Origin of the sequence: Arthrobacter alpinus (genome assembly GCF_001294625.1) — a bacterium.
GTDB classification, from domain to species: Bacteria; Actinomycetota; Actinomycetes; order Actinomycetales; family Micrococcaceae; genus Specibacter; species Specibacter alpinus_A.
On record NZ_CP012677.1, the window covers coordinates 1,153,432 to 1,210,597 of the forward strand.

51 protein-coding genes (2 of these 51 running past the window's edge) are annotated in these 57,166 nt (G+C 62.5%); 21 read left to right on the forward strand and 30 right to left on the reverse strand.

All coding sequences use genetic code 11. The annotated features are described in order from the left end of the window. The 12 genes from AOC05_RS05050 to AOC05_RS05105 all read right to left on the reverse strand — a co-directional run. Window positions 1–1,090 (reverse strand): IS3 family transposase gene (locus AOC05_RS05050; protein WP_157374911.1). Its coding sequence is split into 2 segments (ribosomal slippage): window positions 1–838 and window positions 838–1,090, totalling 1,203 coding nucleotides; it reaches 112 nt to the left of the window's first position; the frame shifts between segments, so codons are not numbered across the junction. Window positions 1,091–1,115: 25 nt separating this feature from the next. Beyond that, on the reverse strand, window positions 1,116–1,265 hold the full coding sequence (locus AOC05_RS19305) for a hypothetical protein (RefSeq protein ID WP_157374912.1): 150 nt from the start codon (window positions 1,263–1,265) through the stop codon (window positions 1,116–1,118). Then, entirely contained in the window at window positions 1,262–1,507 is a 246-nt protein-coding gene (locus AOC05_RS05060; RefSeq protein ID WP_062006198.1) for a hypothetical protein, read from the reverse strand. Before AOC05_RS05060 ends, AOC05_RS19305 begins: the two co-directional genes overlap by 4 nt. Continuing rightward, window positions 1,504–2,298 carry a phage antirepressor N-terminal domain-containing protein gene (locus AOC05_RS05065; RefSeq protein ID WP_062006200.1) on the reverse strand — a complete coding sequence of 265 codons (795 nt, stop codon included), beginning with the start codon at window positions 2,296–2,298 and terminating at the stop codon, window positions 1,504–1,506. The genes AOC05_RS05060 and AOC05_RS05065 overlap by 4 nt, the downstream gene beginning before the upstream one ends. Before the next feature lie 88 nt (window positions 2,299–2,386). Next, window positions 2,387–2,938: a hypothetical protein gene (locus AOC05_RS05070; protein WP_062006202.1), complete on the reverse strand. Its 552-nt coding sequence runs from the start codon at window positions 2,936–2,938 to the stop codon at window positions 2,387–2,389. A 105-nt stretch (window positions 2,939–3,043) separates the two neighbouring features. After that, a complete protein-coding gene (locus AOC05_RS05075) occupies window positions 3,044–4,300 on the reverse strand; it encodes a replicative DNA helicase (RefSeq protein ID WP_062006204.1) in 1,257 nt (418 codons plus the stop codon). Next, on the reverse strand, window positions 4,297–4,698 hold the full coding sequence (locus AOC05_RS05080) for a hypothetical protein (protein ID WP_062006206.1): 402 nt from the start codon (window positions 4,696–4,698) through the stop codon (window positions 4,297–4,299). The genes AOC05_RS05075 and AOC05_RS05080 overlap by 4 nt, the downstream gene beginning before the upstream one ends. A 3-nt stretch (window positions 4,699–4,701) precedes the next feature. Then, window positions 4,702–5,580 (reverse strand): hypothetical protein, encoded by an 879-nt coding sequence (locus AOC05_RS05085; RefSeq protein WP_157374913.1) that lies wholly within the window; start codon window positions 5,578–5,580, stop codon window positions 4,702–4,704. 82 nt (window positions 5,581–5,662) lie between these two features. Next, the gene (locus AOC05_RS19310) at window positions 5,663–6,058 is read right to left on the reverse strand and encodes a hypothetical protein (protein WP_157374914.1); all 396 of its coding nucleotides are present in this window, start codon (window positions 6,056–6,058) and stop codon (window positions 5,663–5,665) included. Continuing rightward, window positions 6,055–6,513 (reverse strand): hypothetical protein, encoded by a 459-nt coding sequence (locus tag AOC05_RS05095; RefSeq protein ID WP_062006212.1) that lies wholly within the window; start codon window positions 6,511–6,513, stop codon window positions 6,055–6,057. The genes AOC05_RS19310 and AOC05_RS05095 overlap by 4 nt, the downstream gene beginning before the upstream one ends. After that, window positions 6,510–7,301 (reverse strand): hypothetical protein, encoded by a 792-nt coding sequence (locus AOC05_RS05100; RefSeq protein WP_062006214.1) that lies wholly within the window; start codon window positions 7,299–7,301, stop codon window positions 6,510–6,512. The genes AOC05_RS05095 and AOC05_RS05100 overlap by 4 nt, the downstream gene beginning before the upstream one ends. After that, a complete protein-coding gene (locus AOC05_RS05105; RefSeq protein ID WP_231687181.1) occupies window positions 7,301–7,510 on the reverse strand; it encodes a helix-turn-helix domain-containing protein in 210 nt (69 codons plus the stop codon). The genes AOC05_RS05100 and AOC05_RS05105 overlap by 1 nt, the downstream gene beginning before the upstream one ends. Window positions 7,511–7,608: 98 nt before the next feature. Between AOC05_RS05105 and AOC05_RS05110 the strand changes: the two genes are divergently transcribed. Together AOC05_RS05110 and AOC05_RS05115 are read left to right on the forward strand one after the other, a co-directional pair. Continuing rightward, entirely contained in the window at window positions 7,609–8,301 is a 693-nt protein-coding gene (locus AOC05_RS05110) for a helix-turn-helix domain-containing protein (protein WP_197277899.1), read from the forward strand. A gap of 63 nt (window positions 8,302–8,364) precedes the next feature. Then, complete coding sequence (locus tag AOC05_RS05115) at window positions 8,365–9,477, forward strand: tyrosine-type recombinase/integrase (RefSeq protein ID WP_062006220.1); 1,113 nt, start codon at window positions 8,365–8,367, stop codon at window positions 9,475–9,477. A gap of 317 nt (window positions 9,478–9,794) precedes the next feature. Here the strand turns inward: AOC05_RS05115 and AOC05_RS05125 are convergent, their stop codons facing one another. Next, window positions 9,795–10,691: a GAF domain-containing protein gene (locus AOC05_RS05125; RefSeq protein WP_062006223.1), complete on the reverse strand. Its 897-nt coding sequence runs from the start codon at window positions 10,689–10,691 to the stop codon at window positions 9,795–9,797. Between the two features lie 58 nt (window positions 10,692–10,749). Further along, window positions 10,750–12,174 (reverse strand): type I glutamate--ammonia ligase, encoded by a 1,425-nt coding sequence (gene glnA / locus AOC05_RS05130; protein WP_062006225.1) that lies wholly within the window; start codon window positions 12,172–12,174, stop codon window positions 10,750–10,752. A 179-nt stretch (window positions 12,175–12,353) separates the two neighbouring features. On the opposite strand from glnA, the gene AOC05_RS05135 reads away from it, so the two are divergent. Continuing rightward, a complete protein-coding gene (locus AOC05_RS05135) occupies window positions 12,354–12,791 on the forward strand; it encodes an RDD family protein (RefSeq protein ID WP_062006227.1) in 438 nt (145 codons plus the stop codon). Window positions 12,792–12,909: 118 nt separating this feature from the next. Here AOC05_RS05135 and AOC05_RS05140 read toward each other — a convergent pair whose 3' ends face one another. The 3 genes from AOC05_RS05140 to lipB are packed head-to-tail and all read right to left on the reverse strand — an operon-like array spanning window position 12,910 to window position 15,451. After that, the gene (locus AOC05_RS05140) at window positions 12,910–13,680 is read right to left on the reverse strand and encodes a DUF4191 domain-containing protein (RefSeq protein WP_062006229.1); all 771 of its coding nucleotides are present in this window, start codon (window positions 13,678–13,680) and stop codon (window positions 12,910–12,912) included. 32 nt (window positions 13,681–13,712) lie between these two features. Next, window positions 13,713–14,729, reverse strand: a complete 1,017-nt coding sequence (gene lipA / locus AOC05_RS05145; RefSeq protein ID WP_062006232.1) for a lipoyl synthase — start codon at window positions 14,727–14,729, stop codon at window positions 13,713–13,715. Further along, a complete protein-coding gene (gene lipB, locus AOC05_RS05150) occupies window positions 14,726–15,451 on the reverse strand; it encodes a lipoyl(octanoyl) transferase LipB (RefSeq protein WP_062006234.1) in 726 nt (241 codons plus the stop codon). Before lipB ends, lipA begins: the two co-directional genes overlap by 4 nt. Window positions 15,452–15,554: 103 nt before the next feature. Between lipB and AOC05_RS05155 the strand changes: the two genes are divergently transcribed. Both AOC05_RS05155 and AOC05_RS05160 read left to right on the forward strand, forming a co-directional pair. Further along, a complete protein-coding gene (locus tag AOC05_RS05155) occupies window positions 15,555–17,198 on the forward strand; it encodes a serine/threonine protein kinase (protein WP_195849427.1) in 1,644 nt (547 codons plus the stop codon). 27 nt (window positions 17,199–17,225) lie between these two features. After that, the gene (locus AOC05_RS05160; protein WP_062006238.1) at window positions 17,226–20,762 is read left to right on the forward strand and encodes a S41 family peptidase; all 3,537 of its coding nucleotides are present in this window, start codon (window positions 17,226–17,228) and stop codon (window positions 20,760–20,762) included. A gap of 82 nt (window positions 20,763–20,844) precedes the next feature. Here the strand turns inward: AOC05_RS05160 and AOC05_RS05165 are convergent, their stop codons facing one another. From AOC05_RS05165 to AOC05_RS05185, 5 genes are all read right to left on the reverse strand, one after another. Next, on the reverse strand, window positions 20,845–21,273 hold the full coding sequence (locus AOC05_RS05165) for an OsmC family peroxiredoxin (protein ID WP_062006240.1): 429 nt from the start codon (window positions 21,271–21,273) through the stop codon (window positions 20,845–20,847). Between the two features lie 585 nt (window positions 21,274–21,858). Beyond that, on the reverse strand, window positions 21,859–22,212 hold the full coding sequence (locus AOC05_RS05170; RefSeq protein ID WP_062006242.1) for a hypothetical protein: 354 nt from the start codon (window positions 22,210–22,212) through the stop codon (window positions 21,859–21,861). A gap of 162 nt (window positions 22,213–22,374) precedes the next feature. Then, window positions 22,375–24,054, reverse strand: a complete 1,680-nt coding sequence (gene sucB, locus AOC05_RS05175; RefSeq protein ID WP_062009397.1) for a 2-oxoglutarate dehydrogenase, E2 component, dihydrolipoamide succinyltransferase — start codon at window positions 24,052–24,054, stop codon at window positions 22,375–22,377. A gap of 129 nt (window positions 24,055–24,183) precedes the next feature. Further along, entirely contained in the window at window positions 24,184–25,566 is a 1,383-nt protein-coding gene (lpdA, locus tag AOC05_RS05180) for a dihydrolipoyl dehydrogenase (RefSeq protein ID WP_062006244.1), read from the reverse strand. A 284-nt stretch (window positions 25,567–25,850) separates the two neighbouring features. After that, the gene (locus tag AOC05_RS05185; RefSeq protein WP_062006246.1) at window positions 25,851–27,374 is read right to left on the reverse strand and encodes a leucyl aminopeptidase; all 1,524 of its coding nucleotides are present in this window, start codon (window positions 27,372–27,374) and stop codon (window positions 25,851–25,853) included. Window positions 27,375–27,728: 354 nt separating this feature from the next. Here AOC05_RS05185 and AOC05_RS05190 point away from each other — a divergent pair, with 354 nt between their 5' ends. The 4 genes from AOC05_RS05190 (at window position 27,729) to AOC05_RS05205 (ending at window position 32,981) form a co-directional block, all read left to right on the forward strand. Next, window positions 27,729–28,694: a proteasome assembly chaperone family protein gene (locus tag AOC05_RS05190; RefSeq protein WP_062006248.1), complete on the forward strand. Its 966-nt coding sequence runs from the start codon at window positions 27,729–27,731 to the stop codon at window positions 28,692–28,694. A gap of 21 nt (window positions 28,695–28,715) precedes the next feature. Beyond that, window positions 28,716–30,089: an MFS transporter gene (locus AOC05_RS05195; protein ID WP_062006250.1), complete on the forward strand. Its 1,374-nt coding sequence runs from the start codon at window positions 28,716–28,718 to the stop codon at window positions 30,087–30,089. 86 nt (window positions 30,090–30,175) lie between these two features. Next, the gene (locus AOC05_RS05200; RefSeq protein WP_062006252.1) at window positions 30,176–31,441 is read left to right on the forward strand and encodes a DUF4192 domain-containing protein; all 1,266 of its coding nucleotides are present in this window, start codon (window positions 30,176–30,178) and stop codon (window positions 31,439–31,441) included. 271 nt (window positions 31,442–31,712) lie between these two features. Continuing rightward, the gene (locus AOC05_RS05205; RefSeq protein WP_062006254.1) at window positions 31,713–32,981 is read left to right on the forward strand and encodes an RNA polymerase sigma factor; all 1,269 of its coding nucleotides are present in this window, start codon (window positions 31,713–31,715) and stop codon (window positions 32,979–32,981) included. 244 nt (window positions 32,982–33,225) lie between these two features. Here AOC05_RS05205 and AOC05_RS05210 read toward each other — a convergent pair whose 3' ends face one another. Next, window positions 33,226–33,450 carry a DUF7455 domain-containing protein gene (locus AOC05_RS05210; protein WP_062009398.1) on the reverse strand — a complete coding sequence of 75 codons (225 nt, stop codon included), beginning with the start codon at window positions 33,448–33,450 and terminating at the stop codon, window positions 33,226–33,228. A 217-nt stretch (window positions 33,451–33,667) separates the two neighbouring features. Between AOC05_RS05210 and AOC05_RS05215 the strand changes: the two genes are divergently transcribed. Next, window positions 33,668–35,788: a DNA gyrase/topoisomerase IV subunit B gene (locus AOC05_RS05215; protein WP_062006255.1), complete on the forward strand. Its 2,121-nt coding sequence runs from the start codon at window positions 33,668–33,670 to the stop codon at window positions 35,786–35,788. A 34-nt stretch (window positions 35,789–35,822) separates the two neighbouring features. On the opposite strand, the gene AOC05_RS05220 is transcribed toward AOC05_RS05215, so the two are convergent. Both AOC05_RS05220 and AOC05_RS05225 read right to left on the reverse strand, forming a co-directional pair. After that, entirely contained in the window at window positions 35,823–36,773 is a 951-nt protein-coding gene (locus AOC05_RS05220) for a M56 family metallopeptidase (protein WP_062006257.1), read from the reverse strand. A 66-nt stretch (window positions 36,774–36,839) separates the two neighbouring features. Further along, window positions 36,840–37,211, reverse strand: a complete 372-nt coding sequence (locus AOC05_RS05225) for a BlaI/MecI/CopY family transcriptional regulator (protein ID WP_062006259.1) — start codon at window positions 37,209–37,211, stop codon at window positions 36,840–36,842. Between the two features lie 166 nt (window positions 37,212–37,377). Between AOC05_RS05225 and AOC05_RS05230 the strand changes: the two genes are divergently transcribed. The 4 genes from AOC05_RS05230 to AOC05_RS05245 all read left to right on the forward strand — a co-directional run bounded on the left by AOC05_RS05230 (window position 37,378) and on the right by AOC05_RS05245 (window position 44,505). Continuing rightward, window positions 37,378–38,973: a cytochrome ubiquinol oxidase subunit I gene (locus tag AOC05_RS05230; RefSeq protein WP_062006261.1), complete on the forward strand. Its 1,596-nt coding sequence runs from the start codon at window positions 37,378–37,380 to the stop codon at window positions 38,971–38,973. Window positions 38,974–39,041: 68 nt separating this feature from the next. Further along, complete coding sequence (gene cydB / locus AOC05_RS05235) at window positions 39,042–40,112, forward strand: cytochrome d ubiquinol oxidase subunit II (RefSeq protein ID WP_062006263.1); 1,071 nt, start codon at window positions 39,042–39,044, stop codon at window positions 40,110–40,112. 1 nt (window position 40,113) lies between these two features. Next, complete coding sequence (cydD, locus tag AOC05_RS05240; protein ID WP_062006264.1) at window positions 40,114–43,512, forward strand: thiol reductant ABC exporter subunit CydD; 3,399 nt, start codon at window positions 40,114–40,116, stop codon at window positions 43,510–43,512. A 9-nt stretch (window positions 43,513–43,521) separates the two neighbouring features. Continuing rightward, complete coding sequence (locus AOC05_RS05245; RefSeq protein WP_062006266.1) at window positions 43,522–44,505, forward strand: GNAT family N-acetyltransferase; 984 nt, start codon at window positions 43,522–43,524, stop codon at window positions 44,503–44,505. Between the two features lie 19 nt (window positions 44,506–44,524). Here the strand turns inward: AOC05_RS05245 and AOC05_RS05250 are convergent, their stop codons facing one another. Both AOC05_RS05250 and AOC05_RS05255 read right to left on the reverse strand, forming a co-directional pair. Beyond that, a complete protein-coding gene (locus AOC05_RS05250) occupies window positions 44,525–45,043 on the reverse strand; it encodes a DinB family protein (protein WP_062006269.1) in 519 nt (172 codons plus the stop codon). 116 nt (window positions 45,044–45,159) lie between these two features. Continuing rightward, the gene (locus AOC05_RS05255) at window positions 45,160–47,805 is read right to left on the reverse strand and encodes a DNA gyrase/topoisomerase IV subunit A (RefSeq protein WP_082357783.1); all 2,646 of its coding nucleotides are present in this window, start codon (window positions 47,803–47,805) and stop codon (window positions 45,160–45,162) included. Between the two features lie 92 nt (window positions 47,806–47,897). Here AOC05_RS05255 and AOC05_RS05260 point away from each other — a divergent pair, with 92 nt between their 5' ends. From AOC05_RS05260 to AOC05_RS05270, 3 genes are read left to right on the forward strand one after another with little or no spacing between them, the layout of a single operon-like run. Then, window positions 47,898–50,570, forward strand: coding sequence for a GNAT family N-acetyltransferase (locus tag AOC05_RS05260; protein WP_062006271.1), 2,673 nt, complete (start codon window positions 47,898–47,900; stop codon window positions 50,568–50,570). Window positions 50,571–50,621: 51 nt separating this feature from the next. Next, window positions 50,622–51,308 carry a DUF5998 family protein gene (locus tag AOC05_RS05265; RefSeq protein ID WP_062006274.1) on the forward strand — a complete coding sequence of 229 codons (687 nt, stop codon included), beginning with the start codon at window positions 50,622–50,624 and terminating at the stop codon, window positions 51,306–51,308. A gap of 4 nt (window positions 51,309–51,312) precedes the next feature. Then, on the forward strand, window positions 51,313–52,554 hold the full coding sequence (locus AOC05_RS05270) for an alkaline phosphatase family protein (protein WP_395939461.1): 1,242 nt from the start codon (window positions 51,313–51,315) through the stop codon (window positions 52,552–52,554). An 11-nt stretch (window positions 52,555–52,565) separates the two neighbouring features. On the opposite strand, the gene sepH is transcribed toward AOC05_RS05270, so the two are convergent. Continuing rightward, window positions 52,566–53,882 (reverse strand): septation protein SepH, encoded by a 1,317-nt coding sequence (sepH, locus tag AOC05_RS05275; RefSeq protein WP_062006277.1) that lies wholly within the window; start codon window positions 53,880–53,882, stop codon window positions 52,566–52,568. 101 nt (window positions 53,883–53,983) lie between these two features. Then, window positions 53,984–54,466 (reverse strand): DUF3093 domain-containing protein, encoded by a 483-nt coding sequence (locus AOC05_RS05280; protein WP_062006279.1) that lies wholly within the window; start codon window positions 54,464–54,466, stop codon window positions 53,984–53,986. 98 nt (window positions 54,467–54,564) lie between these two features. Between AOC05_RS05280 and dut the strand changes: the two genes are divergently transcribed. The 4 genes from dut (at window position 54,565) to AOC05_RS05300 (ending at window position 56,983) form a co-directional block, all read left to right on the forward strand. Beyond that, a complete protein-coding gene (gene dut, locus AOC05_RS05285; protein ID WP_062006281.1) occupies window positions 54,565–55,068 on the forward strand; it encodes a dUTP diphosphatase in 504 nt (167 codons plus the stop codon). Window positions 55,069–55,156: 88 nt separating this feature from the next. Further along, window positions 55,157–55,924 carry a DUF3710 domain-containing protein gene (locus AOC05_RS05290; protein WP_062006290.1) on the forward strand — a complete coding sequence of 256 codons (768 nt, stop codon included), beginning with the start codon at window positions 55,157–55,159 and terminating at the stop codon, window positions 55,922–55,924. Between the two features lie 6 nt (window positions 55,925–55,930). Then, window positions 55,931–56,266 carry an OB-fold nucleic acid binding domain-containing protein gene (locus tag AOC05_RS05295; RefSeq protein ID WP_062006292.1) on the forward strand — a complete coding sequence of 112 codons (336 nt, stop codon included), beginning with the start codon at window positions 55,931–55,933 and terminating at the stop codon, window positions 56,264–56,266. After that, window positions 56,267–56,983, forward strand: coding sequence for a DUF3159 domain-containing protein (locus AOC05_RS05300; protein WP_062006294.1), 717 nt, complete (start codon window positions 56,267–56,269; stop codon window positions 56,981–56,983). A gap of 26 nt (window positions 56,984–57,009) precedes the next feature. On the opposite strand, the gene AOC05_RS05305 is transcribed toward AOC05_RS05300, so the two are convergent. After that, window positions 57,010–57,166 carry the 3' end of a potassium channel family protein gene (locus tag AOC05_RS05305; protein ID WP_082357784.1) on the reverse strand. Its footprint extends 506 nt past the window's final position, so the window shows 157 of its 663 coding nt (coding positions 507–663); its start codon lies beyond the right edge, outside the window; its stop codon occupies window positions 57,010–57,012.

Consider the following 57,166-nt stretch of genomic DNA (forward strand, 5'->3'; position numbering starts at 1 on the left):
TCCATGACCGCGGTCCGTGCCGCCATGTGATTCGGAAAATTGTGGTGGTGGTACATCTCTGTCTTCAAGTGCGAGAAGAACGACTCGGCGACCGCGTTGTCCCAGCACACCCCGACCTCGCCCATCGACTGCGTGACCTTGTTCCCGGCACACCATTTCTGGAAGTCGCCGGAGGTGTACTGGCTTCCCCGGTCGCTATTGAAAATAGCTCCGTCCGGGTGCAGCCGGCCGTGATCCCGGGCCATTTTGAGGGCGTCAATGATCAGCTCTGTGCGCATGTGCGAGGCCATCGCCCAGCCCACGACCATCCGGGTTGCCAGATCGATGACGGTGGCCAGATACAGCCAGCCTGAGTCTGTTTTCAGGTACGTGATGTCCCCGACCAGCTTCGTTCCCGGCACCGTGGACGTGAAGTCCCGCTTGCCGTCGGCATCGAGCATGTGGTTCTTGATGTGTTCGGTACGGGCTGCCGGGTCAACGACAGTGGTTTTCTTCCACGCCTGCATACGAACCGCCCGCATGCCCTGCTTGTTCATGATCGTCCCGACCGTTGCGGCGGCCACCGGGATGCCCTCGTGGCCCAGGATCGTGGTGATCTGGTCCCTCCCGGCCATGCCCTTCTCCCGCTTGTATACCCGGCACACGTCCTTGGTCAGCTGCTCTTTGCGCAACTGGGTCGGGGTCGGTTCCTGCGGCTTGGTCCAGCGGTAATACGAAGACCTGGGAACCTTCAATTGCTGGCACATCCAGTCAATCTTGTAGTGTGCCTTCTCCTGCCAAATAAACGCATAATAGTCGTCTATCGTTGCTTCGCGGCGAAGAAGGCACTGACTTTTCCCAGAAATTCGATCTCCCGCTTCAGCTCTGCATTCTCGGCCTGCAACGCCTTGTACTTCGCCCATTCCACCGGGCCAGGATCCTTGGAACCGGCCTCGGGATGCTCTTCCTTCCACTCCCTCACCCAGTTCCCCAGCGATCCATCACTGATGCCGATTTCCTTCGCCACCTGCACGATCGGACGGCCCGAGGAAATCACCAACTCAACAGCCTCGGCCTTGAACTCCGGACTGAACTTACGACGACTAGACATGAAACAAATTCTCCTAAACACTGTCTCAATTTAGGATACGGGCGCAGTTGGCCACAATGTCGGCCTCAGAGATTTTCAGGGCGTTCATACAGTCCTTGATGGCCTCAACCACTGCGAGCGATACGGGGTGCTTGGGTGAGAAGATGCTGGGCTGTGCCGTGATTGCGGTACTCATGTGGTCTCTTTCGTGGCGAGGTAGTCGATGCAGTCAAATATGGAGTCCGTTCCAAGGTGGGCCATGGTTTTGCGGGCGACTCGGCTGCCTGACTGCTTCAGGTGTTTGGTGAATTGGGGGTTTCCTTTGACGCGGGGAAGTGTGGAGATCACTTCTTCCGTGGTTCCCATGAGGAGCGCGACTGCTTTCATGCTCAGTACGGGTTCGCCATCTTTGATCGTGTACAGCTTTGGGGCGCTCACGCTGAGAGCTCGTGGAAGAGTGTGGCGCCGAACAATACTTCGTAATCGTCGTTCCAAACTTGATCGAACAGCCAACGGTCAGCTTCTACGTAGGCGTTGATTTCCCGGATGCGCGATCCCACTTCTCCCGGGGATTTCTGTGGGGCGCGGCTATGGTGTGCTTTATAGGCTGCTGAGACTTTACGCCCGAAGATGGACCTTAGGGTTTTCGCTTGCGCCGCGGTTAGTCCGGACTTCTCGTTCAGGTATGACTCGACGTAGAGCGGGATCTGATGGTCGGGGGTCTCCGGTATTTCATCGAGTGCCCGGGCGAGCACAATGCGGGCTTTACCCTCGAGCCAATTCTGATCAACAAGACCACGCGCCAGACCAAGAAGTTCGATCTGGTCCCGGGTCTTTTGCGACAGTGTCAGTTCAGGAACTGGTGCCGGATTAACGCTGGCTGGTATTCCATTGTGCCAATGCTTGTCGAGAACATCAGCTGATTCATTCTGAAAGGCGGCCAGTAGTTCTTGCGAGTTAGGGTTGACGCGGCTGGCCTGGATAGTTGCCAGCCACATCGTCAGTGTTCGTCGAGTGACGGTGACCATGTCGTAGTTCTTGCCGTCAGAACCAGTTGTGTTCATATGGCCATGACTGGCCCAGGGACTGCGTTTGATTCGTCGTAGCTGCGATGACCATTCGAGGCCGAGCGATTCCACGATGGGCCGGAACACCACATGCAGGTCGTCGTCTGCGAGGTGGGCTTCGATGCGGGTGCCGTGGAATGGTATCTGGACTAGGGTTGTCATTGAATTTCTTTCTGGTTGGATGGATTTTCTGTGGTGGCCACCTCGCACGGTGGCCACCACTTTTTAATGGTCGGCTGGGCGCCAGGTTCTACTTGGGCATTTCCGCTTCCCTGATTTCTGCCATCTTCTCGCGGGGCTTTGTGCCTGTGGCCGCCTCCATAACGTCGAAGGCTCCGGCCAGGATGTCGTTCGTCATATGCTTTATGGCTGCGACGAGGACTAAGGGGAGCCCGTGTGTGGTGTGGCGCCGAATGTGTCCCGCAAGGATCTCTTCGGTTTTGGGCTCGTCGCCACAGGCGGCAGCGAGAGCGAATGCGAGGTCCATTGCGTCATCCTGAATTTGCCCCACGTCGATGGTTGCGTTGGGTATACCGTTGTCGTCGACGATGATGTGGGTTGTCGGGCCGTCTATGTTGCTCTGTTCTGGCGCTAGGGCCTCGGCGGTCATGGGGTGATTGAGATCGCCCTTGATCCTTTCAATGCCGGCTGCGGTGAAGAGTGGCAGGTGCCGTTCCTCGCCATCAACCGTCAGAGCGATCTCTTCCATGAAGCCCGCCGCAATCACTTCGGGGTTCACCCGATGCCCGAAGGGGAGTAGGTCCGCTTGTTCGTACGATTGGCCGTTGTGCTGGATGGTCATTGTGGGCTCTTTTCTGGGTTGGCTGAATGACTGGACGCCGATTGGAGTCAGTCTGAAAGTGAAGTGCTGGGTTAGGGGTACGCAGAGGCCGCGTACCCCTGGGAATTACGCGGCTTGGTATCGGTCGCGGATTTCGGAGTAGTGTCCGCAGAAGTCCATATCTGCGGATCCGGTGGTGCCGTGTCGGTTCTTGGCCACGATGAGTTCGATTTCATGTGGAGCTTTCATGAGGTCCCTGTGGAGGAGGATTACCACGTCAGCATCTTGCTCCACGCCGCCTGATGCCCGAAGGTCGGACAGCTGGGGGACTTTACCGTCCCGTTGTTCAGAGCTGCGGTTCAGCTGTGACAGGGCGATGACGGGAACGTCGAGCTGTTGGGCGAGGAGCTTCAGCTTCCGGGAGTTCTCCGTGACGGTCTGGTACTCGTTCTTTTTTGGGTCGGACGGTTCCATGAGCTGAAGGTAGTCCACTACGACAGCTGCCAATCCGTGCTGCCGCTTCACTGACCAGACGTGCCGGCTGATATCCGAGAACTTAGCCCCGTGTGTTTTGTCGACGTACAACGGCATTGCTTCCCACCGCTGAATCGCTGGTGCCATCCGGGTCAGGTCATCGTCGGTGAGGTTGTTCCTGGTGATGTGTCCGATGTCGATCTTCACGTCGTAGGAGATCATGCGTTTCTGAAGCTCAACTTCGGACATTTCTAGTGAGATGAACGCGACTGGGCCGGAGACAGCAAGCCTGATTGCAGCTTGGAGACCAGCAATGGTTTTGCCGACGGAAGGCCGGGCCCCAATGATGTAAAGTCCTCCCGGGCGCCAGCCCTGGATAAGGTGGTTGATGCTGTCCCACGGCGTTTCTTGGTAGGTAACGGGCTCCCCGAACGAGTTTATGGTGTCAGCCAGGGTGGCGCCGATGGCTTCAACGGTCGTTGAGACGCCGGAGACGGCACCCTGAACGGCTTCTAGCGTCTTGTCGACAAGGACGTCAACGTCCATCCCCTCGGTGCCGTACTGAACGAGCCACTGGCCTGCTGAGATCAGCCGGCGCCGGGCTGCGTCCTTGGCGACGATCTCTGCATGGAATGGTACTGCGACACCACTGCCGCCACGGTTGAAGAGTTCGTTTAGCCTTCCCGGGGTTGGGAAGCCTCGCTTCTCGTCTGCCGTCATTTCTTGGATGGACTGGGAGACGGTGATCAAGTCGGCATGGCCGCCCGCGTCGGTGATGTTCTTGATGAGATCGAACAACGCCCCGCCAGCCACGGTGCTGAAGTCGCGCTCCGTGATGGTGACACCGGTAAGGCATTCGCCGCCGCTCAGGAGTGCTGCGCCGAGGATGGATTCTTCTGCGGGCGTCACTGGATTACCACCAGACCAAGAACGCTGTCCAAGGTGAGGTTCTGGTCATGGTAGCGCTGGTATGCCGCTGGCGACAGGCTGCCGGTGGCCACGGCCCGGTTCAGGCGGCGGGAGGCTTCGAGCCAGTGACCGGATTGCTCGTCCGCCTGGGTCGGGTAGACGCCGTTGTGGAACGTGTTGCGACGGGCAGCCTCCATCTCTCGGACCAGTTCGATTACGTGGGCCGGCATGATCCATGCCACTGACTTGGAGAAGTGCTGGCTGACCGCTTTCACGCAGTCCCGGAGCGTGTACTGGGCCAGCAGTTCCTGCCACGCCGCGATGTTCGCAGCGTCGAAATTCCTGTTATCGAATGATTGGATCTTGGCCGCGAACACTGCGGTTTCTTGGATGTCCATGGATCAAATTCCTATCTCGTGCTGGAAGGTTTGGTTTTGTTGTGCCTGCATTTGCTGGCCGAGTGCGAAGGTGGCGCGCATCTTGTCGCCAGTGCTGGGCTTGCTTGTCGTCACGGTGTTGGCTCGGCTGCGGAGGATCCAGTTCTGCCAGGTCTTGCCCCAGTCGAGCTTCGTGGTGTCACGGCCGGTCTTGGCTTCCCAGTAGTTTTTGAACGTCATGGTTTCCAGATTGATGTCCACGTTCGGGGCGTTGGCGGATGCCCACTGAGCCATCTCCGAGCTGATGTGGAAATCTGCTGGGATGCGGCTGCCGCGTTTTTGCGGCGGCACTCTTTTATCTACGTAAGTAGATGTAGTAGTAGCTGTAGTAGTAGGCAGGGCTTGGCCTTGCTCGTGAGGCTGGGCAACTTCTTGGGCAAATGGCTGGGCACGCGATTGGTCATTGTCAGTGAAAGTTACGGGTAAGACTGGGGCATCTTCTTGGCCAGTCGAGCGGCGAAATTCGTCCATGTCCCTACCCAGGCCCTTGACCAGAGCCAAGACTTTCCCTTGTTGAAAAGCTGACCAGGTCGGATACTCAGCTCGAAGCCTTTGGAGCTCAAAGGTGATGATCTGCTGAATCTCGCTTGAAGCAATCCCACCAAAGGCGTTGACCATCGCAATAGACAGCTTTGGTTGCTTCAGTAACCCGTCGTGCCGCAGGAAGGACCGGATGAGTACCTCTTCAGTTTGCTCATCGACGTAGATGAACCGGGCCGCCTGAAGGGCCATGGCGTCGTCATGGATGTCGCTTGCGGTTGTGTCGGGCGACATGGCAGCCAGCCGGCCCGGGCGCCAGTCGGCGACGCCGGCGTAGTTGAGGGTCGGGTGGGTAAGCAGCATTTGGTACAGGTACTTGGCGCCGCGGGGAAGAGCCCGCCAGTCCGCATCGGTCCAGATGTTCGTGTTGATGTTTGCGCGGTCCCTAGCCATCGGTTGAGGAGCCTCCGGTGCCACCGGCAATGCCATCAACAATTTCGGCCATTTCGACTAGTGCGGCGGCAAATTGCCTAGCCTGTTTCGGCGTGAAGTCTTGATATTTTGGCGTCCAGACTTCGATTGCGTGCCGCTCAGTATCGGCGTCCCACGCTGGCGTGATGATCCATTTCCGGTCAGTCATTTCTGGGCCGATCCAGCGATCCGCGCATCCTTCCGCGAGGACGTATCCCAAAGGTGGGTCTGGGTAGGACAGAAAGATACCCTGAAGCTCTGATGGCCTCACGCCGAGCTCATTGGCCTTACGGACCAGCTCTTGGACGGGCCGCGGAAACTTCGACGGCTTGCTGATGCTTGAACATTGTCCCTTGCTTGCCTTACTCATTTTGCTGCACCCCGCTGTTCGTTTAGGTTGAAATTTGCGACCATCGGTGAGGATGCTGGCTCTGCTGTGGCAAGAATTGTAGGGTCATAGTCAGGCATGGTCATTTTTGCTATTGACTGGATTGCCGAGGCAAGAGCGCCCGCCTTGCTAATCGGCCACGGGTTGTCGTCTTCATGGTCTACGAAGAACGAGATTCCGTTTTCCGAATTCCAGCAAGTTGTGATTTTGCTGTCCTCGAGCTGGATCGTTGGGCCGTCCCATTCACCGCTGTAGTCAGGATCGGCCAGCAGTTCCTTGACGTCGTTGACGGTTAGTTTCAGATGGAAGCCAGCTGGGGCTCCGTGACGGGCTCGGATTCGGCTTTCGAGCTCTGCGGTAATTTCCTCGACGGGCAGGGCTCCAAGTTCGGCAGCGCGCTCATGGACGAGGTCAGGGAGCAAGGTAGTAGCGCTCACTTTGCTCGCTCCGAGGTGGCTGCCAGGAGGTTGACGAGGCCAGCCATGACCTGAAGGACTTCTTCACGGGAATCAAATGAGCAGTACTCGTCAGCTTCCTCCGAGGGGTCGTCAAGATCCTTGTATCGCTTCGACAGGGTGAATTGTTCATCACCGCCTTCAAACCAGTTCGAATGGATATCCCACTCCTGCCGGCCGTCCTTCAACTGGATGCCGGGTCCGCGACCTGAGAAGGTTTCGGTTTCTTCGTCGAAGTGGACAGTCTCAGCCCAAGAAGTGGTGCCTGGTACTGTGCCAGTCGCCCGTGTGAGCTGATCCTCCTGCATCGGTACAGCGAGGCGCAGGATGTTGTGCGCGAACTTGACCGCGTCTGCCGGCGACATATCTCGGTCAAGATCCAGCTCGAAATGCAATTGAAAGGCGTTGGTGCTGCGGTCGAACTCGCGGTAGATGTGGTGACCGCATCCCTCGGTAACTGGCGCCATGTAGACCGGAGAACCGGGCTCGGCCTGCTGGTAACCTGTGGGAATCGTGGTGTTGTTGCTAGACTGCAAGTGAATCTGCTCCTTGTAAGGTGTATTTTCTTCGACCGTGACGTGTTCTTTGGCGAGAGCGTCACGGTCTTCTTTTTTCTGAATGCGGATATGTGCCGGGGATGCGAACGTCCTGTCCCCGTTGTCCCACTGGATCCCAATGAACTCGGGCCAGTCTGGACTATGGTCATCAAGGACCGTTCCTTCGAGACCATGGGTCAACCACCGGACCCGGTCTCCGGGATAAAGGCCCATTACTTGCTGGCCCCGTCGAACGCGGCATTGATGTAGGCCACGACGTCTGTTTCCCGGAACATCCTTCGGTTTCCAATAAGTGCAGATGCCGGTGCGGTGCCCACGTGGATCATCCAGCGCAACGATGCTGGCGTCTTGCGCAACATCTGCGCCACCTCCTCCAACGTCAGCAGCTTTGCGACGACAGCTGCTGCCATGAGTTGACTCATTCCGTTCTCCAATTGTCAGCGTTGGCAACCCTTGTCGGTGCGAACAATTTAACGATAGGTGTTGGCAGAGTTGCTGTCAAGCGCATACGATGTTCACCATGCAACAAACACCTGCGGGACCACCCACACAAGAGCAGAACTTTGGCCAAGCAGTCTCCGGCATGAGAGATGTGAGGAAACTCAGTCAGCGCGACTTCGCAGCAAAGTTGACCGAGAAGGGCATGCCGGTTGATGCCTCAGCGGTTTCCCGCATCGAAAATGGCACCCGATCGGTGCGTCTTGTCGAGGCCCTGACCATTGCGGAAGTACTAGACACCGAGCTGGACTGGTTGGTTAGCGGATCAAAGTCAATTTCCCAGCAGTTCACTTCGATGCGAAAGCGGGCGACAAACGCACTCCTCGAGTTAGGGGAGCCAGTCACGGCCGCCGCCTACCACTTGTGGGAAACGCGTTGGTTTCTCTCGAAGAACCCTGAACTATTAGGCGAACTTTCAGACGAAGAGCTAGGCGCACCTAGTGATGCTGACAGTTACCTAAGTTGGGTCGCCAGCAGGATGGAACGTTGGGTCGTTACCGATGAAGAGATTATTCTGGCGGACTCACAGGAGGAACTGGATCAGATAATTGACGTTCTCCATCGACTGGTCCGAATGCACGTCCAGCTCCGCACGGCGCCAGAGGCGGATTTCGAAGACTCCAACGTGTCGGCGGAAGACCCTCAAGACTACGGATTGGCTGCATTCAAGGGCGAGGATAATATCGCCTTCGACGATGAGCCGCACGAAACGTAAGGATCAAGCAGAACGACGTTCGGAAGACGGCCCTAGCCGGTAGCAAATTGGAGGGGATCACCTATGGCGTCGATAAAGAAGCGCCCTAACGGTCAGTGGCGCGCCCGGTATCGTGATGCCGATGGCAAGGAGCATTCGCGTCATTTTCGGCTGAAGAGTAAGAGCGCCACTGCGAAGCCTGGCGAGATCAGTGCGCAGGAGTGGCTGGATGAGGTCACGGCCGCGATGGTTACCGGCAACTATGTTGACCCCAAGAGTGCGAAGCTGACTGTGGGGGAGTGGTGTGAGACTTGGCTAAAGGGCTACGCGAACAACCGTCCGTCATCAGTGAAGCAGGCAAAGTCCCACGTGAAGCGGATCGAGGCGGCGTTCGGGAAGCGCACGTTGGCCAGTGTGCGACCGTCTGAGATCAAATCCTGGACCGCCAAGCTGAAGGCTGATGGTCTGGCGGACTCCACAATCTACGCGCTCCACAGCCGCCTGTCACACATCTTCTCTGACGCCGTTCATGACGGACTGTTGCCCAAGTCTCCGCTAAGTCGGCGCACGTCCCCGCCGATGGGCAAGCAGCGACCCTACGTGGCCACGACGGAGCAGGTATGGGCTCTCTACGACGCCATGGATGCGTGGACTAAGCCGGGCATCCTCCTCGGCGCTTTCGCTGGCCTTCGCGTTGCCGAAGCTATGGCGCTAAGGACGAAAGACATCGACTTCATGCGCGGTGTCATTTCGCCCGCTGTTCAATATCCAGACGAGCCGTTGAAGTCCGAAACAGCCAAGACCCCGATCCCCATCCCGCGTGAGCTTGCCGTAATGCTCAATCGCAACCCGTCCATTCTTGGATCTGAAACCATCGTCGCTGCCGAGCATGGCCGGACGATGGCACCCTACACATTTGAGACACGATTCCGAGACGCCAGAGAAACCATCGAAGGTCTTCCCGATGGTTTTCGCTTCCATGATCTCCGGCACTACTTCGCGTCACTCCTGATCTCCGAAGGCCTTGACGTTAAGGTTGTCCAAGCGCGGCTGAGGCACGCATCCGCCAAGACCACCTTGGATACCTACAGTCACATGTGGCCAGACAAAGACGAGGCTTCGAGGACCGCGGTTGCCGGCGTCCTTGCGGCACGCAAAAAGTCGCTGGGCGGACTAAGCGAGAAATCGGGCTCGTGAAAGGTTGGGCAAAGAAGAAGGACCGGAACGTTGTGTCCCGGTCCTTCTGTGTGTCTTCATGAGAACGTGGTCCGCAGCTAAAGTGTGTTCATCCTCGACTACCTACGAAGGCAAGTATGCCTCGGTTCGATCATGCTGACTTGAAAGTCAAAAAGTTTTTTACTCGGTTGCGCTCACGGAGCTCGCGCTCTTGACGGACGGTTTTCAGAACAGTTTTGAAGTGTTCCTCATTCCGCGTTTGGCTTTGAGCCGGCTTCTTAGTTCGACCAGAAAGTTCAACTTTTCCCATCATGTGCTCCTTTCCTAGTTCCATCATACTAACCTCCATTTCTTGCAGTGCGGTTAGCTTCAGAAAAATAAATACTTAGTGTCGCCGCAAGCAATGACACCGTGGAGCCATCTCTCGCGTCGAGGTCCCCAACCTTTGGGGCATCGAGTGTTAGGAGGCCATATCCAGTTCGTCCAACCCTGATTGGCGCGGAGATGAAGGTCACGTATCCGCTGCCGCTGCCGGCCCATTGATCTGATGCTTGGGCTATGTTGGGTTCGAACAAGAAGTTATCTGCAATACTCAGTGTCTCGAAGGCTTTGTCACCGCGGACCGAGCCGCGCACGAAGTCTCCTGGGCGCTGGGATCTGCCAGCTTTGGCTAAGGGTGTCATTCGCTTTGTATCGTCTGAAATCATGTAGACGACGGCCCGCACTCCCTGGACGCCAGAGTAGGCAACCAATAGATCCTTGACTACTGTATTCGACGCTTGCTTCAGTGCGGCTTGCCTAGTTTTCTTCGGTGAGGCGGCTAGCGAACAAATGTCTTCCAAGAGAGGCGGTATGGATTCATCCATGACTCGTTCTCTTGCCGCAGTTACATCTTCGGCGTCCTCGTTTTTGGAATCCCAGTAAAGGTTGCCTGCCGAAGGTAATGCGGTGACGAGTCCTACCCCGATACCTAAGACCCTGACCCCCAGCGTAAGATCGCTGCTGCTCAGCATGGCCCCGCCGCACAGTGCACCCAAGCTTGCTAGCACAAGGGTCCAAGGCGCAAATCGTGAGGACTGATAAGAAAACCACGCCCACAGGGTGACTATGGGGTTAGGGGGCGAGATAGCAGGCATCAGGCAATCGTACCCGTCAGCAACATGAAGCATGACATTGTAGGCACTGCAGAAAATGAGGGCCGGAACAATGTGTTCCAGGCCCTCATTTTCTGTCATGAAGTTTTTATCTTGCGGACTGCTTGCGGACTAATCCCTGTTTAGCCGCATGTTCTAGCTAGCAGCCGTAGTAGAGCTCGAACTCGTACGGGTTCGGGCGCAATTGCAGCGGCTTGATCTCATATTCGCGCTTGTATTCGATCCACGTGTCAATCAGGTCCTGGGTGAATACGCCACCAGCCTGCAAGAACTCGTTGTCGTTCTCCAGGGCAATCAGCGCCTCGTCGAGCGACTCGGGGGCCTTGGGGATGTCCTTGGCTTCCTCCGGGGGCAGCTCGTACAAGTCCTTGTCGATGGGAGCCGGGGGTTCGATCCGGTTCTTGATCCCGTCAAGGCCTGCCATAAGCTGCGCCGAGAACGCCAGGTACGGGTTGGAGGAGGGGTCCGGTGCACGGAACTCAAGGCGCTTGGCTTTGGGGTTGGATCCCGTGATCGGAATACGGATACCAGCGGAGCGGTTGCCCTGCGAGTACACCATGTTCACGGGGGCCTCGAAGCCCTTGACCAGGCGACGGTAGGAGTTCACCGTCGGGTTGGTGAAAGCCAGCACGGCGTCGGCGTGCTTGAGCAGGCCGCCAATGTACCAGCGGGCCATGTCGGACAGGCCAGCGTAACCCTTCTCGTCGTAGAACAAGGGATCGCCACCGGTCCACAGTGACTGGTGGCAGTGCATGCCCGAACCGTTGTCACCGAAGACGGGCTTGGGCATGAACGTCACTGACTTCCCCCATGCCCAGGCAGTGTTCTTGATGACGTACTTGAACTTCTGCATGTCATCGGCTGCGTGGGTGAGGGTGTTGAACTTGTAGTTGATTTCAGCCTGGCCGGCGGCACCGACCTCGTGGTGGGAGCGCTCAACCTCAAGACCGGCGGCATCCATTTCAAGGCACATGGCGTCACGCAGGTCGGCCTGGTGGTCGATCGGGGCCACCGGGAAGTAGCCGCCCTTGATGGGGGTCTTGTAGCCGAGGTTGCCGCCCTCTTCCTTGCGGCCGGTGTTCCAGTAAGCCTCTTCGGAGTCGATCTTGTAGAAGGAACCCTGCGGGGAGGACTCGTACTGGATGTTGTCGAAGACGAAGAATTCGGCTTCTGCACCAAAAAACGCGGTGTCGGCAATGCCCGTGGAGGCCAGGTAGGCCTCGGCCTTTTCGGCAACGCCGCGCGGGTCGCGGTGGTACGGATCACCTGTGCGCGGGTTCACGATGGAGAAATTCAACGCGAGGGTCTTCTCCAGGCGAAACGTGTCAACAAAGGCGGTCTTGGGATCCGGGATCAGCTGCATGTCTGATTCGGCGATGCCCTGGAAACCACGGATGGAGGAGCCGTCAAAGAGCTGGCCGTTGACAAAGAAGTCAAGGTCCACGGTCTTGGCGGGCACGTTGAAGTGCTGCTGGACGCCTGGCAGGTCGGTGAATCGGATGTCGACGAATTTAATATCTTCGTCCTTGATGAACTGCAGGACTTCTTCAGCGTTCTTGAACATCTACGCTCCTTGGCGCTCGGGGTTTTGGCCGGCTGGGTGCGGCCGTGGTGCATGAACAACTGACACAAGCTTAGGGCCGGGCCGTTACTCCACCATGTCAGAAATGTTTCCGGCACGTTACACGCACTACGGAAAGTCTCGTTGCCCCGGCCATGCGCTTGCGCGGGTAGGCTGGAGGGGTGGTAGATCGTAAAGACATAGGCTCCTGGCTCAGTGGGCCGGACACTTCCAATATATCCAAATTTCCCGGCGAGCGTTTAGGCCAGCCCGAATCGGGCCGAGGATCCATGGCGCGGGCGGGCCGGCGCATCCTGGCAATTTGCATCGACTGGGGTCTGTCGTACCTGATCGCCATCGCCTTTTTCGATGCGAACCCGACCGCCATCCTGGCCATTTTTGCTGCCGAGCAAATGCTCCTAGTGGGCACCCTTGGCTACAGCGTGGGCCACCGGATTATGGGCATCGAAGTGGTACGGCTCGATGGCCGGCAACCTACCCTGCTCGACGGGGTGGTGCGTGCCGTGCTCCTGTGCCTGGTGATTCCGGCCATCATCACCGATGCTGACCATCGCGGCCTCCACGACCGGGCCATCAAGTCCATCTTGATCCGGCGCTAATTGTGTCCGCGTGCGGTCGCGGCCGCGGTATGATGCTGCTCACACACCAATAAGTGAATTTCAAAACAACGATGCCCGGCGGGAAGTTCCCGCCGGGCATCGTCATTTGTCAGTCACGTTAGCGTCCGCGTGAGGCCTTGCGGTCTGGGCGGGCCTTGTACGGGTCGATCCCCTTGGGGATCGGCAGTTTGTTGCCCATGGAGGAGATGCGCTTGTTGACGGCGCTGACCTCAACCTTGGTCAGTTCGCCCTTGAGCTTGTTCATCTTCTTGGTGACCTTGGCGATGGAGGTCTGGCCCTCACCCTTGCCGGTCTCAATGACGGTGACGGTGACGTTGGGCAGGATCCGGTTCAAACGACGTCGTTCGGCATCAACCAATCCCTTCACGCGGGCGGAGGGCCCCTCGGTCACCAGGATAATGCCGGGCTTGCCGATGGCACGGAACACCACATCCTGGGTGCGCGGGTTGACGGCGGCGGGCTGCTCATCAAAGATCCAGCCACGCTTCAACGAGCTCAATGCGGCACCGGCGGCCCCGGGCTTGCCCTCAATCTGGGCGTACGCTGCACGCTCGGCGCGGCGCGACATGATCAACAAGGCGCCCAGCAAACCCAGCGGGATGCCCAGTAGCAAACCGGTGATCCAGTTGCCCGGGGATACCAGCAGTGTCACCAGCAAGGAGACAAGGATCAATCCAAAGAAAGCGCCAAGCATCAGCCACAAGACCATGGGGTCGTGGCGGCGGGTCATCTTGAAGATGTCCACCATTTGCTTGATGCGGCCCGGCTTTTTGACCTTCTTCGGCTTGTCGGCCTTGGGGGTGCGTGAAAAGAGTGAGCGCTTGGGTTTGTCAGCGTCGAGGTGCCCGGAGTCAGTGGTTTTGGCCATAGTAATTCAATTCTAGCGGGTGTTGGATGGAATTAGTGTGCTGCGATGAGGGAGGCGGCTTCCTGGCGGGTATGGCCGGCGTCCTCGATGCCTTCGGCGATGTGGGCGAGGTGTTCGGGGATGTCGCGGCCTTTTTTGCGCATGGCTGTTGCCCAGAGCCGCCCGGCCCGGTAGGAGGAACGCACCAGCGGCCCGGACATGACCCCCAGAAAACCGATCTCGTCGGCTTCCTGGTTCAGTTCCAAAAATTCCGCAGGCTTGACCCAACGGTCCACGGGCAGGTGCCGTTCGGAGGGGCGCAGGTACTGGGTGATGGTGATCAGGTCCGTGCCGGCGTCGTGCAAATCCTGCAGTGCCTGGCTGATTTCTTCCCGGGTCTCACCCATCCCCAGGATCAGGTTCGACTTGGTCACCATGCCGTGATCGCGGCCCTGGCTGATGACGTCCAGGGAGCGCTCGTAACGGAACGCGGGACGGATGCGCTTGAAAATCCGCGGCACCGTCTCCACATTGTGGGCGAACACCTCCGGGTTGGACTCACAGATCGCGGCAATGTTATCGGGCTTGCCGGAGAAGTCCGGGATCAGCAGCTCGACGCCGGTGTTCGGGTTCAGCTCGTGAATCTTGCGCACCGTCTCGGCATAGAGCCACACACCCTCATCCTCGAGGTCGTCGCGGGCCACACCGGTGACGGTGGCGTAGCGCAAGTTCATCTTCACCACGGAGCGGGCCACCTTGGTGGGCTCAAACCTGTCAATCGGGGACGGCTTACCGGTATCGATCTGGCAGAAATCACAGCGCCGGGTACATTCCGAACCGCCGATCAAGAACGTGGCCTCCCGGTCTTCCCAGCACTCGAAGATGTTCGGGCAGCCCGCCTCCTCACACACGGTATGCAGGCCCTGACCCTTGACCAGGTTCTTCATGGCAATGTACTCCGGGCCCATGGACACCTTGGCCTTCATCCACTCCGGCTTACGCTCCACCGGAACAGCAGCATTACGCTGCTCAATCCGCAACAACTTACGTCCTTCAGGTGCCAACGTCACAGCTGTACTCCTTCTGCCACAGGGTGCGCGGCACCCGCCGGGGTTGAGTCAATGTCGGTGGTGGACTCGGTGGCGTCCACTATAAGGGGGGGCAGCAGGCGCCGCGTTGCCGCTTTGAGGGTGGGCAGCAAATCGGCGGGTGTGACGTCGTTGCCGGTTTCGGCAGCGATGGTGGTGGTGCCGGCGTCGGTGATGCCGCAGGCGATGATTTGGGCGTAGGGAGCTAGGTCGTTGTTGGCATTGATCGCGATGCCGTGCATGGTCACACCATCGTGGACACGGATGCCGATGGCCGCGATTTTCCGGCTCGACCCCGTGGCGTCAGCCGGCAGCCAAATTCCAGCCCTGCCCTCAACCCGCACACCCTTGACACCAAAGGCTGCAAGGGTTTCGATGATGATTTTCTCGAGGGTGTGCACATACTCGCGAATGCCGTGCGCGTCTTTCAACCGCACAATCGGATACATCACCAGCTGGCCCGGGCCATGCCAGGTCAGTTTGCCGCCCCGGTCAACATTGACAACCGGTGTGCCGTCAAACGGGCGCTCATTGTCTTCGGTGCGTTTCCCGGCCGTATACACGGCGGAATGTTCCAGCAAGAGCACCGTGTTTGCAGCAGCGCCAGCCACGACGCCGTCGTGCGCTTTGCGTTGCTGGGCCCAGGCGCCGCTGTAGTCGATGAAATTCGGGGCGAACCCGACCTCTGTGAACTCAACAGTCATGTAGGTCACTTTAGGGGACGAAACAACTTCGACTAAATCACCCCGGACCGCAGCCTGTGGATAACTTTGGGCGGGAATGTCAAAAAGGGTCTATCACTGTTACATGAAGGCAAACGAGGAAGGTACGGCCATGATGCCCGTCATCGCCGGCTATGACGCGGTGCGATTGCTGGGAAGTGGCAGCCAGGGTTCTGTCTGGCTGGTGGCGGAAAAGAACGGCGGGGCGCACCTGGCCGCCAAATGTTTCTGGCCTGTCGCTGGCGGAACCGGGGCAGAGCAGGTACCAGGGTCGCGTCACAATGAAAGCGAGGTCACACAGGAGTGGCGTGTTTTGGCCCAGTGTGACCACAACCATCTGATCCGTGTCCACGAGCTGGTAGCTCTGGCAGGAGGTGGTGAGGGGGGTTGGGCCCTGCTGATGGACTACGCTGCGGGAGGATCCGTGCGCGATGTTGTGGCAGCTCGCGGGCCGTTGACGGTGGGGGAGGCTGTCACCGTTTTATCGCCGATGGGGCAGGTGCTCTCCTTCCTGCACGGCAGGGGTGTCATCCACGGCGACCTTGCACCGGGCAATATTTTATTCAGCGCCCACGGGAAACCGTTGCTCGGGGATCTCGGGTTTGCCCGTTTGGTGGGTCAGGGCGGGCCGTCAGGCGGTGGCACGCCCGGCTTCCGTTGCCCCGTGGAGGACGTGCTGACGCAAAGCTCGGACGTCTTCTCCTTGGCGGCAGTGGGCTGGTTCGCGCTGACAGGGCGCCCGCCGCCCCCCACCCGGGACCGTATGCCGCTGAGCATGTACGTGCCCGGTGTGCCGGCAGAGCTGACGGCGGCGCTGGAGGCCGGGCTGGATGAGCGGGCCTGGCACCGTCCGACGGCGGCGGCGTTTGCCCAAGCCGTCTTCCGCAGCGCCCGGGCAGAGCCGCTCGCGCTGGCGCAGTCTGTCCACCCGAGCGTGCTCCCGCAACTGCTGACCCGCGGGGTGGCGAACCGGCGACGCCGGGGCTGGGCTGGGCAGGTGCTCAGGGGGCGCCGGTGGTGCCGGCGCACAAGCAAGCCACACGCTGGTGGTGGCCGGCGGCGGGCCAGGGTGCGCGGGCCCCGGGTGAGCGTGGCCGCTGGGTTCATTGCTGTAGCGGTGGTTGTTGCAGGCTTTGGCGGCTGGCGGTTGATGGCCGGGAACGGTGGGGTGGAAACCGGCACACAAGGCGGCCCGCACGGAGCTGTCACGGCCTCGTCACCGCCGGCCGCAACACCGGCCCCAACAGCTGCGGCACTGGCCGGCCTGGGCGCGGTGGCCTCCATGGTGCCAGCTGGGGTTCGTGCCGAGATGATCTCGGACGATCCCGCGATCGCCTTGACGGCACTGGCCTGGGTCCGGTCCTACGCTCTCTCCAACGTCAACTTCACCTTGCTGGAGGCCGTCAACGCCGCAGGATCCCCGGCGGCTCTGGCCGATACCGCTATTGCGAGGGCACTGGAAAAGGCCGGGCACAGCTACGCCGGGCTGACGACGGCCGTGGCAGAGGCGTCGGTGTCGGCCCGGGCGCCGCAGCCACGAGGTGCCCAAGCCTCCAGCGCGACCGCGACGGTCAGTGCCATGATCACTACCAGCGCCTTTGCTGAACAAGACGCGCGGGGGGAGGTGGTGCACCAGCAAACCACTGAGCAACGGCAGAAACTGGACATTGTCCTGATCTTCCTCAACGGGCGCTGGATGATTCAGGAGATCCTGCCCAGCCCCGGATAAATCAGCTGCAGTGGCTAAGATACGTAAATGACTTCCTCGAGCTATTTCCGGTACCCGCACGTACACCATGACCTGGTCACTTTTGTGGCCCAGGACGACGTCTGGATCGCACCCCTTGCTGGTGGTCGTGCCTGGCGGGTGTCCGCGGAGTCGTCCCCGCCACGGAATCCGCGCTTCACACCCGACGGGAGCCATCTTGTGTGGACCGTGACACGCGGGGCGGCCCCCGAGGTGGTGGTGGCCCCGGTCGACGGCGGTGCGGTGCGGCAGCTGACCCATTGGGGTCATGCCTCCACCAAGGTCAAGGGCTTCACAGCAGAAGGCAAGGTGGTGGTCACAAGCGCTTTTGAACAGCCAGATTCGCGCCTGACGTGGGCCTACGCCGTCGGACTGGACGATGCCCAACGCAGCATGCTCGCCTACGGACCCGTGGACAGTGTGGTCTTTGGCCCTGTGGTGGGGGACGAGCGGCCCATGGTGCTCTCATCCGCGCTTTCACGCGAGCAGGCGGCCTGGAAGCGGTACAGGGGCGGCACGGCAGGGAAGCTGTGGATTGACGCCGACGGATCGGGGGACTTCAGCCGGTTGGTGCCGGAGCTGGACGGCAACCTCTGCGACCCCCTGTGGGTACAGGGCAGGATTGCCTTCCTCTCTGACCACGAGGGTCACGGCAACCTGTATTCGGTGCAGCCCGATGGCAGTGGGCTGCGCCGGCACACCGACTTTGAGGGGTTCTATGTCAGGCATGCCAGCACCGACGGCACCCGAATCGTCTTTGAATCGGCCGGTATTCTGTTCAGCATGGCAAGCCTGGACGAGGAGGCCGTCCAAATCCCCATCACGCTCGGGGCTGCCACAACCGCCAGGACCCCGAAACTGCTCACAGTTGGTGACCACCTCAACGAGGTGGTTCCCAACCATGACGGACGGGCCAGTGTTGTCCAAGCACACGGCAGTGTCCACTGGCTGACACATCGTGGTGGCCCGGCTCGAGTCCTGGCAGGAGAACCGGGGGTGCGGGCCAGACTGGCACGCCCGCTGGATGAGGCACGGGTGTTCTATATAGCCGACAACGGTGGCGAAGAAGCCCTGTACATTCGCACTCTGGCCGGTCCGGGCGAGGAAATCGCCCGGCGCGGGCCCGTCACAACGCAAGCCCCGCCAAGTGAAGGCCAGGAAGGGGCATCAGCGGCTCAGGACGATCCCAACGCCCTACCCCGGCCGGTTTCGGCCCAAGCCGTCAACGCTGACACCTTTCACGAAGCCGTTTCCCCGGTCCGCGACCAGGCACCGAGTCCAGCCGGGGCCGGCGCGCCTGGCACCCGCCAAGACGGCCCCACCGCGGAGGGCAGGGCACCGGCACCAGAGGGGGTCCAAGAACTGCGCCGCATCGAGTTCCCGACCCGGACGCGCGCGGCGCAAACTGTTGCCAGTCCCGACGGCGCCAGCATCGCCGTCGGCACGGAGTTCGGTGAAATCTACTTGGTTGACGTCCACGCAGGCACCATGGAGCGGCTGGCCCAGACATCATCCGGTGCGGTGGAACAACTGGCATTTAGCCCCGACTCGGCCTGGCTGGTATGGAGTGAACCACTCGATCCTGAGAAGCGGCACGCCAAACTTCGTCTGGCGGCACTCAAGGCACCCGCCGCGCCAGCAGAGCGGATCATCGAGTTGACCGACGGTCGTTTTGCCGACCACAGCCCTGTCTTCACCCCGGACGGCAAATATGTGGCCTTTCTGTCCCGGCGTAGTTTTGACCCGGTCTACGACACTCACTCCTTTGATCTGAGCTTCCCGGCCTCCACGAAACCGTTCCTGATAGCGTTGGCGGCCACCACGCCGTCGCCGTTTGGGCCGGACGTGGACGGTGCGCCGCAGCAACGGGCCCCGCGGAAACCAGCAACAGCGCCGGCACAGGAACCCTCGGAACGGGTCTCCACCGCGGTCACGGTGGATGTTGCTGGCTTGGGCGCCCGGATCATCGCGGTCCCGGTTCCCCAAAAAAGTTACGTGGCCCTGTCCGCTGTTGACGGGGGATTGCTCTGGCAGGTTCAACGCTCTCAGGGTGCCACCGGTGACGGCTTGGGCAGGCCCACCGACAAACCTGCAGGCGCCAGGCTAGAGCACTTTGATTTTGCCAGCGGCGAGGTCTCTTCGATTGCGCAGGAAATAGACAGTTTCCGTGTCAGTGGGGACGGAAACTCGGTGGTCACCCTTCGTGAAGGCCATGTGAAGGTTCTGCCCACAACGCCGCGCACACCCGAGGACTGTGCCGATGTCGAGGACGTAGACCTGGCACGAATCCTACTCAAACTTGACCCTGTCAAGGTGTGGGGCCAAGCGTTCGACGAGGCGTGGCGCCTGCAACGTGACTTCTTCTACGCCCCCGACATGGCCGGCGTTGACTGGGACGGCGTGCACGCGCGCTACCGGCCGTTGGTGGAACGGCTTGGCAGTCACGACGATCTGGTTGACCTGTTGTGGGAGATGCACGGCGAACTGGGAACCTCCCACGCCTATGTGACCCCGGCGGCAGCGCCCGGTGCTGACACTCCCGCGCAGGGATACTTGGGTGCGGCCTTTGAGGCAGGCGAGGCGGGGTTCGTCGTCCGTGAGATCCTTGCCGGCGAGTCGTCTGACCCGCAGGCCTTTTCTCCCCTCGCAGCGCCAGGAGTTGCGGTGCGAGTGGGCGAGATCCTTGAAGCGATCAACGGTGTACCTGTTCCGGTCCAGGGCCCCGGCGTCCTGCTGGCCGGCACGGCCGGCACAATTGTTGAGCTGACGTTGCGCAGTGCACCCGAAGCCGGACGAGAGGCGCACACACCCACACGACGCAGGGTCGCCGTCGTGCCTCTGAAGAGTGAAGAGCGACTGCGCTACCAGCAGTGGGTGGCTGCGAACCGGGCCACCGTCCGCCACGCCTCGCAGGGGACGTTTGGTTACTTGCACGTGCCGGACATGATGCCGCGGGGATGGGCGCAACTGCATCGCGACCTGGATACCGAGACCGCCGCTGACGCACTGGTCATCGATGTCCGGCGGAACCGTGGCGGTCACACCTCGCAACTGGTGGCCGAGGTCATCAGCCGGCGGATGGACGCCTGGAGCCTGGCGCGCGGGCAAGTGCCGGAGATCTACCCGTCACAGGCGTTGCGTGGCCCAGTGGTCATCCTCACCGACGAATTTGCCGGCTCAGACGGGGACATCATCACGGCCGTTGCGAAACTTCGCGGGATTGGGCCCGTAGTGGGCATGCGGACTTGGGGTGGGGTGGTGGGCATCGACGGGAAGTTCACCTTGGCCGATGGCACTGCGGTGACCCAGCCACGGTACGCCTTCTGGTTCCGCGGCGGGCAGGGTTTTGAGGTGGAGAACTATGGAGTGGACCCGGACATCACCGTCCCGTACCCGCCGCATGACTACTTGGCCGGCAACGATCCGCAGCTTGAGGCGGCTATCGGGGTGCTGCTGGAGATGCGTGCGGAAATCCCGACGGTGCATCCGCCGGAGCTGGCGGGCTACCGCAATGTGGCCCCGGCGCCCCTCCCGCCCCGACCTTAAGAGCGCTTAAACAGCCACTGGACAGCCAAGGCCGGTTCCGCGAAGGAAACCAGGTTTAACTGTCCAGTGGAGGACGTGGAGTTTAGGCGTCGAGTGTCGCATCCAGGGTGATCTCGATGCCGGACAGGGCGGCCGAGACAGGGCAGCCGGACTTGGCAGCGTTGGCAATGCGGTCAAAGTCCTCCTGGCTGATGCCGGGAATACGGGCTGCGAGCGTCAGGTGACTACCGGTGATACCTGTGCCGGGCACGAAGGTGACCGCGGCTGAGGTGTTGACATAATCGGCAGCGTGGCCGGCGCCGCTGAGCTCATGGGAGAAAGCCATGGCGAAGCAGGAGGAATGAGCAGCCGCGATGAGCTCCTCGGGGCTGGTCTTGCCCTCGGCGGCTTCGGTGCGGGCCTTCCACGTGATCTCAAAGCTGCCCAGATCCGAGCTGTCCAGTGTGACCTTTCCTGCTCCGGTGGGCAGGTCGCCGATCCAGCCGGCATGTGCGTTGCGAGTCGTAGCCATGTTCACTCCTAAAGAAGAATCAAATAATTTCGTTGCCACAGGTTCTCGTGGCACGCCTCTCCACCTTATGCCGTAGATCGCACCCATGGGTGCGGATTACAGCACGCGCATGATTAAGCTGGCAACTATCGCCATTAATACGCAAAATCCAAACACACTCACTGAATTGTGGACAGCCTTCATGGGCACCGACGTTGACCCGAGGGTGGACGGCATCACGTGGCTCAAGTCCTTGAACGGCGGGCCACATATAGCCGTTTGAGGAAGTTGCTGAATCCGCAGACGGCCCGCGCAGGCTTCACCTGGACTTCGCCGTTAATGACGTTGATGACGTTGATGACGGCGGAGACGTTGATGCAGAGGTGCAGGGTGTTGTGGAGCTGGGTGATCCCGACGGTAATCCCAGTGGGATTCTCGTGTACGTTCAGGGGGCGGTTGACCGGCCGGGCAAGTGACAGATCACGCCCTCATTATGGGTCAATGAGGGCGTGACCTGCGAATCTGCGGCCTGAAGTTGGGCGGCCTGAGGTTGGCCCGTTGTGCTGCAACGGTTGCGGCCGGTAATGCAGAAAGGTGCTGGCTCTGTTAGACCCAGAAAACGGCGATGGCAATGTTGATCAGAGCCATACCGCCAACAGCGTGGGCCAGGCCCTTGGGGACCGTCTCGTTGTTCTTGGCCTTGCGGCGGCCAATGAACGCTGCCACACCAACTACCAGGGCGATGATCAGCTTGACGGCCACCTTTGTGTTGTTGGGGCCATCACCATCTCCCATGGATGCCAGGCCAACGAGCAAAATTCCGGTGATGAGCTGGGTCAGCGCACCAATCCACTGCCACTGGGTGACGGTGGGCGTCTTGAACGCAGCGAGCCAACCGCCAACAATCGCAGCGGCACCGAGAATATGCAAAAACACGAGCAATAAGCGTAAAAAGTCCATGCCACCAGCATATGTAATTTGGTGACACAGTGTCTATCAAGGGCCACCTAATGCGGCAGATATGAAAGGTACCCTAGGGACGTACGACGGCGGTGCGGTGACCTAAAAACTCAGGTCACCGCACCGCCGTCGTGCGTTCACTGCAGCAGCGAACCGGGGTCCTTACAGGCCCAGATCGGCCTCAAACGCGCCCTCTTCCAGGCGAGCCTTCAAGGTCTGCAGGAAGCGGCCGGCGTCCGCGCCGTCCACCAGGCGGTGGTCGTACGTCAGGCACAGGTACATCATGTGACGGATGGCGATGGCGTCATCGCCGTCGGCATCGGTTACAACCATTGCGCGCTTGACGATCGCGCCGGTGCCCAGGATGGCAACGTTGGGCTGGTTGATGATCGGGGTGTCAAACAGGGCCCCGACCGAGCCGATGTTGGTGATGGAGAACGTGCCGCCGGAGAGCTCGTCCGGACCGATCTTGCCGCTGCGGGTGCGTGCGGCAACATCGGCGATCTTCGTGGCCAGACCAGCCAGATTCAGATCGCCGGCGTTGGCGATGACAGGAACCAGCAGGCCCTTGTCGGTGTCAACGGCAAACGCCAGGTGCTCGGCGTTGTGGTACGTGATCTGCTGAGTTTCCTCGTTGTACTCACCGTTGACCGAGGGGTGCGCCTTCAGCGCCTCCGCCACGGCCTTGGCGATGAACGGCAGGTACGTCAGCTTGGCGCCGTTGGTTGCCGCGAAGGCATCCTTGGCCTTGCCGCGCAGCTTCACGATGCGCGTCATGTCAACCTCGTGCACCTGGGTGAGCTGCGTGGAGATTTCCAGTGACTCGCGCATGCGCCGGGCAATGACCTGGCGGATGCGCGGTGCCTTCACGGTGGTGCCGCGCAATGAGGAAGGCACGACGGCGGGAGCGGACTTCGCTGCCGGGGCGCCAGCAGCTGCGGGGGCCGGGGCGGCAACGGCCTTGGCGGCCTCAGCTGCTGCCACGACGTCCTGTTTGCGGATGCGTCCGCCAACACCGGTGCCGGTGACGGTGGAGATGTCAACGCCGTGCTGGTTGGCAAGCTTGCGCACCAACGGGGTCACGTAGTTGGACTCAGTGCCGGCGGCGGCGGGTGCCGGTGCTGCTACGGGAGCGGCAGGCGCGGCGGCGGGTGCCGGTGCTGCTACGGGAGCGGCAGGCGCGGCGGCGGGTGCCGGTGCTGCTACGGGAGCGGCAGCGGGTGCCGGAGCTGCAGGGGCAGCGGCGCCGGCGGCACCGATCAATGCTAGGACGCTACCCACTTCTGCGGTCTCATCCTCGGGGACGCGAATCTCTAGCAGGGTGCCCGCCACAGGGGAGGGGATCTCGGTGTCGACCTTGTCGGTGGACACCTCGAGCAGTGGCTCGTCGATCTCGATGGAGTCGCCAACTGCCTTCAGCCAACGCGTGACGGTGCCTTCGGTGACGGACTCGCCAAGCGCGGGAAGCTTGACCTCGAAGGTGTCGCCGGCCGGTGGGGCCGGGGTCTCGACAGGTGTGGACACTGGGGCAGGTGCGGCCGGGGTCTCGGCAGGCTCGGCCACCGGGGAGTCCTCGGCTACCGGGGCTGCGGCAGTAGCGCTGTCGCCGGATCCGATGATGGCAAGGACGGCACCGACTTCTGCAGTCTCGTCCTCGGGAACCAGAATCTGTTCCAGGATGCCGGCAAACGGCGACGGGATTTCGGTGTCAACCTTGTCGGTGGAGACCTCCAACAGGGGTTCGTCCACTTCTACACGGTCGCCGATCTGCTTGAGCCATCGCGTGACGGTTCCTTCGGTGACACTTTCGCCCAGTGCGGGCAAGTTCACGGATTCAGACATTTCGTCCCCGTTCTCCTTTTTGTGCAGTGCAAGTTTGTGCACCAGAGATTGAAATTCATGAGTAATGATTATTTGTCTTTGAGCTTAGTGCACCCGGTGCGGGCACCGGGTGCACTAAGTACAGTGTTCCTAGCCGTGGAGTGGGCGGCCGGCCAGTGCCATGGCCGCCTCACCGAGGGCTTCATTCTGGGTGGGGTGTGCATGGATCAAGCTGGCAACATCCTCCGGGTAAGCTTCCCAGTTCACGATGAGCTGTGCTTCACCGATCTGCTCGCCTACTCGGGAGCCGATCATGTGGACACCGACCACGGGGCCGTTCTTTTCGCGGACGAACTTGATGATGCCACCGGTGCCCAGGATGGCGCTCTTGCCGTTGCCGGCAAGGTTGTATTCGGTGCTTTCAACGTTCTCGTCGCCAAACTTTTCCTTGGCCTGCTTCTCGTTCAAGCCAACGGAGGCGATCTCCGGGTCGCAGTAGGTAACCTTCGGGACGTTGATATCCTCAACCACTACCGGGTTCAGTCCGGCAATTTCCTCGGCCACAAAGATGCCCTGCTGGAAACCGCGGTGTGCCAGTTGAATGCCGGGGACAATGTCGCCGACGGCGTAGATGTTGCCGACGCCGGTGTGCAGGCGGTCGTTGGTGATCACAAAGCCGCGGTCCATGGTGACACCGGCTTCCTCATATCCCAGTCCTGCCGTGGAAGGGCCACGGCCGACGGCGACCAGCATGAGCTCGGCCTCGAACGTCTTGCCGTCAACCAGGGTGGCCTTGACGCCGTCGGCGCTCTGCTCCACTCCCTGGAAGAAAGTGCCGGTGTTGAACTTGATGCCGCGCTTGCGGAAGGTTCGTTCTAGGACCTTGATGATGGCGGCGTCCTCGTTGGGGACCAGCGATGCCATGCCCTCAATGATGGTGACGTCCACGCCAAAGGACTTCCAGACGGAAGCGAATTCCACACCAATGACGCCGCCGCCGAGAACGATCACGCTCTTGGGTAGGTAGTCCATGGTGAGAGCCTGGTCCGAGGTGATGACCTTGCCGCCAATTTCCAGGCCGGGCAGGCTGCGGGAGTAGGAACCCGTGGCGAGGATGATGTTCTTACCGGTGTAGTTCACGCCGTTGACGGTGATGGTGTTCGCTGCGGTGAGCTTACCCTCGCCTTCAATGACGGTGATGCCCTTGCCCTTGATGAGACCCTGCAGACCCTTGTACTTCCCGGCAACAATGCCGTCCTTGTAGGCATTGACGGCCACCATGTCGATTGACTTCAGCTCGACGTTGACGCCAACCTTGGCGCCTTCGCGTGCGTGGTCGGCCACCTCTGCGGCGTGCAGGAGGGCCTTGGTGGGGATGCAGCCGTTGTGCAGGCAGGTGCCGCCCAACTTGCTCTTTTCCACCAACCCAACGGTCTTGCCCAACTGGATGGCGCGCAATGCTGCGGCGTAACCGCCACTGCCACCACCGAGAATTAGGATGTCGAATTCTTGCCCAGCTGCCTGTTCGGCCACTTAGACGCTCCCTCGCGTTTGGGTGGCGCACGGTGTCGTGCGCCATCTCATCAATTGTTGTGGCAGAACGCCTGCTGATGTAGTGGCAGCGTCCTGACATGAAAAAGACAAATACTTTCAGCATTCACCTTAGCGGTCACTTCCTCTATGCTCCACCCCGCACCCGTCACAGTAAAGGAATTTGTGTCCAGCCTCACTATGCCCTTGGTCACCAGCTCCGGCGCCGACCGTGGGTCGAAGCAGGTGCGGGGCCAAGGGCATAGTGCCGTTCCAGTGAGAATGCGCTAGACGCTGCGCGCCACCACATCTTCGACATAGCTCACCAGGGTGCGCACGGCCATGCCGGTGCCCTGCTTGGGCGTGTACCCGTACGGGGCGCTCTCGTTGAACGCCGGTCCGGCGATATCCAGGTGGGCCCACGGGATGGTTTCTCCATCCTTGCCCTTGCCGATGAACTCCTGCAAGAACACTGCCGCGGTCATCATGCCGCCCATGCGTTCGCCGATGTTGGCCATGTCGGCAACGGGGGACTCAAGGGAAGGGCGCAGCTCCTCGGGCAGAGGCATTGGCCAGATGAGCTCCCCGGCACGGTCCGCGGCGGCCTTCAAGGCCGCGCTAACGCCGTCGTCGCCCATGACGCCAGCGGTGCGGTGGCCCAGGGCCACCACCTGGGCGCCGGTAAGGGTGGCGACGTCGATGATGACGTCGGGGAATTCCTGTGACGCGGCCACCAGGCCGTCGGCCATGACCAGGCGGCCCTCGGCGTCGGTGTTCAGGACCTCCACAGTCTTGCCGCCGAAGATCGTCAAAACGTCGGAGGGGCGGATGGCCGTACCGGAGGGCATGTTCTCGGCAATGCACAACCAACCCGTGACATTGACCGGCAGGCCCAGCTCGGCCACAGCAAGCACAGTGTTCAAGACGGCTGCGGCACCGGCCATGTCGCACTTCATGGTGACCATGCCGGCGCCTGGCTTGATGGAGATTCCGCCGGAGTCAAAGGTGATGCCTTTGCCCACCAGTGCCAGATCGGCCACCGATTTGTCAGACTTGTATTCCAACTTGACCATGCGCGGCGGGCGCGAGGAGCCCTGACCGACCCCCATGATGCCGCCGTAGCCGTCCTTGAGCAGGCGCTTCTCATCCATGACGGTGACCTTGACGGGCAGCCCCTTGGCGAGGTCCTTGGCGGCGTCGGCGAACGTTGACGGGTAGAGCACGCTCGGCGGCTCGTTGACCAGGGTGCGGGTGGCGTTGACCGCCTTGGCGACCACGGAAGCGCGCTCCAAGGTTGCGGCCAGAGCGGGGTCCTTGGCCAGGGCGGTGTGGATGGTGACTTTTGCCACAGGGCTCTTCTTGCCTGCAGTGGTGGAGTGCAGGCTGGCGTACTGGTATGCGCCCAGAGCGGCACCCTCGGCGATGGCCGAAACCTGGCCCACCGTCGTCGTCGGCAAAGCCAACACAACATGCTTGAGTCCGGAGAGCTGGCGGATGGCGGAGCCGGCGGCGCGGCGCAATGACTCCTGGGTGATTTCGGTGCCCAAGAGCTTGCCAACGCCGGCAAGGACCAGGATCTTGGTGCCGGTCTCAGGCAGTGCCGGGAGGCGGACCAGCTGATCGGCGGCGCCGCTGACACCCAGGGCGCCCATGGAGGCTTTCAAGGAGCTCACGGCGCTGGCGGACAGCGGGGAGTCCAGGATGATGGGACCGTCAGCACCCTTGCCGACGCCAATGACAAGCGCGTCGGCGGTAACTTTTTTCAGGTCCGTGCTGATGACGTTGAAGGAAATGGTTTTGCTCGCACTCACTGTGGATGTGTCCTCACGATAGGCTGTGTTGGTTGTGTCACTCGCAATCGATCGTAGTCTCACTGCACGCAATGTGTGTACCTCGCATACGCCTGCGACAGGCGGCCGTGGACCCCGCCTGCGCACCCTTGCCCTAAGTCCCCACGGTGCGGCGGCCGGCGATCTCGTCGCCTACGTGCGTTGCGCCGGTTGGGTGTCACCGTAGCCAAGCCGGGTTTGTGCAGGTTCGCGTCTTCGGCTGAGCACCCCCAAAATGCCTGGTCGCAGCGCAGGTGAACAAAACTAAGGGAGTCCGGGATGATTCCGGGCGTCCACGGTGTTGTGCTGGTGAGAGACGTAAGCTTGAGGAAGACTATGAATAACATCACGTACACCCCATTCCAAGAACCCGAATCCCTCTATGCCCTCAACGAGGTGCTGCTGGAGGCTGAGGACCTGCAAGGACTGAACCTACTCATGTCCTTTACCGGCTTTGCCGACGCCGGCCATGTGGTGTCACAGATTTCGGGGGAGCTCACCGACAACCTGGCCGCCGAGCCACTGGCCGTCTTCGACATTGACCAGCTCATTGACTACCGCTCCCGGCGGCCCCGCATGACGTTCATGCAGGATCATCTCAGCGACTACCGCGCGCCGTCGCTGGTGCTGTTTCGTATGATCGACGCCCTGGGGAAGCCATTCTTGTACTTGAACGGCAGCGAGCCTGACCTGCAGTGGGAACGCTTTACGCTGGCCGTGCTGGGGCTGGTGGAGCGCCTGGACGTGAACCTGACCGTATGGGCCCACTCGGTTCCTATGCCGGTGCCGCACACCCGCCCCATCGGCGCCACAGTCCACGGCAACCGGCCCGAACTCATCGACGGCATTTCGGCGTGGAAGTCAACGCTGGAAATCCCCTCGGCCATCGGGCACCTGTTGGAGTATCGTCTAACGGCCCAGGGGCGCAACGTGGCCGGCTATGCCATCCATGTCCCGCACTACCTTGCCGACGCCGAGTACCCTCCGGCTGCCGTCGCCGGTTTGGAATACTTGGGGGCCGCGGCGTCCTTGATGCTCCCCAGCGAACGGCTGCGTGAGGCCGGCCGCGCTGTGGAACGCCAGATCACCGAGCAGGTTGAAGGCTCCGCCGAGGTTGCTGCCGTGGTGGCGAATCTTGAAAAACAGTATGACGAGCACAGCGAAGGCACGGCCCGCAAGTCCCTGCTGACCGGTGACTCAGACGAGTTGCCCGACGCCGACGAGCTGGGTGCAGCCGTCGAGGCGTACCTGGCGAGCCGTGACGCCGGGCCTGACGGCGGCTCCGATCCCGACCAGGGGTAAGACGGGCATAGGCTAGAGGGCGTGGATAGCAAACGCGCATGGATCGTATGGGGTGTGGGCGTGTTCGCCTACCTCGTGGCAGTGACACAGCGCACCTCCTTTGGCATCGCGGGCTTGGAGGCCACTGAGCGATTCAGTGCAAGCGCGTCGGCCCTGTCTGCGTTCACTGTCATCCAGCTGCTGGTGTATGCCGTCCTGCAGGTTCCTGTTGGCGTGCTGGTGGACAGGTTTGGCCCGCGCCTGATGATCGCCTCGGGTGCGGCCCTGATGACCATCGGCCAGATTCAGCTGGCCGCGGCAACTTCCGTGCCCGAAGGTGTGGTGGGCCGTATTTTTGTGGGTGCCGGTGACGCCATGACCTTCATCTCGGTGCTGCGGCTGATCCCGGCATGGTTCCCGTCCCGGCGCGTGCCCATGCTCACCCAGCTCACAGGGCAGCTAGGACAGTTCGGCCAGCTCATCTCCATTGCCCCGTTCGCCATAGTGCTGCACCTGTGGGGGTGGAGCCCGGCGTTCCTCGGCCTTGCAGCTCTTGGCTTATTGTCCTGCGTCCTGGCCGCGACCGTGCTTCGCAACGGCCCAGACCTGTTGGCGGCCAACGCAGTAAAATACGGGATCAAAGACACCGCTGCCGACCTGGCGAAGGCTTGGGTGCAACCCGGGACACGCCTGGGCATGTGGAGCCATTTCGCCACGCAATTCGCCGGCACGGTCTTCGTCCTGACGTGGGGATACCCATTCCTGGTCTCCGGGCAAGGGCTGGACTCTGCCGTTGCCAGCATCCTGTTGAGCTTGTTTGTGGTGGTGGGCCTGATCTGCGGGCCATTGCTGGGCGGCTGGGTGGGCAGGCACCCCTTGCGGCGCTCCACCATGGTCCTGGCCGTGACCGTGGCCATCGCCGTGGCGTGGCTGGCGGTCATCCTCTACCCGGGCCCTGCCCCCGTGTGGTTGCTTGTGGTGCTGGTCTTGGTGCTGGCACTGGGCGGACCAGCCTCCATGATTGGCTTTGACTTCGCAAGGACTTTCAACCCCGCCCACCGCATCGGGACAGCCACGGGGATCGTCAATGTGGGAGGCTTCTTTGCCGCCCTGGTCACCATGTATGTGGTCGGCTTAATCCTGGACCTACTCAACGGCAGCGGATTCTCTGGCGGAGACCTCTACTCCTTGGGCTCGTTCAAGATTGCGCTCTCTTTCCAATTTGTGGTCCTCGCAGTGGGCGGGGTTGCCGTGGTGAGGGCGCGCCGGGATGTCAGGCGCAGGATGGCGCTGGCGGGGGAGCAGGTTCCGCCCCTGCGTGCCGCCTTGGCGGACAACCGCCGGCGGCGGGAGCAGTATAAGAGGGAAATGCGTGCCGAGCGTTTAACCCGGATGCGTTCCAAGGATCCCCAATAGGGAACGAGGCCCGTGTTATCCACAGATGTGGGTGTTCGGGGTGAAATACGCTAGTTTTCGACACGGGCCCAGACCAGCCTTGGACCATGAGAAAACAACAGAAGCAAGAGAAAATTCGGGTAAGCAACGGCGAAGACCTCCTGGCGTTCATTCCACAAATATTGGGGTACTGGCCGGATAAAGCGCTCGTGTGCATTGGCATGGCCGGCAAGGCCCTGCGGGCAACCATGCGACTTGACCTGCCGCCGGCAGGCGGCGTAGATCCGAAACAATTCGCTGCCATTGCCGCCGGCCAGCTGGCCAGCGACGAGCAGTCGGACGGCGTCCTCATTGCCATCTTTGGCGACAACGATTGGACCGACCCCGCCATTTTTCCCCACCAGGACCTGTACAGCTGCCTGCGCACGGCCTTCGCAGCCGAGGGAATGCCAGTGCGGGACGCCTGGTATGTGGGGGAGAACCACTGGCGTAGCGTCGAATGCACCAACCCCTCGTGTTGTCCATGGCCCGGACAAGGCAATGAAAAGATCGTTGGGAGCTTTGTCAACGCCGAGTTCATCTACCGCGGACGGCGGGTGGAAGGGAATCCGAACGAGAGGGTCCCCGCCATGACAGCGGTGACGGATCAAGACTTCGCACTGAAGATCTCTCGCAGCATCCTGCCGTTCCTGGGACCTCTGGCGGAATCGGGTCTGGGTAAAACTCAGCTCGGGGTGACACTTGGGGCGTGGGAGCGGTCCTTGACGCATTGGCCGGAACGGCCGGACGCGGCCATGAGCGCCTACCTCCTTGCCAGCCTCGGCAACGCCGGTGTCAGGGACGCCGTCATGGTGTCCCTGGCCATGACCCCTGAGCTGTCATTGGCCGGGCTTCTAGGCGTCGGGTATCTGACACCGGATGCCCCGACGCTGGTGGTGCCCGTGAACTGGTGCGGGGGAAACCAGGCCGATGGCTATGACATCACGGTGTTGGATGAATCGGATCATGCCGGTGGAGGTGCTGCAGCCACTTTTGGTGCTGTCTTGCTCGGCGGCAACGTCGATGGCGGACGGTGCGACGACGCCCCCAACTGGACGCGGCTGGACCGGGCTGAGGAACTTCTATTGTTTTTGGCGCAATCATCGCAGGGGCCGGCAAACGCTCCTGCATTGTGCATCTTGGGCTGGATCCAATGGTGCCGCGGGAGGGGGACCTGGGCGGGCGCTTACTTTCAGCAGGCCCAGAATAGCTTTCCCGGCTACAAGCTCGCCCATCTGCTTGAACAGCTGCTGGAGTGTGGCTACATTGCGCCATGGGCGAAGAACGAAAAAAGTGCCTGGCCCGGCTATAGCTTCATGGAGGAGACGAGCTGAGTGGTGCGGGCCGTAAGCGCGGAGGTCGCAGAAAACATGAGACAATGAAAGCTGCGACCCGGTGGGGTCCGTGTTTTACGCAGCGCAGTGTGCTTGCGGGTTAAAAAGGAACGAATCTTGTAGGTCTCAGTGGGAACAATACCGAGACTTAGCGAGTTAAACCTATAGACCCTCCAAGTGGCAGTGACGCGTAATGGCAACACGGACTTGACAGGGTCATAGTGGTGTTGCCCGAAGGTGACTCCACAGACCGCCGCAAGAAAGGTTTTCTGTGTCTGCTACTTCCACGAGCAAAGACTCCACAACAAACGAGCCTAAGGATCCTGCAACGTCAGCCGACGCTCCGCTGACCCCGGCCCAGAAACGAGCCGCGACTATAGCGGCTAAGAAGGCTGCTGCGGCTGCGTCAGGTGATGCGCCGGTTGCCGCACCCAAGGCTGCCGTCGCCCGCAAAACCAGGGCAAAGGCCGCGGCCCATGACGAATCCGTCTCAGAGCCGGCTGCCGAAGAAGACGAGCAAGAAGATGGTGTCGAAAAGGCTGAAAGACCTGTTGCCACCGGCACAGGGTTCGTCTACTCCGACTCCGACGACGACGACGCCCCCGTTCAGCAGGTCATGTCCGCCGGCGCCACGGCGGATCCTGTCAAGGATTACCTGAAGCAGATTGGCAAGGTTGCCCTGCTCAACGCTGAGCAGGAAGTCGATTTGGCCCTGCGCATCGAGGCTGGCTTGTTTGCGAACGAGAAGCTTGAAGCCGACAAGGGCAAGATGTCCGAGCAGCTCAAGCGCGACTTGCAGCGCATTGTGCATGACGGCAAGCGCGCCAAGAATCACCTGCTTGAGGCCAACTTGCGACTCGTCGTATCGCTGGCCAAGCGTTACACGGGGCGCGGAATGTTGTTCCTGGACCTGATCCAGGAAGGCAACTTGGGCTTGATCCGTGCGGTTGAGAAGTTTGACTACACTAAGGGCTTCAAGTTCTCCACGTACGCCACCTGGTGGATTCGCCAGGCCATCACCCGCGCCATGGCGGACCAGGCCCGCACCATCCGCATACCTGTGCACATGGTTGAGGTCATCAACAAGCTGGCCCGCGTGCAGCGCCAGATGCTCCAGGACCTGGGGCGCGAGCCCACTCCTGAAGAGTTGGCCAAAGAATTGGACATGACCCCTGAAAAGGTTGTGGAAGTTCAAAAGTACGGACGCGAGCCCATCTCCTTGCACACCCCCCTGGGTGAAGACGGCGATTCCGAGTTCGGTGACCTGATTGAGGACTCCGAAGCTGTTGTGCCCGCCGACGCTGTGTCCTTCACATTGTTGCAGGAACAGCTGCACTCAGTTTTGGACACTTTGTCCGAACGTGAGGCCGGCGTCGTTGCCATGCGCTTTGGTTTGACCGATGGACAGCCGAAGACATTAGACGAAATTGGCAAGGTCTACGGAGTGACGCGTGAACGCATTCGCCAGATCGAATCCAAGACCATGTCCAAGCTGCGCCACCCGTCGCGCTCACAGGTTTTGCGCGACTACCTGGACTAGCTCTAACCGCCGGCCTTGTAAGTCGCTGGTGCGATTTTGAAGGAACTTGGTGTACGTGGGCCCAGTACTGCAGCTCAGGTCCTCTCCTTTTTAGAGGGACCTGAGCTGTATCCGGCCGCGGCAAAAGTAACGCCGTCGAACGCGTAAACACGCAAAAATGAGGGTCCCGGATCGCTCCGGAACCCTCATTTTTGCGTGTTTAGCTCATCGGCTCTGCGTCGACTGCTTCTTAGTCAACGGAGACTTAGTCAACGGAGACGGGGACCTTCTCCGTCAGGCGGCTGGTCTCGTCATGCCACTGTGAGGACAGCGGCTTCAGGGTCGCCTCGACTGAGCGGGCATGGTGGCCGCAGAAGAGCAACGCCCCGCCGGAGGATTCCAGCACAACCCGGACATAGGCTTGTGCGCCGCAACGGTCGCAGCGATCCATCGTGTTCAGCTCTAGGCGTGCAATGGCGGTGGTACTCATGATGGCCTCCTTCATAGATCTTGTTACTTATACAACCACTCTTTGGGCCTATTCCATCCTCCGACGGGGCCACTTTCGCTCACCGCGTAGCCGTGTCGGACCGGCATGCCTGTCGGGGAGGAGGGCATTGAGCGGTTAACCTTGAATGCGGGCAGATGCCATTCTCCCTGCGAGTTCTTCCCTGCCCCCAGGCTTCGCCCGCACCATCAGAAGGAGTATGCCAACAGTGGCACGTTCGAGTTCCGATTACAGCGCCCGCCACCTTTCCGTTCTGGAGGGGTTGGAAGCCGTTCGGAAACGTCCCGGCATGTACATTGGCTCCACGGACTCCCGCGGGCTCATGCACTGCCTGTGGGAGATTATCGACAACTCGGTCGATGAGGCTCTGGCCGGCTACGGCCAGAACATCACCGTGATCTTGCACCGGGACAACTCTGTTGAGGTGCACGACGACGGCCGCGGCATCCCCGTGGATGTCGAACCCAAGACCGGGCTCACCGGCCTGGAAGTGGTCCTTACCAAGCTTCACGCCGGCGGCAAATTTGGCGGTAGCTCTTACGCAGCGTCGGGTGGCCTGCACGGGGTTGGTGCCAGTGTGGTCAACGCGCTTTCGGCACGCATGGACGCGCAGGTGGACCGCGGCGGTAAAACTTATCAGATGAGTTTCCGCCGGGGCGAGCCGGGCCACTTCAAGGATCTGGGTAAGACCCTGAGCCCGTCGGTTGAGTTTGAGCCTTTCACCGACAAATCCAGCTTGGACATTGTTGGTACCACCAAGCGCGGGGTGACCGGGACCCGGATCCGTTACTGGGCCGACCGGCAGATCTTCACCGCCGATGCGAAATTCTCCTACGACGAGCTGGCGGCACGCGCCCGGCAAACCTCTTTTCTGGTTCCGGGGCTGAAGATCACCGTCCGGGACGATCGGCGTCTGGCTGGTACGCCCGGCGAGTTCGCCTCGCACGAGGAGGTTTTTCATCACGACGGCGGACTCACTGAATTTGTTGACTTCCTGGCCGTAGGCGGGGGTGTCACCGACATTTGGCGGTTGCAGGGCCACGGCTCCTTCACCGAAACCGTGCCGGTGCTCAATGCCGAGGGGCACCTTGTCAGCACTGCCGTGGAGCGTGACTGCGAGGTCGATATAGCCCTGCGCTGGGGTGTTGGCTACGACACCACCATGCGCAGCTTTGTGAATATCATCGCCACGCCCAAGGGCGGTCGGCACCAGGAAGGCTTTGAGCAGGCACTGCTCAAAACCTTCAGGAAGGTTATTGAGGCCAACGCGCGCAAGCTCAAGGCTGGCACGGACAAGGTTGAAAAAGACGATGTCATGGCCGGAATGACCGCTGTCCTGACCGTCCGCCTGGCCGAGCCCCAGTTCGAGGGACAGACCAAGGAAATTCTGGGCACCCCTGCGGTGAAGAACATTGTGGCCAAGGTAGTGGAGAAGGAACTCAAGGCGAAACTGGAAACCACGGCCCGCGGCGAGAAGATTCAGGCCGCCACGTTGCTGGAGAAGGTTGTCTCGGAGATGAAGTCGCGTATTTCTGCGCGCGTCCACAAGGAGACCCAACGCCGCAAAACGGCTCTGGAGACCTCTTCTCTGCCAACAAAGCTGGCTGACTGTCGCAGTAACGACGTGAAGAAGACCGAGCTGTTCATCGTTGAAGGTGACAGTGCCCTGGGCACGGCAAAACTTGCACGCTCCTCCGACTTCCAGGCGTTGCTGCCCATCCGTGGCAAGATCTTGAACGTCCAAAAGGCGTCGGTGGGGGACATGCTGGCGAATGCCGAATGTGCGGCCCTGATCCAGGTGGTGGGGGCAGGGTCCGGGCGCAGCTTTGACCTGGAATCGGCACGCTATGGCAAGGTGATCTTGATGACCGATGCCGACGTCGACGGCGCCCACATCCGCACCCTTTTGCTGACCTTGTTCTTCCGCTACATGCGCCCGATGATCGACGCCGGCAACGTCTATGCTGCTGTCCCTCCGCTGCACCGGGTGGAGGTCATGAACGCCGGGTCCAAGGCCAACGAGATGGTGTACACCTACTCGGAGAATGAGCTCCACACGCTCTTGACCAAGCTGGAGAAAACGGGAAAGCAGTACAAGAAACCCATCCAACGCTACAAGGGGCTCGGTGAGATGGATGCGGAGCAGCTGGCGGAAACCACCATGGATCCGCGCCACCGCATGCTACGCCGGGTGACCAGCGCCGATGCGGACAGGGCCGAACACACCTTTGAGCTGTTGATGGGCTCGGATGTGGCACCCCGCAAGGAGTTCATCGTGGCCGGCAGCGAACACCTGGACGCCGACCGGATCGACGCCTAGCATTCTCTGCCAAGCCGGGCCAAGCCCGCAGCGGTCAGGCCAGGATACCTGGCACCAGCAGCAGGGCCGTGGGGACCGCCAGTAGCAGTGCTGCGCCCGTGACGATGAGGGCCCGCCGCCCGGCGCTGAGGCTGGGGGCCGGGGTGAGTAGCCGGCTCAGCCTGGCCGACGTCGTGGCCGGGGTGTCAATCTTTTCAAGATCGCTGCCCACGAGCGACGCCGCTGGCAGCTGGGCGGATCCGCTTGCCACCAAGGCGATGGCCGTGACCAGGGTTGAGGTGCTCACGGATCGCAAGGCGACGTCGTCGGCCATGATCTCGATCAGGGACGAGACGGCACGTTGGGCCAGCTTGGAGGTGGGTAGCCAGGGCAGGGCCGAACGCCAGGCGGCAAAGGTCCACAAAAGCAGGTGATGGCGTTGGGTCAGGTGTGTTTGTTCGTGCAGCAACACAGCATGCAGCTCTTCCGGGGACAGTAATGTCATCAGGCCGTCCGAGAGCACCGTCACCGAACGTGCACCTCCGGGCAGGCAGTAGGCCACAGGCGCGTCGTGGTTGATGACCAGGGTGCCTGGGCGTTCCTTCGACGGCGAGCTGAGCAGCAGCAGCAGATCGCGGTGGTGGCGGCGCTGGCGGTTGATCCGGAAATAGGTCAGCCAGAGTGTGAAAACCAGGTGCGCGGTGAGCAGGGTGGCGGCGCTTAAGGCGAAGGCATGGGTTAGCCCCAGGGTGTCCAGTGACTCTTCCCCCACCGCGATTTGCAGGAGACCGTGGAGACCGTCGCTGAGGTTCGCGCCCAGGGGGACCAGGCCGTAGCAGAGCATGGCGCCAATCATGGACAACCCACCGGCCAGCGCTATGGACTGCCACAGGACCATGGCGGCGAAGGGGGCCCTCGCGGGCCAGTGGGCGCGCGCAAGAAGGACGGGAACTGGCCATGCCAAGGCAATGGCCAGGACCGCCAAAAGCCACGAGGTCCAAAACATATATTAAAACTTACCGTGTCTGGGCGGGCCGCGGAGCCGCCATGGCGGCTCCAGCCCCGCTGGGTGCTAGCGGCCCAAGAGCTTGCGAAGGGTTTCGGCTTCGCCGTCGCTGACTGTGCCAATAAAGCGGGCCAGCACTGCCTCCCGGTCGGGAGCGGAGCCGAGAACCTCCAGCATCAACTCGGCCGTGTGCTCCGCCCGGCTCGTCACGGAACGGTAGCGGTGAGGGCGGGAGGAGCGTTCGCGCTCCACTAGCCCCTTCTTTTCCAAGCGTGAGAGAACTGTCAAAACGGTGGTGACAGCCAATGGCCGGGAGTCGTGCCCGGCGTCGGTGGTTCGCTGTGAGAGCAGGTCACGTAGGGTGTTGGCCGTGATCGCTTCCGGGTGTTCCCATAAAAGATCCATCACGGCCCGTTCGAGGTCGCCAAGTGTAGCCATCAAGATCCTTCTTTATTGAGGTGCTAAGTCCGGTTGAACAATCTCTTCGTTCACAACCAAATGTACAGGTTCTGACAACAATGTTCTACACTGGGTAGAAATTGGAATTCTACGTCACGTAGAAATATGCCTTTTCGATACTCACCTTCCCGGATCGAGGAAATTGATGGACCCCCTAGACATCGCCCGGTGGCAATTTGGGATTGTCACCGTTTACCACTTTTTGATGGTTCCACTCACCATCGGCTTGGGAACGCTGGTGGCGATCCTGCAGACCACGTGGCTGCGCACAGGCAAGGAAGAATACCTGCGCATGACGAAGTTCTGGGGCAAATTGTTCCTGATCAACTTCATCATGGGCGTGGCTACCGGCATTGTCCAAGAATTCCAGTTCGGCATGGCCTGGAGCGAATACAGCCGTTTTGTTGGTGATGTCTTCGGCGCACCGCTGGCCATGGAGGCACTGCTGGCCTTCTTCGTCGAGTCCACGTTCCTGGGCCTGTGGATCTTCGGCTGGAAGAAGCTCCCGCCACGGATACACCTGGCCTGCCTGTGGATAGCGGTGGCCGGTTCAATTGTCTCCGCCTACTTCATCCTCGTAGCCAACTCCTGGATGCAGCACCCCGTGGGCGTGGAAATGCTGGAGGGCCGCCCTGTCATGGTTGACGCGTGGGCCGTCTTTACCAACAACACCGCCCTCGTGGCCTTCTTCCACACCATCACCGGTGCCCTGGCCGTGGCTGGCGGATTCCTGCTTGGCATTTCCTGGTACCAGCTGTGGCGCCGCCGCAAGGACGGCATTGACACCGTCGGCGCCAACGGCCGCGTGGTGGTCGGTTCCTCTGATTCCATTCCCGGACGGGACAAGCGGGACCACGCCATGTGGATCAAGTCCCTGCGCATTGGTGCGGTAGTGGCCATGATCGCCTTCGCCGGGTCAGCCATCTCCGGTGACCTCTCCGGCAAGCTCATGTTTGAACAGCAGCCCATGAAGATGGCCGCCGCCGAGGCCGCCTGCCACGACGGCACCAGCTTCTCCATCCTCTCGATCGGCGACGTTGGCAGCCGCGACTGCTCCGATGTGGTGGCCGTCATGGAAGTCCCCGGCCTGCTCTCCTTCCTGGCCCACAACGACTTCACCACCGAGATCAAGGGCGTGAACACCCTGGTTCCCGAATATCAGGCCAAGTACGGCACACACCTGCCCGATGATCCCATGCTGGGCGAGCGGGCAGGAACTGAAATCAACTACGTGCCCATCATGGCCGTCACGTACTGGGGATTCCGGATGATGATCGGCTTTGGCGGGCTGGCCGCGATGGCTGCCGGCGTGGCCCTGTTCCTGACCCGGAAGGGCACCGTCCCCGCGTCCAAGGGCCTGATGCGCCTGGCACTGGTGGGCATCATGGCCCCGTTCGGTGCCAACGCCGCAGGCTGGATCTTCACCGAGATGGGCCGCCAGCCGTTCGTGGTGGCTCCCAACCCGGCGATGTCCGGGATCGACCAGGTGTTCATGTTCACCGCGGCCGCCGTCTCACCCGGTGTGTCCGGGGGTGAGGTGATCTTCTCGCTCGTGGCACTGACCACCGTATATGCGGTGCTGCTGGTGGTGGAGGTGGTGCTGCTGACCAAGTACATCCGTGGAGGGGTGGTCAGTGCCATGCCGGAACTGGGTCATGGCCCCGACAAGGGCGACGGCGACGGCGGCACGCACCCCGGTGGTCCGGAGGCCGACGACGATGTGCTGGCGTTCGCCTACTAGCCCAGCCACCTGCCCGGGGCGGCGCCCGGGGCAACCGTGAAACAACTTTGTGCAACTAAGGATTGAAAATGGATTTCCTCCCGACCTTGTGGTTTATTCTCATTGCAGTGCTGTGGACCGGGTACCTCTTCCTGGAGGGCTTCGACCTGGGTGTCGGCATGCTGATAAAGGTCTTCGCCCGCGACGAAAAGGAACGCAGGCTGCTGCTGAACACAGTGGGCCCGGTCTGGGACGGCAACGAGGTGTGGCTACTGACGGCCGGTGGCGCCACCTTTGCGGCATTCCCGTTCTGGTACGCGTCCTTGTTCTCTGCGCTGTACATCCCGCTGGTGTTTGTCCTGCTGGGGCTGATCTTCCGCGCCGTAGCCTTTGAATACCGTGGCAAGGTGCACTCCGACACCTGGCGCACCGTCTGGGACTGGGCCATCGCCCTGGGCTCCTTCGTGGCGGCCTTTGGCATTGGCGCCATGCTGGCGCTGACCACCACCGGCCTGCCGCTGAACGAGAACGGCGACCGCGTGGGTGGGCCCTTCGCCTGGTTCACCTGGTACGCGGTCCTTGGCGGGCTCGCTGTGGTGGGCTTTTGCCTGGTCCATGCCTCCGCTTTCCTTGCCCTGAAGACCGATGGGGAGGTCAGGATCCGTGCCCGTCGCCTAGTGGCGCGCTGGCTGCCCCTTGGCCTGCTCCCGCTGGCGGCCTGGGTGATCGCCTTGGCCGTGCTCAACGGCAAATGGTTCAGCTGGCTGCTCATCGCGGTGGCCGTGGCGGCTGCCGTGGCCGCCTGGGTGGCGAACTCCAAGGACCGTGAAGGTTTCAGCTTCCTGGCCATGGGCTTGTTCCTGGTGGTGGGCAGCGCAGCCATCTTCAGCGCCGTGTTCCCGGTGGTCCTGCCCTCAACGCTCAACGCGGCGTGGAACCTCACAGTGGAGAACGCATCCTCCTCCGCGTACACGCTACGCCTGATGTCCATCGTTGCGGCCGTTGGAGTACCGCTGGTGCTTGCCTACCAGGCGTGGACCTACTGGATCTTCCGCAAGCGCATCTCCGTAGATCACCTGCCGGAACCGCACGACTTTGCCCCCGCCGTCGGACTTTCCGCAGCGGCGCCCTCAGCCGGTGTAACAGGAGGAGCGGTCTAGCATGAGTGCCCGTCCACTCCTGCCCACAGGAAAGAACACCCGCACAGCTCTCGCAGGCCTGGCCGGGCTGGCCGCCCTAAAGGCGGTGTCCTTGGTACTGCTCATGGCCGCACTGGCGCATGCGCTGGGGCAATGGGCGGGCGGGGTGCGCCCGGACGCCACGCGTTTGCTGGTCCAGGGAACGCTCGGTGCCGTGCTCATGGCAGCGGCGATCTGGGGCCAGCAGATCCTGGCCCGCCGAGCCGCACTGGGCACCAAGGAAGAGTTGCGCGCCAAACTGGTGGCACACCGCCTCAGCGGACACCCGATGGCCACGGACGGTGGCACCAACAACGCCGTGGGTGCCCAAGCTATGCTGGCCAGCCGCGGCCTGGACGGGCTAGACAACTACTTCACGTCGTACCTGCCGGCGCTTGTCAGCTGCGCCGTTTTGCCTGCCATGATTGGGCTGCAGATTCTCATTTCGGATTGGGTCAGCGCCTTGATTGTGGTGCTGACGGTGCCGCTGGTGCCGGTGTTCATGATCCTCATTGGTTTCCACACCCAGGAGCGGGTCCAGATGGCGGCCCAGGGGCTGGACAGGCTCTCCAACCACCTGCTGGAGCTGGCTCGCGGACTGCCCGTGCTGGTGGGGCTGCGCCGCGCCGATGCCCAGCGCCAGGCCCTCGCCGAGGTTTCCGAACAGTACCGCAAGTCCACCATGACCACCTTGCGCACGGCGTTCCTGTCCTCCATGGCGCTGGAGCTGATCAGCACCATTTCAGTGGCCGTGGTGGCCGTCTTTATCGGGGTCCGCCTCGTATATGGAGGCATGGAGCTGGAAGCGGGCCTGCTGGCGCTCATGTTGGCCCCTGAGTGCTTCCGGCCCCTGCGTGACCTTGGCGCCGCCCACCACGGCAGTGAGGACGGCGTGGAGGCTCTGCGCCGCGTCAACGAGATCTTGGACGCCGCACCGCCGGCCCCGGCCGTTAGTCAGGGGCACGACGACGGCGCGTTTGCTGTGCGCGCGCAGAACCTGAGCGTGACCTACCCCGGCGGCCGCGAGGCTGCCGTGTCCAACTTCAGCGCCTCGGTGGAACCCGGGGGCGTCCTGGTTCTGGACGGCCCCAGCGGAACGGGAAAGTCCACCATCTTGGCCGCCCTGGCGGGGCTGCTGCCACTTTCCCCTGGTGACGGCGAGGCGGGCCTTCGTGTCAGCGGCCGCCTGGCCAGTTCCCCACGCAGTGCCACGGTGTGGGTTCCCCAACACCCGGTCTTCACGGAGGCCACGGTGGCCGCGGATGTGGCCCTCTACGCCGCCGGACCGTCGGGCCTGCCCGTGCCGGCCGCCGTCGTCCAGGACTCGCTGGCGCAGGTCAACGCCGGCCACCTGACGGGGCGTTCGCCGCTGGAATGCAGCCCCGGTGAGCTTCGCCGCGTGGCCGTGGCCCGCGCCTTGGCCAGAATTGCCCTTGACCCGTCTGTGGAGGTGGCTCTCTTCGATGAGCCCACGGCGCACCTTGACGCGGTGTCCGCCCAGGCTGTCCGCGAGACCATCAACGCCCTGCGGGGGAAGGTTGCCCTGGTGGTGGCCAGCCACGACAGGGAACTAGCCGTGCTGCTGCGCGGCGTTGCGGCCCCGGTCCAGGAAGTGAGAGCCCAGCAGGTGAGGGCGGCGGCCCGGTTTGAAGCCGATGCACGCCCTGGCGGCGCTTCACAGCTCTCCGCTGTCTCCGCTGTCAAGGAGTCGGAGCCCGGGGCACCCGAACGGTTCAGGTGGCGTTGGCTCAAGGCGTTGCCGTTGCTCTCGCCGCGCTTCGCCGCAGGCGTGCTGGTGTCATCGCTGGCCACCCTGAGCGCCGCGGCCCTTGCCGGGATCTCCGGCTGGCTCATTGTGTGGGCCGCCGACCGGCCGCCCATGCTGTTCCTGATGACACTCATTGTGGGGGTGCGTGCATTTGGGATCGGCCGATCGGTGCTGCGCTACAGCGAACGGCTGCTCACCCATGACGCAGTATTCCGCTGGGCCGCCACCCTGCGCCTGAAGCTGTGGGACGCACTGGGATCCAATGTGCGCCACTGGGGCAGGCTCACCCGTTCCGGTGGCTCCTTGGGGACACTGGTGGCCGACGTCGACGAACTCAGGGATGCGCTGCCCCGCACCGTGGTCCCCATCCCCGCTGCAGTCCTGTCCTACCTGGCCGTACTGCTGACCGTGGTCCTGATGGTGCCTAGTGTGGCGGGGATGGTGGTGGTGCTCGGCGTCCTGGCGTTGCTGCTGCTGCCCGTGCTGGTGTTTGTGGCTCAGCGCCGGGCATCCGGTGCCGCCGCCATCCACCGTTCGTGGCTGGCCAGCAGGACCGCCACCTTGTTTGCCGCCGCAGAACAGTTGGCGGCCAACGGTGTGGGGCCCGCCGAGGCCGCGACGTTCACCGCCCGGGACGTGCGCGTGGGAGCCCCGTTGCGACGGCTCGCCTGGGCTAATGGGCTGGGCCAGTCGGCAGTTTCTTTGCTGACGTCCCTGGCCGCGGTTGCCGTCACCGTTGGCGCGGTTGCTGCCGGGGCCGATCCGCGCGCCGTGGCGGTGGTTGCCCTGCTGATGCTGGCGCTGGCCGAACCGTTCGGCCAGTACGTTGACGCCGTGGCCGAGGTTCCCCTGCTGCTGGCCATGATGGCGCGCACCATGCCGCTGCTGGACACCCACCGCACCGTGGTGGGCGGACAGGCCCCCGAACCGGCCGGTGAGGCACTCACCTGCCTTGAGGTTCAGAACATCACGGCCCGCTACCCGGAGGCGGCAAGTCCCGTGTTCGCGGGCGTCAGCGGCGGGACCGAACGCGGCCGCTGGTGGAGTGTCAGCGGGCCCTCCGGCTCCGGCAAGTCCACCCTGCTGGCCGTCCTGTTGGGGTTCCTCACCCCCGAAGCCGGACGCTACACGCTCAATGGGCGCCCTGCCACCGGCGCCGCCTTGGCACACATAGCCTGGTGTCCCCAGGAGTCGTACCTGTTCAACTCCACGCTGCGCTCCAACCTGTCCCTAGCCCGACCCTCCACGGACACACCGACAGATACCGAGCTGGAGGACGCCCTGGACACCGTGGGACTGGGGTCCTGGTTCCGGGCGCTGCCACAGGGACTCCAGACCCGGGTGGGCGCCGGCGGACACCAGCTTTCCGGCGGGCAACGGACCCGGGTGTCAGTGGCCCGAACGCTCGTGGCCGGCTCCGACGTCGTACTGTTGGATGAACCCACGGCGCACCTGGGCGAGGACGAGGCGCAGGAACTCATCGCCGATCTGCGCAGGGCTCTCGCCAACGCCGCCGTGGTGCTGGTGACCCACGACGACGAGCTTGCCGCGGGTGCCGATACGCATCTTGATCTGGGCAAGGAAACCATGGTGTGCGAACCTGCACGCGTCTAGGCTGGGGACATGAGAACCCACGAACCGCAGCCTCTGCCGGTGGCCGGCGGCTTGGCGTTCAGGGCGCTGGCGCCGGCGGATGCACGGCTCTGGCTGGAATTGATCGAGCGCATTGCCCTGGCCGAGGACGCCGTGTGGCATGAGCAGGCCTCCGACCTGGCGGAAGTTTTGGAGTCCCAGGAGGATCCTGTTGCGATGAACACCACCGTCGGGGTTGACGATGCGGGGGTGCCGCGGGCCTACGGGTATGTGTCCAAGAACCCGCAACGGGATTGGGGCTATGCGTTTGGTGGCGTGGACCCGCTGTGGCAGCGCCGCGGGATCGGTGCCGCTGTTCTGGCATGGCAGGAGGAGCTCCTTCTCGACAGGTTCGCCACCGACGGGCAAGGGCAGGCACGGGTGCGCAGCTACACGCAGGAGATCAACCCCGCCCACACCGGGTTGCTCACGCGTGCGGGCTACACCTCGGTACGGTACTTTTCGGAAATGCTACGCCCCCTGGCGGAGGTGCCGGAGGCTGGCGCACCACGCGGCGTCCATCTGGTGCCGTTTTCGCGGGAGCTGGGGGAGGTCGTCCGGTTGGCGCACAACGAGGCGTTTGCCGACCACTGGGGTTCGGCCCCGCGCAGCGCGCACAAGTGGGGATTCCTGCTCAACCATGAGAACTTCCGTCCCGCATGGTCAACCGTGGCTCTGGACGCCGCCACGGGAGAAGTGGCCGGGTACCAGCTGTCCATGTATGACCCGCTGCGGTTTGCCTCGGTGGGCCGGGAAGAGGGCTATACGGAGGTTCTAGGTGTACGGCGCCCCTGGCGTGGGCGCGGCGTTGCACCGGCCCTGCTGGCCGACGCCATGGCCCGCTTCAAGGCGGCCGGCATGGACTATGCCTGCCTTGACGTGGACACCGAGAACCCCACCGGCGCGCAGGGGCTGTACCTGAGGATGGGCTATACGCCGTTGCGCCGGACTGTGGCGTGGGACAAGGTGCTGTGATTTCGCCCCGCCCCAAACCCTAAGCGTCGACGTCGTGCAGGTGGTGGATCACGTCGTGGATGAAGTAGCCGGACAAGGTCAGGATCGTGAATTCTGCGCCGTTGCTACGCAAACCTCTACGGTTCCACAGCTCGGGGGCGACGGCGCCGAATGCTGAGGCTGCGTCGTGGCCATTCTGGACCAGCTCGGCCGCAACCTGGGCGGGATCCAGTGTTGCATAGTTGCCTTCCAGGGCGGCCTGGTCCTGGCCCCAATTGGCAAAATGCGGATTCTCCTGCTCCAGCATGAGCGCCAGGCGGCCCTCAAAGACCTCAAACACGTCCCTGACGTGGGCGCCATATTCGAGCACCGACCAGGTGGATTCGTTGGGGCGCTGGTCCACGTTGGCCCGTTTCAGGGCCGACTGCCATCGAGGAAGCAAAGCGGGGATAGTAGTGGCCACCGTGGCCGGGGTGGCACTCGCTGCGGTGACACCACAGTCCGGACACGGCCTGGACAGTACCCAGGTCCAGTCTTTTTCATCAGGAATGATCGGCATGGGCCAAGTCTATGCCGGGGCGCAAGTGCGCGAATGGTGTCCGGGGGCCGTTATGGTGATTCGAGGCCGGCCGGCCATCATCGAATCACCACAACGGCCCCCGGACACCCCTGGGGTCAGCTCAGTGGCAGCTCAAACGCTTCCTGGGTGGCTTCCGGGATGGGGGTAGGATCGCTGGCCGGTGCCGGTGGTGCGGCATGGTCAGCGGCGGCCCGGGCGCCCTCGGGCACAGCCCCGCCTGGGACCTCACCACCGCTGGCAGCATCGCGGACAGCCCCGCCAAGGCTGGGGCCGATCAGGTCGATGCCTGCCGACAGTGGCACGCCGGAGCCGTCGCGGTGGCCGTGTTCCACGGGCAGTGCCCTGACCACACCTGCCGATGTTGAGGCCTTCGCGGGGCCGTGCCCGGCGAAGGACACCTGCAACTTATCTTCACCCTTGAGGAACCTGTGCGCCCGCACGCCACCGGTGGCACGGCCCTTGGTCGGATATTCGGAGAACGCTGTCACCTTGGCGCTGCCCGAGGCTGTCCCCGGCAGTGCGTCCAGCCCCACCGAGACGGTGACCACCACGGCGTCGGGGTCCCCGGCGGCCACCACGCCGAAGCTGAGGACCTCATCCCCTGCCCCGAGCTTGATGCCTGCCATGCCGCCGGCCGTGCGCCCTTGGGGACGGACATTAGAGGCACTGTACCGCAGCAATTGGGCGCGCTGGGTGATGAACACCAGTTCGTCCTCGGCCGTGGAAACAGCGGCACCCACCACAAAGTCCTTGGGCTTGAGGGCGATGAATTCCCACTCGTCCCGGTTCAGTGGGTAGTCGGGGGTGACCCGCTTGACCACACCGGAGGCTGTGCCCACGGCAAAGGTCGCGTTCAGCGGGACAAAGGCCACCAACGACTCGCCCTTGGCCAGTGTGATGAACTCCTTCGCGGCCACACCGCCGGCCAGGTTCGGCAGGGCCGCGGTGGGCGGCAGCACCGGCATGTCCACCACCTGCAGGCGGATCATCCGGCCCAGGGAGGTCACGGCAGCAATTTCGGCACGGGCGCTGGCCTTCAGAACCGAGGAAAGCACATCATGTTTGGTGCGGCCACCACCGTCCACCAGGGGATCGTCCGTGCTGGTACGCGCGATCTGGCCGGTGGCGCTGAGCAGCACCCAGCACGGGTCGTCGGCAATTTCCAAGGCCAGCGGGGCGGTTTTCCCCGCCGGTCCGGACGCTGCCAAGGCCTTGGCAACTGACGGGGCCACGGCCTCGGATTCAAGCAATACGGTGCGGCGCGGGGTGGCATATTTGGCTGCCACCTCGCCCATCTCATCCGAGACCAGCCCATGCAGCAGCTCCTTCGACTCCAGGATGGCTTCCAGGGCGGCGATCTCGCGGCGTAGCTCGTCACGCTCGGCCTCCAACTCCACCATGGAGTACCGGGTGAGCTGGCGCAGGCGCAGGGCCAGGATGTAGTCGGCCTGGATCTCGGAGAGGTCGTAGATCGCCATGAGGCGTTCGCGTGCGGCCGCCACCTCATCCGAGGTGCGGATGATCTGGATGACCTCGTCAATGTCCACAATGGCAATGAGCAGGCCCTCCACCAGGTGCAGGCGGTCCATCTTCTTGCCCAGCCGGAACGCGGTGCGTCGCCGGACCACGTCGATGCGGTGCGTGACAAAGACCTGCAGCAGCGGCAGCAGGCCCAGGGTCTGTGGCTGCCCGTCCACGAGGCAGACGTTGTTAATGCCGAAGGAATCCTCCATGGGCGTGTAGCGGTACAACTGTGCTAAAACGGCGGCGGGGTTGAAGCCGTTCTTGATCTCAATGACCAGGCGCAGCCCGTGCTTGCGGTCGGTCAGGTCCACCAGGTCGGCGATGCCCACCAGCTTCTTGGCGTTGATGGCGTCCTTGATCTTTTCGACCAGCTTTTCCGGGCCCAACAGGTACGGCAGCTCGGTGACCACCAGGCCCACACGGCGCGGGGAGAGCTGTTCGACGGCGACCTTGGCCCGCGTCTTGAACGAACCCCTGCCGGTGGCGTACGCGTCGCGGATGCCGCCCAGGCCCACGATCCGACCGCCCGAGGGCAGGTCCGGGCCCGGCACGTACGCCATGATGTCCTCAAGCGTGGCGTCGGGGTTGGCGATCAGGTGCTGTGCGGCGGCAATGACCTCGCCCAGGTTGTGCGGGGCCATGTTGGTGGCCATGCCCACGGCAATGCCGCTGGCACCATTGACCAAAAGATTCGGGTACGCGGCCGGCAGCACCGAGGGCTGCATCATCTCGTTGTCGTAGCTGGGCACAAAGTCCACCACGTCTTCGCCCAGGTTCCCGGTCAGTTCCAGGGCGGGGGCTGCCAGCCGGGCCTCGGTGTAACGGGGGGCAGCCGGTCCGTCGTCGAGCGAGCCAAAGTTCCCATGCCCGTCAATGAGCGGCAGGCGCAGGGAGAAGTCCTGGGCCATGCGCACCATGGTGTCGTAGATGGCCGTGTCGCCGTGAGGGTGCAACTTGCCCATGACCTCGCCCACCACTCGGGCGCTCTTCACATGGCCCTTGTCGGGGCGCAGGCCCATCTCGCTCATCATGTACAGGATGCGCCGCTGGACCGGCTTGAGCCCGTCCCTGGCATCCGGCAGCGCACGGGAGTAGATCACCGAATAGGCGTACTCCAGGAAGGAGCCTTCCATCTCACTGGAAACATCAATGTCAACAATGTTCTCGGTGAAATCCTCACCGGGGGTGCCTTCAGCGGGGCGTTGGCGCTTGGCCATGGTGGCTTGGGTCCTTATCTACTGCGGGAACTACTGTGGGTGTGGCGGGCGGTACGCTGCGCTTCAAGGCAACATGTCGGTACAGTGATTCTATGGTGAAGCCAGAGCTAGCGCCCGAATACCCGGCCCATTGGGAAGCAGACGTCGTTTTGCGCGACGGAGGGACGGGGCACTTGCGCCCCATGACACCGGCCGATGCCGACGCTGTCCAGACATTTCACATGGCGCAGTCCAAGAGTTCCATCTACCTGCGCTTCTTCACCTACAAGTCCAAGCTGACGCCTAAAGAACTGCGCCGCTTCACCGAATTGGACTACAAGGACCGTGTGGCCTTTGTCATTACCCACGGGTCCGAGATCATCGGGATCGGCCGCTACGACCGTCTGGACAACCCCATCGAGGCCGAGGTGGCCTTCAACGTCTCCGACGCCCACCAGGGCCGCGGCGTGGGCTCGATCCTGCTCGAACACCTGGCCGTGGCGGCACGGGAGAACGGGATCTACCGCTTCACCGCTGACGTCCTGCCGGAAAACCGGAAAATGATGCAGGTCTTCTCCGACGCCGGATATGAAGTCCACCGGCACTTCGACGACGGCGTGGTGGCGCTCGCCTTTGACATCGACCCCACGGAGAAGTCCCGTGCCGTGATGGAGGCCCGCGAACACCGGGCCGAGGCGCGCAGCGTGGCGGGGCTCGTGGCGCCGGCCTCCGTGGCCGTCATTGGGGCCAGCCGGGCATGGGGGAGCATCGGCCAGCAGCTGCTCGAACACGTGGTGGAGGGCAAGTTCACCGGCGCCGTCTACGCCGTCAACCAGGAAGCCCTGGAAGTTTCCGGCATGATGCCCTACACCTGCATCGCCGATGTCCCGGGACCGGTGGACCTGGCCATCATCGCCGTCCCTTACGAGCAAGTACCCACCGTCGTGGAGCAGTGCGGTGCTGCGGGTGTCAAGGGCCTGGTGATTGCCTCCGACGGTTTTGCCGACGACGGCGCACGGGGGCTGGCGCGCCAGCGCGCCTTGGTGCGCCAGGCCCGGGCGAACGGCATGCGGGTGGTGGGTCCGGCGTCGTTGGGTCTGGCCAACACCGATCCGGCCGTTTCGCTGAACGCCTCCATGGCCCCTTCCCTGCCGTTGCGTGGCGGGTTGGGCATATTCAGCCAGTCGGCAGCCTTGGGCGTGTCATTGTATGCCTCCTTGAGCCGGCGCGACATTGGCCTGTCCTCGGTGCTCTCCGCCGGCAACCGCGCCGACGTCTCCGGCAATGACATGATGCAGTTCTGGGAGGATGACCCCAACACCGCGGCCTGTGCCCTGTACCTGGAATCCATTGGCAACCCGCGCAAGTTCTCCCGCATCTCCCGGCGGCTGGCACGCAGCAAGCCGGTGATCGTCGCCAAATCCGACTCCATGGGCTTGCGCCTGCCGCCGGGCCACGCCGTGCGCACCACCCAGGCACCGGCGGGAGCCCTCGACGCCATGCTGCGCCAATCGGGTGTCATCCGGGTGAACACCATCGAGGAACTGGCCGACGTCGCCCAAATTGTGGTGGGTGCCCCTCTTCCCCACGGCCCCGGACTGGCCATTTTCAGCAATTCCTTGGCACTGGGCATGGTGGTGGCCGACGCCGCCGAACAGCACGGTCTCACCGTGGTGGACATGGACGCCAACCTGGTCCTGGACATGGGACAGTCGCGGGCGCTGCCGTTGTTGGCACGGACGCTGGGGCAGACCCTGGCCCGGGCCGACGTCGACTCCGCAATCCTCACGCTGTTGCCCATTCCCGGACTGACCATCGAGACGATCGCCGGGACGCTCAAGAAGTGTGCCGAGGCGGCGGACAAACCGGTGGTGGCAGTCTTCACCGGGATCGTGGACGTCAGCATCCATGTCAACCGCCAGCTGGGCGGGCTGCCAGCGTATTCGAGCCCGGGTTCGGCAATCGCCGCGCTGGCCGCCGTGACCCGCTACGCGCATTGGTTGACACTGGAGAAACCCAGCTTTGACCCGCCGTCAGGGGTTGACACCGCGGCCGCGTCGCAACTTTTGGAGAGCCTGCTGGAAGGGGTCAGCGGCGATGGGCTGATCACCGTAGACGCGGCCGACACCGGCGAACTTTTGGCCCACTACGGCATCGACGTCCTTGAATCGGTGCCGTTTGAGACCACTGAGCAGGCGGTCCAGGCGGCTGAGCGGCTGGGCTGGCCGGTGGCCATCAAGACCTTGGACGCCGCCTTGCGGCACAGGCTGGATCTTGGCGGGGTGCGCATCAACATTGAAAACGCAGCTTCGCTGCGCCGCAACATCAGCCAAATGCGGAAGTTGCTGGAGCCCTACGGGCCTTGTGAACTGGAAGTCCAGGCGATGGCCGAGGTGGGGCAGTCGTGCACCCTGCGGGCCATCGAGGATCCATTGCTGGGGCCCGTGGTCTCCTTCGGCCTTTCAGGCGACGCCGTGAACTTACTCGATGACTGGGCCCACCGTGTTCCTCCGCTCTCGGTGGGGGACGCCAAGGAACTGATCCGTTCACCCCGCGCGGCCGTGAAACTCTTTGGATACGAGGGCCTGCCGGCCGGGAATGTGGCTGCACTCGAAGACCTGGTGGCGCGGGTGGCGCTTCTGAAGGACGAGCACCCGGAGATCGCCTGGGTGGAGTTCAACCCAATTTTACTGGGGCCGCACAAGTTGACGGTGTTGGCCGTGAACCTGCGCATCGGCAACGCAGCCCAGCGCACTGACAGTGCGAGGCGGGCCATGCTTTCGTAGCCGAAACCGTGCCGGTTCGCAACGTGCGGGTCAAAGTGCGAAAATGGGGGCATGAACAGCTTCGGAACCGGTTCCCTCGCCAATACCAAGGGACGCAGCTTGGAAGCCGCTTTACAGCGGTCAGGCTTCTACCCGCGCTTGGTGGCGGACGTAGTCAATGACGCACTGGACGGGCAGGAGCCCCTTGCCCACCTGGTGCACCTAGAAACCCATTTTGACAGGACCGAGGTGCACCGACACATCACGGTGCTGGTGCTGACGGAGGAGATGCTGGTCATCACCCACGTTGACGACCAACAGCTCGACGACGCCGGTGAGCAGATGGTGGCGCAGGTATCCACCGAGTCGGTGCCGGTGGGGCAGATCCGTTCGGTGATACTCAGCTACACGTACGCGCAACCGCAGGACTACAAGCCCTCCGACCCTGCCCGTGAACTCACCGTCTCCATCGCCTGGTCCGGCGGACAGCGCCTGGAGATGGGGCCGGCGTCGTGCGGGGATCCGCAGTGTGACGCCGACCACGGCTTCTCCGGAACCGTCGTCCAGGAGGACATTGCGTTGCGCATCAGCGCCGAAGCTGAAGGATTGCAGGCTGTGGCGGACGCCAAGGCGTTCGCCCGGGCACTGCGCGCCGTCAACACCGGAACTAACTCACCCGGCCACCCTGCCGCCCCCGCCCAAGGCTCGAAGTTCCCTACCCTGGGGCAGCGCTTTGGCCGTTCACATTACCGCCGCTAGCCCCGTGACACAGTCAGATACGCAGCGCCAGGAAAACGCCCCAACGCCCCAGGCAGCACAGCCTCAGTTGCCGGCGGCCCCCGCCTACGGCGTGAGCACCATCGGGGAGGTCTTCACCAGCGCCGCCGCGGCCTTGGGCGACGCCCGCTTCACCAATGCGCTGCGGCTGCCCGCCGCCAAACGCGTGTGCATAGTGCTTGTGGACGGGCTGGGCAAGGCCCTGCTCAAGCAGCGTGCCGGCCACGCCCCGTTCTTGCGCTCGGTCGTGGCCGCCGACTCCGAGGGGGAGCATCCCCGCACCATCCAGGCCGCGTTTCCCAGCACCACGGCAACGTCCCTGACCAGCCTGGGGACCGGGGCCGCCCCGGGCGCGCACGGCATGCTCGGTTACGACGTCTTGGACCCTGCCCAGGACAAGGTGGTGAACCTGCTCGGTAATTGGGACGCCGGTGTGGACCCGCTGAACTGGCAGCCCTGCCCCACGGTCTTTGAGCAACTGGACGGACACATTCCCACCGCCACCGTCAGCTTGCCCAAGTTTGAACACTCACCCATGACCCGGGCGGCCCTGCGCGGCAGCACGTTCCTGGGCGCCACCTCCACCCAGGCCAGGGTCCAGCTGGCGGCGCAGACGCTCGCGGCGAACCCCACCATGCTCATGTACCTGTACTGGAGTGAATTGGATAAGGCCGGACATGCGCACGGCACCGATTCGCCCGAATGGGAGCACCAGCTCGAGGAGCTCGACGCCTCCATGAAGCGCCTGGCGGCCACCGTTCCCGCCGGCACCTTGATCTTGTTGACCGCCGATCACGGGATGGTGGATGTTCCCCGGTCGGCCCGGATCGATTTCTCTGTGTTCCCGGAACTTGTTGCCGGGGTGCGACACACCGCGGGGGAGCCGCGCATGCTTCACCTGTACCTTGAGCCCGACGCCGGGACCGCCGCGCGTACGGCGCTGATAGCCGCCTGGGTGGACCGGTTTGGCAACAAGGCGTGGGTGCTAACCCGCGAACAGGTGGTCGAGGCCGGCTACTTTGGTGAGGTCACGGCGCAGGCTGCGCAGCGGATCGGTGACGTGCTGGTCTTGGCCCGGGAACCCGTGGCGTTTTATGATCTGCGCCGGGTGCGTGCCCAGGCCATGGAAGTGGTGGGCCAGCACGGTTCCATCACGAAGGCCGAACGTGAGGTCCCGCTGCTGCGCATCCCCACCACGGCGCGGTTTACCAAGGGCAAACGCCGCTAAGTTGCGGCCGGTCAGTCGCCCTTGGTGCCGAAAACGATCTCGTCCCAGCTGGGGACACTGGAGCGTTTGGGCTTGCCGGAGGCCTTGCGTTCCAGGCGCGCCGCCACTTCACTGTCCGTGGGGCCGGGCTCCTGCGCAGGAGCCGGGGGGGCAGGCGCCTGGGTAGGAGTGAGGTCTACGCCGTTGTTGGCAGCGCTTTGACGCAGCGACGGGGCGCCGGACAGCGTAATTTCACGGGTCTGCATGCTGATCTCACCAATGCCCACGGGGCTTGGCTCATCATGTTCGGAGGGTTGCAGGCTGGGGGCCAGCGACAGGAAAGGGATGGCGCGCAGGTGTTTGGAACCGGTCGACGGCGCAGTGGCAGGCGCTGCGGCGTCGGAGGGCTCGTCGGCCACCTGTGCGGGCTCGTCCGTGAGCTCATGGCCGTCGCGCGGATGCGCAGCCGGTACGTGAGTTCCTAACATGGCGGCGAGTTCGTCGTCGCCGTCCTCGTCCAGACCCAGGCGCTGGCCACGGCGTGAGCGCAACATGTCCAACAGGCCGTTGCCCGGGTAGCTCCCGTCCACCGACTCCTCGGCCGTGCCGGTCGGGGCTTCGGCGGCGTGCTCGCCTGCCAAACCGTCAGGCTCGGCCGTGTCGCTTTCAAAGTCAAAAGGCCGGTCTGCAACAGCGCTTAGGCGGCGTTCCGGTACGGGGCCTTCCAGCGGCTCCATTTCGCTTAGCTGCTGGGCCCACCGGTTCGCGTTCAGGAGTGATTTGCGCCCCGTGTGGAACGTCCACCGGGCGGGGGCCGGCTCACCAATACTACTGGCAGCCCATTCGGTGCCTGGCTCAAAATCGGCTGTCACCGTCCATGAACCGTCATGGATGCGCCAGGCGTCCCAGCGGACGGTGCGCGGATCGATGCCAAAAGCGGCCAAACGGTGCATGAGCATGTCATTGAGCGTGGCGGGGTTGTCGCCGAATGCTGAACGGTAGCCGTCATTGCCTGGTGAGGGGGCACAAACTTCAACCTTGCGGGCCTGCTGCGCCACATATTCGCGCTCGGCCAGGACAGGACCCTCATAGCGGCGGACCTGCTCCAGGGACAGTCCCGAATGCTCGGCGACATCTGCAGCAGTTGCGCCGCCACGGATCTGGGCTTGGATTTCCCGCGGCGATAAACGGGTGCTTGAACTGCCGGCTTGAAAGGACCTGCGCGGGGACCTGGTTGTTGCCATGCGCAATGCTTCATCAATGGGGAGCAGGAAAATTTCGCCGCCGGTTCCACTGAGTAGTAGGTGTTCGCCATCCTCATGGACACCCACCAAACGTAGATCCGTCATGCTGCCCTCCCAAATCTTCTAGTCTCACTTCGAAACTTTGCCACCGAACGCCAGCTATTACCACTACCGGCACAGGCGTGGCGTGAATGGATCCAAAAAGGCTACTTGGCCTTGGGGCCGTTCAGCGCCGCCACAAGGTGCTCGGGGTTGCGTGTGGATGTCAGCCAGTATGGCGTGGTGTCGTTGGGGTCGGTGATGACAATCTTGACAACGGGCTTGATCCAACCGCGGATGCACAAGTACGCCAAGCCGTTGAGTTTGGTGCCGCGCTGGTCGGTGGCAGCATCCCCGTGGTAGCTGGAAACCTTGCCCACAAATTCGCGTTCGATCTGGGCGCGGCCTACCTGGACGGTGGTGTCGGTGACCCGGATGGTGGGCGTCCACGCGATCAACACTCCCACTTGCGCCGCCAACAGAACGGAAAAGGCCACATATCCGGCGAGCGGGCTGATGGGGATAAAGATCAAGATGCCGGCGGCGGAAAGACCCACCACAATGACCCAGACCCACAGATTGGGCCACAGCTTCTCGGTATACGTCGCTGTGGATACGGGGGTGGCATTGAGAGCCTGATCGGATGACATAAGCCTAAGCTTTTCATCTTTTGCACAGTAATTCATCTTGGGCTGTTCGCCCGACGGCGGGCGGCACAGGTCCGGCATTGCGGATAGAGTTAGATGTTGTGACCAATCAGACTTTCAGTACTGCCCCCGACTCGCCTGCACACACCCCATCATTGACGGTGCAGTTGCGCCTGCTCGACGACGGCATTCTTGCCCCCAGCTATGCCCATCCCGGGGATGCCGGGGCCGATCTGCGCACACGCATTGATGTGACGCTGGCCCCGGGCGAGCGTGTCCTGGTGCCGACCGGCGTCGCCATCGCCCTGCCCTTCGGCTTTGTGGCTCTGGTCCACCCGCGTTCGGGCCTCGCCACCAAGCATGGGCTGACAATTGTCAACAGCCCGGGAACCGTCGATGCAGGGTACCGCGGCGAAATTTCCGTCACCTTGCTCAATACTGACGCGCACCACTCCATCATCTTGTCCCGGGGCGATAGAATTGCACAACTGGTAATTCAACGTGTTGAACACGCAGCCTTTGACGTGGTGACGGAACTGCCGGACTCGGTGCGTGGCACTGGTGGATTCGGTTCCACGGGCGGCTTCGAGACCGCAACTTCCTAGCTTTCTGGGCTCAACGCGGGCACGTTCCCACGCTACGCATTGAACACCATTGTTCGCTCCGCCATTATTTACAAGGAGTTTGTCCCTCATGGCTTTTCGGTTTGCTAAGAAAAAGACCGCAGACGAGGCTTCCGCCTCCATTGCGCAAACTAATACGGCTCCCATCTCGGAAGACGGTGACATGCTGGCGCTGCCACCTGACCCCTCCGACACCGTCTACGACCGTGCTATCCACGGCCCCCTTGACTCTGCCGAGATCACCAGCACCAACGGCTACGTCGACCTCGGTGCCTTGCTGATCACGCCCCGCGTGGGCTTGGCTTTGCGCCTTGAAGTGGAGGAAAGCACCTCCCGGGTGATCGCCGTGACACTTGACTTGAACGGCTCAAGCCTGCAATTGCAGGCGTTTGCCGCATCCCGTTCCGAGCAGCTCTGGCGCGACATCCGCGAACAAATCGGACTCTCTGTCGGTTCGCAAGGAGGCGAGATTGAAATCCTTGACGGTGCCTTCGGCAAGGAAGTGCTTGCCAAGGTGCCCGCGCAGACCGCGGAGGGAAACTCAGGTTTCCGGGTGGCCCGCTTCATCGGCGTGGACGGTCCCCGATGGTTCCTTCGCGGTGTCCTTGGCGGCGACGCAGCCGTGGACGGCGAGGCGGCACGGGAGCTAGAGGAACTGTTCCGCGGCGTTGTGGTGGTGCGGGGGGAAACCCCGCTGCCCCCTCGGGACCTGCTTGTCTTGCGCCTGCCCAAGGACGCCGCCACGAGCCCCAACGGCGAGATTGCCGGCGACCACCCAACACCGGCCCAGGGCGGCGAGCCCTTCCGCCGTGGCCCGGAAATCACGGCGATCGGCTAGGGATCCATGTCCATCACCCAGAGTGCCTGGCCGGCACCGGTTCCCATCAACGAGCTGCCGACCCGTGGGCGGGCAGTGTGCACAGGCGTCATTGACACTGTCACGATCGAACCGGCGTCGGCGTCACCGACCTACACCGCCATTGTCACTGACAGGGAGTTTCACCGCCTTGCCGACGACGGCGGAAGCCACCGGCTCAGGCTTGTCTGGTTGGGCAGACGCCGAGTTCCTGGCATCGAGGTGGGCACGCGTTTGCGTGTGGAGGGGATGGTCTCGCTCAGGGATTCTTTACCCACGATCTTCAATCCACGCTATGAAATTATTGGAACGCAGGAGAGCTAGTTGACACACAACAGCCCCGACGAGGGTGCAACGCCGGCGAAAGCCACCGGCAGTTTTGCCGAGCTGGCGCAGGAGATGGCGACAAAGTCGGCGCTGGTGCGCAAGGACAACGGCCACATCGACCTGTTGGCGGCGGCCGGCGGCATCCGCGGCATTGCCGAGAGCGTACTTCCAGGGCTGGCGTTCCTGGTGGTTTTCACCCTCACCCGCAACTTGCCCTGGTCGCTGGCAGGTTCTGTGGCGATCGCCGTCGTGTTCCTCGTGGCCCGGCTAATCCAGCGCACGCCGCTGACCCAGTCCTTGGCCGGAATTCTCGGCGTCGCCCTGTCCGCCGTTCTAGCCATGACCACGGGCAAGGCCGAGAACTTCTACCTGTGGGGCTTTGTGACCAACGCCGGCTACATCTTGGCGATGGTCGTCTCCATCGCCGTCCGCTGGCCGGTGCTGGGACTTCTCTTTGGGTATGCCCGCAACGAAGGTGTGCGCTGGCGGGACCAGCCAGAACGCCTGCGCGCCTACCGGGTTGCCACCTGGATCATCATCGGTGTCCTGGCGGCCCGTCTGGCCGTCCAGCTGCCCCTGTACCTGAGCGAACAAGTTGACGCGCTCGGCGCCATGCGCTTGATCATGGGCGTGCCACTGTATGCGCTGGGACTCTGGGTGGCATGGCTGATCAGCCGCCCCGTGCGGGACGAGCTGATCACCAAAGTCGACTGAAGCCTTTACCCCCGGCAGGCCGCCGGTCAGTCGTGTGAGGACAAGATGGCGCGCAGTTCGTCTTCCCCGGCGATGGTGGAGATGAAGAACAGCTCGTCCCCTGCCTCCATGACGTCATCGGGGCTGGGCGTGATGGGCGCCTCGTCGCGCAAGATGGCAACCAAGGTGGCGTCCTGTGGCCAC

What these genes read in the sequence shown, in the direction of transcription:
- AOC05_RS05250 (WP_062006269.1), bottom strand. Translation starts at nt 45,043, where the DNA reads ATGCCGATCATTCCTGATGAAAAAGACTGGACCTGGGTACTGTCCAGG.
- AOC05_RS05290 (WP_062006290.1), top strand. Translation starts at nt 55,157, where the DNA reads ATGGCTTTTCGGTTTGCTAAGAAAAAGACCGCAGACGAGGCTTCCGCC.
- AOC05_RS05255 (WP_082357783.1), bottom strand. Translation starts at nt 47,805, where the DNA reads ATGGCCAAGCGCCAACGCCCCGCTGAAGGCACCCCCGGTGAGGATTTC.
- AOC05_RS05160 (WP_062006238.1), top strand. Translation starts at nt 17,226, where the DNA reads ATGACTTCCTCGAGCTATTTCCGGTACCCGCACGTACACCATGACCTG.
- glnA (WP_062006225.1), bottom strand. Translation starts at nt 12,174, where the DNA reads ATGTTCAAGAACGCTGAAGAAGTCCTGCAGTTCATCAAGGACGAAGAT.
- AOC05_RS05200 (WP_062006252.1), top strand. Translation starts at nt 30,176, where the DNA reads ATGAGAAAACAACAGAAGCAAGAGAAAATTCGGGTAAGCAACGGCGAA.
- AOC05_RS05280 (WP_062006279.1), bottom strand. Translation starts at nt 54,466, where the DNA reads ATGTCATCCGATCAGGCTCTCAATGCCACCCCCGTATCCACAGCGACG.
- sucB (WP_062009397.1), bottom strand. Translation starts at nt 24,054, where the DNA reads ATGTCTGAATCCGTGAACTTGCCCGCACTGGGCGAAAGTGTCACCGAA.
- AOC05_RS05070 (WP_062006202.1), bottom strand. Translation starts at nt 2,938, where the DNA reads ATGACCATCCAGCACAACGGCCAATCGTACGAACAAGCGGACCTACTC.
- sepH (WP_062006277.1), bottom strand. Translation starts at nt 53,882, where the DNA reads ATGACGGATCTACGTTTGGTGGGTGTCCATGAGGATGGCGAACACCTA.
- AOC05_RS05170 (WP_062006242.1), bottom strand. Translation starts at nt 22,212, where the DNA reads ATGGACTTTTTACGCTTATTGCTCGTGTTTTTGCATATTCTCGGTGCC.
- AOC05_RS05225 (WP_062006259.1), bottom strand. Translation starts at nt 37,211, where the DNA reads ATGGCTACACTTGGCGACCTCGAACGGGCCGTGATGGATCTTTTATGG.
- AOC05_RS05080 (WP_062006206.1), bottom strand. Translation starts at nt 4,698, where the DNA reads ATGGACATCCAAGAAACCGCAGTGTTCGCGGCCAAGATCCAATCATTC.
- AOC05_RS05260 (WP_062006271.1), top strand. Translation starts at nt 47,898, where the DNA reads ATGGTGAAGCCAGAGCTAGCGCCCGAATACCCGGCCCATTGGGAAGCA.
- AOC05_RS05230 (WP_062006261.1), top strand. Translation starts at nt 37,378, where the DNA reads ATGGACCCCCTAGACATCGCCCGGTGGCAATTTGGGATTGTCACCGTT.
- AOC05_RS05065 (WP_062006200.1), bottom strand. Translation starts at nt 2,298, where the DNA reads ATGACAACCCTAGTCCAGATACCATTCCACGGCACCCGCATCGAAGCC.
- cydB (WP_062006263.1), top strand. Translation starts at nt 39,042, where the DNA reads ATGGATTTCCTCCCGACCTTGTGGTTTATTCTCATTGCAGTGCTGTGG.
- AOC05_RS05210 (WP_062009398.1), bottom strand. Translation starts at nt 33,450, where the DNA reads ATGAGTACCACCGCCATTGCACGCCTAGAGCTGAACACGATGGATCGC.
- AOC05_RS05125 (WP_062006223.1), bottom strand. Translation starts at nt 10,691, where the DNA reads ATGACAGAAAATGAGGGCCTGGAACACATTGTTCCGGCCCTCATTTTC.
- AOC05_RS05105 (WP_231687181.1), bottom strand. Translation starts at nt 7,510, where the DNA reads ATGAGTCAACTCATGGCAGCAGCTGTCGTCGCAAAGCTGCTGACGTTG.
- AOC05_RS05140 (WP_062006229.1), bottom strand. Translation starts at nt 13,680, where the DNA reads ATGGCCAAAACCACTGACTCCGGGCACCTCGACGCTGACAAACCCAAG.
- AOC05_RS19305 (WP_157374912.1), bottom strand. Translation starts at nt 1,265, where the DNA reads ATGAGTACCGCAATCACGGCACAGCCCAGCATCTTCTCACCCAAGCAC.
- lipB (WP_062006234.1), bottom strand. Translation starts at nt 15,451, where the DNA reads ATGACTGTTGAGTTCACAGAGGTCGGGTTCGCCCCGAATTTCATCGAC.
- AOC05_RS05110 (WP_197277899.1), top strand. Translation starts at nt 7,609, where the DNA reads ATGCAACAAACACCTGCGGGACCACCCACACAAGAGCAGAACTTTGGC.
- AOC05_RS05165 (WP_062006240.1), bottom strand. Translation starts at nt 21,273, where the DNA reads ATGGCTACGACTCGCAACGCACATGCCGGCTGGATCGGCGACCTGCCC.
- AOC05_RS05215 (WP_062006255.1), top strand. Translation starts at nt 33,668, where the DNA reads ATGCCAACAGTGGCACGTTCGAGTTCCGATTACAGCGCCCGCCACCTT.
- AOC05_RS05295 (WP_062006292.1), top strand. Translation starts at nt 55,931, where the DNA reads ATGTCCATCACCCAGAGTGCCTGGCCGGCACCGGTTCCCATCAACGAG.
- AOC05_RS05115 (WP_062006220.1), top strand. Translation starts at nt 8,365, where the DNA reads ATGGCGTCGATAAAGAAGCGCCCTAACGGTCAGTGGCGCGCCCGGTAT.
- AOC05_RS05220 (WP_062006257.1), bottom strand. Translation starts at nt 36,773, where the DNA reads ATGTTTTGGACCTCGTGGCTTTTGGCGGTCCTGGCCATTGCCTTGGCA.
- AOC05_RS05100 (WP_062006214.1), bottom strand. Translation starts at nt 7,301, where the DNA reads ATGGGCCTTTATCCCGGAGACCGGGTCCGGTGGTTGACCCATGGTCTC.
- AOC05_RS19310 (WP_157374914.1), bottom strand. Translation starts at nt 6,058, where the DNA reads ATGAGTAAGGCAAGCAAGGGACAATGTTCAAGCATCAGCAAGCCGTCG.
- cydD (WP_062006264.1), top strand. Translation starts at nt 40,114, where the DNA reads ATGAGTGCCCGTCCACTCCTGCCCACAGGAAAGAACACCCGCACAGCT.
- AOC05_RS05085 (WP_157374913.1), bottom strand. Translation starts at nt 5,580, where the DNA reads ATGCTGCTTACCCACCCGACCCTCAACTACGCCGGCGTCGCCGACTGG.
- AOC05_RS05190 (WP_062006248.1), top strand. Translation starts at nt 27,729, where the DNA reads ATGAATAACATCACGTACACCCCATTCCAAGAACCCGAATCCCTCTAT.
- AOC05_RS05245 (WP_062006266.1), top strand. Translation starts at nt 43,522, where the DNA reads ATGAGAACCCACGAACCGCAGCCTCTGCCGGTGGCCGGCGGCTTGGCG.
- AOC05_RS05265 (WP_062006274.1), top strand. Translation starts at nt 50,622, where the DNA reads ATGAACAGCTTCGGAACCGGTTCCCTCGCCAATACCAAGGGACGCAGC.
- AOC05_RS05155 (WP_195849427.1), top strand. Translation starts at nt 15,555, where the DNA reads ATGAAGGCAAACGAGGAAGGTACGGCCATGATGCCCGTCATCGCCGGC.